This is a genomic window from Gilliamella sp. X-46 (genome assembly GCF_057063525.1).
Map to the genome: position 1 here is coordinate 57,672 of NZ_JBXSQH010000005.1, position 53,414 is coordinate 111,085.

Annotated in this window: 39 protein-coding genes, 1 pseudogene and 1 CRISPR repeat array (1 of these 41 only partly in view); of the genes and pseudogenes, 7 read left to right on the top strand and 33 right to left on the bottom strand. The window is 36.7% G+C overall.

Annotated elements, in window-relative coordinates:
• The 8 genes from ACYIAJ_RS05800 to prfC form a co-directional block, all read right to left on the bottom strand.
• On the bottom strand, positions 1–1,933 hold the 5' portion of the coding sequence (locus ACYIAJ_RS05800) for a DNA internalization-related competence protein ComEC/Rec2 (protein WP_483560014.1). It extends 377 nt beyond the left edge of the window; only the first 1,933 of its 2,310 coding nucleotides appear in the window; the start codon lies at positions 1,931–1,933; its stop codon lies off the left edge, out of view.
• 298 nt (positions 1,934–2,231) lie between these two features.
• A complete protein-coding gene (gene ihfB, locus ACYIAJ_RS05805; protein ID WP_091349902.1) occupies positions 2,232–2,522 on the bottom strand; it encodes an integration host factor subunit beta in 291 nt (96 codons plus the stop codon).
• 98 nt (positions 2,523–2,620) lie between these two features.
• The gene (gene rpsA / locus ACYIAJ_RS05810; RefSeq protein WP_483560013.1) at positions 2,621–4,303 is read right to left on the bottom strand and encodes a 30S ribosomal protein S1; all 1,683 of its coding nucleotides are present in this window, start codon (positions 4,301–4,303) and stop codon (positions 2,621–2,623) included.
• A 117-nt stretch (positions 4,304–4,420) separates the two neighbouring features.
• Entirely contained in the window at positions 4,421–5,101 is a 681-nt protein-coding gene (gene cmk, locus ACYIAJ_RS05815; protein WP_483560011.1) for a (d)CMP kinase, read from the bottom strand.
• Between the two features lies 1 nt (position 5,102).
• A complete protein-coding gene (gene aroA / locus ACYIAJ_RS05820; RefSeq protein ID WP_483560101.1) occupies positions 5,103–6,386 on the bottom strand; it encodes a 3-phosphoshikimate 1-carboxyvinyltransferase in 1,284 nt (427 codons plus the stop codon).
• Between the two features lie 18 nt (positions 6,387–6,404).
• Positions 6,405–7,277 (bottom strand): helix-turn-helix domain-containing protein, encoded by an 873-nt coding sequence (locus ACYIAJ_RS05825; RefSeq protein WP_483564461.1) that lies wholly within the window; start codon positions 7,275–7,277, stop codon positions 6,405–6,407.
• A 114-nt stretch (positions 7,278–7,391) separates the two neighbouring features.
• On the bottom strand, positions 7,392–10,286 hold the full coding sequence (gene ptrA, locus ACYIAJ_RS05830) for a pitrilysin (protein ID WP_483564462.1): 2,895 nt from the start codon (positions 10,284–10,286) through the stop codon (positions 7,392–7,394).
• 100 nt (positions 10,287–10,386) lie between these two features.
• The gene (gene prfC, locus ACYIAJ_RS05835; RefSeq protein ID WP_483564463.1) at positions 10,387–11,979 is read right to left on the bottom strand and encodes a peptide chain release factor 3; all 1,593 of its coding nucleotides are present in this window, start codon (positions 11,977–11,979) and stop codon (positions 10,387–10,389) included.
• Positions 11,980–12,188: 209 nt separating this feature from the next.
• Here prfC and ilvY point away from each other — a divergent pair, with 209 nt between their 5' ends.
• Positions 12,189–13,085: an HTH-type transcriptional activator IlvY gene (gene ilvY / locus ACYIAJ_RS05840; protein WP_483560005.1), complete on the top strand. Its 897-nt coding sequence runs from the start codon at positions 12,189–12,191 to the stop codon at positions 13,083–13,085.
• 115 nt (positions 13,086–13,200) lie between these two features.
• Positions 13,201–15,441: a 3-hydroxybutyrate oligomer hydrolase family protein gene (locus ACYIAJ_RS05845; RefSeq protein ID WP_483564464.1), complete on the top strand. Its 2,241-nt coding sequence runs from the start codon at positions 13,201–13,203 to the stop codon at positions 15,439–15,441.
• A 22-nt stretch (positions 15,442–15,463) separates the two neighbouring features.
• Here ACYIAJ_RS05845 and ACYIAJ_RS05850 read toward each other — a convergent pair whose 3' ends face one another.
• The 3 genes from ACYIAJ_RS05850 to fsa form a co-directional block, all read right to left on the bottom strand.
• On the bottom strand, positions 15,464–16,045 hold the full coding sequence (locus tag ACYIAJ_RS05850) for an acyl carrier protein phosphodiesterase (protein ID WP_483560001.1): 582 nt from the start codon (positions 16,043–16,045) through the stop codon (positions 15,464–15,466).
• A gap of 17 nt (positions 16,046–16,062) precedes the next feature.
• Positions 16,063–16,869 (bottom strand): siderophore-interacting protein, encoded by an 807-nt coding sequence (locus tag ACYIAJ_RS05855; protein WP_483564465.1) that lies wholly within the window; start codon positions 16,867–16,869, stop codon positions 16,063–16,065.
• Positions 16,870–16,991: 122 nt separating this feature from the next.
• On the bottom strand, positions 16,992–17,654 hold the full coding sequence (gene fsa / locus ACYIAJ_RS05860; protein ID WP_483559997.1) for a fructose-6-phosphate aldolase: 663 nt from the start codon (positions 17,652–17,654) through the stop codon (positions 16,992–16,994).
• Positions 17,655–17,927: 273 nt separating this feature from the next.
• On the opposite strand from fsa, the gene ACYIAJ_RS05865 reads away from it, so the two are divergent.
• The gene (locus tag ACYIAJ_RS05865) at positions 17,928–18,794 is read left to right on the top strand and encodes a helix-turn-helix domain-containing protein (protein ID WP_483564466.1); all 867 of its coding nucleotides are present in this window, start codon (positions 17,928–17,930) and stop codon (positions 18,792–18,794) included.
• Between the two features lie 17 nt (positions 18,795–18,811).
• Here the strand turns inward: ACYIAJ_RS05865 and ACYIAJ_RS05870 are convergent, their stop codons facing one another.
• From ACYIAJ_RS05870 to ACYIAJ_RS05880, 3 genes are all read right to left on the bottom strand, one after another.
• On the bottom strand, positions 18,812–19,144 hold the full coding sequence (locus ACYIAJ_RS05870) for a hypothetical protein (RefSeq protein WP_483564467.1): 333 nt from the start codon (positions 19,142–19,144) through the stop codon (positions 18,812–18,814).
• Between the two features lie 98 nt (positions 19,145–19,242).
• A complete protein-coding gene (gene proP, locus ACYIAJ_RS05875; protein WP_483564468.1) occupies positions 19,243–20,748 on the bottom strand; it encodes a glycine betaine/L-proline transporter ProP in 1,506 nt (501 codons plus the stop codon).
• A gap of 319 nt (positions 20,749–21,067) precedes the next feature.
• On the bottom strand, positions 21,068–21,970 hold the full coding sequence (locus tag ACYIAJ_RS05880) for a DMT family transporter (RefSeq protein WP_483564469.1): 903 nt from the start codon (positions 21,968–21,970) through the stop codon (positions 21,068–21,070).
• A gap of 222 nt (positions 21,971–22,192) precedes the next feature.
• Here ACYIAJ_RS05880 and ypfJ point away from each other — a divergent pair, with 222 nt between their 5' ends.
• Complete coding sequence (ypfJ, locus tag ACYIAJ_RS05885) at positions 22,193–23,056, top strand: KPN_02809 family neutral zinc metallopeptidase (RefSeq protein WP_483564470.1); 864 nt, start codon at positions 22,193–22,195, stop codon at positions 23,054–23,056.
• A 61-nt stretch (positions 23,057–23,117) separates the two neighbouring features.
• On the opposite strand, the gene ACYIAJ_RS05890 is transcribed toward ypfJ, so the two are convergent.
• The 10 genes from ACYIAJ_RS05890 to rplM all read right to left on the bottom strand — a co-directional run bounded on the left by ACYIAJ_RS05890 (position 23,118) and on the right by rplM (position 36,795).
• Entirely contained in the window at positions 23,118–24,314 is a 1,197-nt protein-coding gene (locus ACYIAJ_RS05890; protein ID WP_483564471.1) for an MFS transporter, read from the bottom strand.
• Positions 24,315–25,221: 907 nt separating this feature from the next.
• Complete coding sequence (locus ACYIAJ_RS05895) at positions 25,222–25,857, bottom strand: hypothetical protein (protein ID WP_483564472.1); 636 nt, start codon at positions 25,855–25,857, stop codon at positions 25,222–25,224.
• Positions 25,850–26,911 carry a hypothetical protein gene (locus ACYIAJ_RS05900; RefSeq protein ID WP_483564473.1) on the bottom strand — a complete coding sequence of 354 codons (1,062 nt, stop codon included), beginning with the start codon at positions 26,909–26,911 and terminating at the stop codon, positions 25,850–25,852. The genes ACYIAJ_RS05895 and ACYIAJ_RS05900 overlap by 8 nt, the downstream gene beginning before the upstream one ends.
• Positions 26,912–27,465: 554 nt before the next feature.
• Positions 27,466–29,109, bottom strand: a complete 1,644-nt coding sequence (locus ACYIAJ_RS05905) for a hypothetical protein (RefSeq protein ID WP_483564474.1) — start codon at positions 29,107–29,109, stop codon at positions 27,466–27,468.
• A 500-nt stretch (positions 29,110–29,609) separates the two neighbouring features.
• Positions 29,610–31,175, bottom strand: coding sequence for a hypothetical protein (locus tag ACYIAJ_RS05910; RefSeq protein ID WP_483564475.1), 1,566 nt, complete (start codon positions 31,173–31,175; stop codon positions 29,610–29,612).
• A 503-nt stretch (positions 31,176–31,678) separates the two neighbouring features.
• Positions 31,679–34,219 carry an autotransporter outer membrane beta-barrel domain-containing protein gene (locus ACYIAJ_RS05915; protein WP_483564476.1) on the bottom strand — a complete coding sequence of 847 codons (2,541 nt, stop codon included), beginning with the start codon at positions 34,217–34,219 and terminating at the stop codon, positions 31,679–31,681.
• Positions 34,220–34,518: 299 nt separating this feature from the next.
• Positions 34,519–34,926, bottom strand: coding sequence for a ClpXP protease specificity-enhancing factor (locus ACYIAJ_RS05920; protein WP_483564477.1), 408 nt, complete (start codon positions 34,924–34,926; stop codon positions 34,519–34,521).
• Positions 34,927–34,975: 49 nt separating this feature from the next.
• A complete protein-coding gene (locus ACYIAJ_RS05925; protein WP_091350867.1) occupies positions 34,976–35,608 on the bottom strand; it encodes a glutathione S-transferase N-terminal domain-containing protein in 633 nt (210 codons plus the stop codon).
• 354 nt (positions 35,609–35,962) lie between these two features.
• A complete protein-coding gene (gene rpsI / locus ACYIAJ_RS05930; protein ID WP_034915459.1) occupies positions 35,963–36,355 on the bottom strand; it encodes a 30S ribosomal protein S9 in 393 nt (130 codons plus the stop codon).
• Between the two features lie 11 nt (positions 36,356–36,366).
• On the bottom strand, positions 36,367–36,795 hold the full coding sequence (gene rplM, locus ACYIAJ_RS05935) for a 50S ribosomal protein L13 (RefSeq protein WP_065566227.1): 429 nt from the start codon (positions 36,793–36,795) through the stop codon (positions 36,367–36,369).
• A gap of 277 nt (positions 36,796–37,072) precedes the next feature.
• Here rplM and ACYIAJ_RS05940 point away from each other — a divergent pair, with 277 nt between their 5' ends.
• Positions 37,073–37,693, top strand: a complete 621-nt coding sequence (locus ACYIAJ_RS05940) for a YrbL family protein (protein WP_483559974.1) — start codon at positions 37,073–37,075, stop codon at positions 37,691–37,693.
• On the opposite strand, the gene pmrB is transcribed toward ACYIAJ_RS05940, so the two are convergent.
• The 9 genes and pseudogenes from pmrB to ACYIAJ_RS05985 form a co-directional block, all read right to left on the bottom strand.
• Positions 37,662–38,765, bottom strand: coding sequence for a two-component system sensor histidine kinase PmrB (gene pmrB / locus ACYIAJ_RS05945; RefSeq protein ID WP_483564478.1), 1,104 nt, complete (start codon positions 38,763–38,765; stop codon positions 37,662–37,664). The genes ACYIAJ_RS05940 and pmrB overlap by 32 nt on opposite strands.
• Positions 38,766–38,798: 33 nt before the next feature.
• Positions 38,799–39,461, bottom strand: coding sequence for a two-component system response regulator PmrA (gene pmrA / locus ACYIAJ_RS05950; protein WP_483559970.1), 663 nt, complete (start codon positions 39,459–39,461; stop codon positions 38,799–38,801).
• A gap of 97 nt (positions 39,462–39,558) precedes the next feature.
• Positions 39,559–40,107 (bottom strand): undecaprenyl-diphosphatase, encoded by a 549-nt coding sequence (locus tag ACYIAJ_RS05955; RefSeq protein ID WP_483559968.1) that lies wholly within the window; start codon positions 40,105–40,107, stop codon positions 39,559–39,561.
• Between the two features lie 111 nt (positions 40,108–40,218).
• Complete coding sequence (locus tag ACYIAJ_RS05960) at positions 40,219–40,902, bottom strand: amino acid ABC transporter permease (RefSeq protein ID WP_483559966.1); 684 nt, start codon at positions 40,900–40,902, stop codon at positions 40,219–40,221.
• Positions 40,903–40,908: 6 nt separating this feature from the next.
• Positions 40,909–41,629: pseudogene (locus ACYIAJ_RS05965) on the bottom strand (amino acid ABC transporter permease).
• Positions 41,630–41,632: 3 nt separating this feature from the next.
• Complete coding sequence (locus ACYIAJ_RS05970) at positions 41,633–42,466, bottom strand: ABC transporter substrate-binding protein (RefSeq protein WP_446718913.1); 834 nt, start codon at positions 42,464–42,466, stop codon at positions 41,633–41,635.
• Positions 42,467–42,635: 169 nt separating this feature from the next.
• Complete coding sequence (gene ndk, locus ACYIAJ_RS05975; protein ID WP_483559964.1) at positions 42,636–43,058, bottom strand: nucleoside-diphosphate kinase; 423 nt, start codon at positions 43,056–43,058, stop codon at positions 42,636–42,638.
• Positions 43,059–43,072: 14 nt separating this feature from the next.
• Positions 43,073–45,370, bottom strand: a complete 2,298-nt coding sequence (pbpC, locus tag ACYIAJ_RS05980) for a penicillin-binding protein 1C (protein WP_483559962.1) — start codon at positions 45,368–45,370, stop codon at positions 43,073–43,075.
• Between the two features lie 110 nt (positions 45,371–45,480).
• Positions 45,481–50,619, bottom strand: a complete 5,139-nt coding sequence (locus ACYIAJ_RS05985; RefSeq protein WP_483559961.1) for an alpha-2-macroglobulin family protein — start codon at positions 50,617–50,619, stop codon at positions 45,481–45,483.
• A gap of 782 nt (positions 50,620–51,401) precedes the next feature.
• Positions 51,402–51,730: a CRISPR direct-repeat array (repeat unit 28 nt; unit sequence TTTCTAAACCGCCTACACGGCGTTAAGG).
• Between the two features lie 667 nt (positions 51,731–52,397).
• On the opposite strand from ACYIAJ_RS05985, the gene ACYIAJ_RS05990 reads away from it, so the two are divergent.
• Both ACYIAJ_RS05990 and ACYIAJ_RS05995 read left to right on the top strand, forming a co-directional pair.
• On the top strand, positions 52,398–52,919 hold the full coding sequence (locus ACYIAJ_RS05990; protein WP_483564479.1) for a transposase: 522 nt from the start codon (positions 52,398–52,400) through the stop codon (positions 52,917–52,919).
• Positions 52,916–53,414, top strand: a 499-nt coding sequence (locus tag ACYIAJ_RS05995; protein WP_483564480.1) for an IS3 family transposase, incomplete at its 3' end; no start/stop codon positions are given. The genes ACYIAJ_RS05990 and ACYIAJ_RS05995, both read left to right, overlap by 4 nt.

Sequence of the window (53,414 nt, forward strand, 5' to 3'; positions counted from 1 at the left end):
AGTTCCCATCAGTTACTTGTATTACACAAGAGTCCTCATTTTGGGCATATTCAACCAATTTATTAGGCCACAATATATTAAATGTCAACTCGTTCCAATTAACACGATTACCAGCTAAACATGAATAGTCATTATTTAAATCAAAAGAGGAACTCATTAACCATGCCTTAGGGTAAATTTTTTGAAGCAATTTCAAACCTCCAACATGATCATTATGTTGATGACTAATAATAATGCCTTGTACATTCAAATTATGCCATTGCAAAAAAGGAATAATCACCTTTTCCATAGCGGAACTTTTTCCCCAGTTGGCTCCCGTATCATACAAAATAGCTGACTTTCCATCATGAATAACAATCGCCAATCCATGACCTACATCGAGCATATCCAATCGCCAACGATAATGCTGATGTTTAAAAAGTGGCGTAACTAATAGCATAAAAATGACGAATAAAGTAATTCCAAAACAACGCCACGCTCCAGTGCGTATTATAATGACAATTAGCCAGCCCAAAAAACTTAACAAATAAAAGTATGAAGGAATATTAAGCCACAATAAATTAAACCAATTCAAACTGAAAAATAACCATTCCAACGATTTATCAGCAACCATCCACCACCATAATGCGATATAAAAACAATCCATAAGACTAAATGCCAACGCAAATAAAACAGCAGGAAAAGTGCATAATGAAATAATAGGAATAGCAATTAAATTCGTTAAAATAGAAACCACACTAACGCCCTGAAAAACAAAAAGTTCAATAGGCAATAACAACAAGGTTAACCCCAATTGCAGATGCAATAACCTAACCATATACCAACGCTTTTTATACTTTATTTCTTGAGGTATTGGTAACCATTCAAATAAAAAAATTAAGCTAATTACCGCATAACAAGATAACCAAAAACTCTCAGATAAAATCATCAACGGATCAAACAACAATAACAACGCAATAATTCGATTAACTTTTTGCCATGCACTAATTTGATGCTTTTTATAACGTAAATAGATCCAAATTGATAAAGCCAATATAGCACGCAATGTAGGTGGACTGAAACCAGTTAACCATGCATAAAAAAGTGCACATAACCAACCAACGATAATCGGTACAAAAAAATAGATAAAACGTTTCGGAATAAAAAACAGAACAGTCTTAACAAAAAAACAACTAAGACCAAAAACTAATAAAATATGCATACCAGATATTGCCATTAAATGAGCAACACCTGTTTGCATCATCACAGTACGAAGCGAATCATCTAATTGAGAACGATCACCAAAAGCAAGGGCAAGGAGTATGCCTCGATAACTAAACAAATCAATGTAAGGTAATGCCAAGTCAATAATAGATTGTTTTAAATTAGACTTACCATCTAACAGTTTGGCTTCAATTACTTTAGCAGATAATAGACTTCGGTTTGCTATCGAAAAGCGCTGGCTATCAAATCCCCCCTCATTTAAATAGCTATGCACAACTTTTGTTTTTAGTGTTAACTGCCAGATTTGACCCGATTTTGGTATAGCTAAATCATCCCAATAAACTGAGATCAGAATATCATTAGAAAGCGTAACATCTGAAATAGAAAAAACAGAAAATGACATATAATAAGGTTCAATAGCTGTTGTAGCTTGTCTAGTATTGATATTTTGGACTTTGGCTTTAACAACTAGCGTTTTATCGATATAAGGCGAAATACTTGATAAATATTGCTTAGAATAAGCAGTAGACCACAAAACACCTAAACCAAACACAACAAAAATAGACAAATACCAACTCAATTTAGCCGGAAAAATCAAGGTCAAAATGACTAGGATAATGGCAATAAAATACCACTGAAGATCAGATAATAAATGTGGCAAAAACAATAACGGTAAACAACCTAATGAAAACATGATCGCCAATAAATCAAGAGAACAAAATTGTCGCATCTGCGCTCGCTATATTCATTCAAATAAAAAGTCAGCTTATCAATTGATATTATAAAAAAATAACTGAATTTGAATCTTTCGATCTGAATTCCATTTTAACCATTAATCTTGATAAGATTTACTGAAATTACATGTAACGATTCAGAGATTGTTAACGATGATAACTAAAGAAACGTTGATTTGTTTTAACTAATTAATTATGGAGGGGCCTAGATAAAATAAGAGGAGTTCAATTGTTTACAATAAAAAAGCCATTGATTTGACTCAAAGGCTTTTAGCTAAGTATAGAATTTAAAGACTATGCTTTTGCTGCATTATTTACTCTCTCACGCAGCTCTTTACCCGGTTTAAAGTGAGGAATATATTTATGTTTAACTTCAACATTACCACCGGTTCTTGGGTTTCTTGCTTTACGTGGTGCACGATAGTTTAAACTAAAACTACCAAAGCCTCGAATTTCTACACGATCGTTACTTTCCATAGCTAAAGCGATCTGCTCAATGATATCTCTAACTGAATCATCAACTAGTTGCATAGGAAGATGTGTCCGCCAGTTAACAATTCGTTCTACTAAATCTGATCTGTTCATGATCACTCCTAATTTATTTATGTGGCACGTAACTTTTTCATTCTATACCATAAAAGAAAAAGAGGGCAAGCCCTCTTTACTCTTTACATCAATATTTTTTACTCAGTTTTTGATGCGGCTTTGAATGCTTCAGCCATCGCATTAGTAAATGATGCATCTTCTTGAGTTGCAGTGTTATTTACCGCAGCAAGTGCTTCTTTTTCGTCAGCTTCATCTTTAGCACGTACCGATAATGAAATTGCACGAGTTTTACGGTCAATATTCACAATTTTAGCTTCAACTTCATCACCTACTTTTAATACAGTTGTCGCATCTTCAATACGCTCACGAGCGATATCTTGTGCTTTTAAGTAACCTTCGATACCTTCAGCGATTTCGATAGTCGCACCTTTAGCATCAACTGCAGTTACAGCACCTTTAACAATTGTACCTTTTTTGTAGTTAGAAGCAAAACTACTGAATGGATCGTCTTCTAGTTGTTTAATACCTAAAGAGATACGCTCACGTTCAGCATCAACTTGTAACACAACCGCCTCAATATCATCGCCTTTCTTATAAGCTTTAACCGCTTCTTCACCAGGCATATTCCAAGAGATATCTGAAAGATGAACTAAACCATCAATACCGCCATCTAAACCAATGAAAATACCAAAATCAGTGATTGATTTGATCTTACCGCTAACTTTATCACCTTTATTGTGTGATTCAGCAAACTGTAACCATGGATTTGGTTTACATTGTTTAAGACCAAGAGAAATACGACGACGTTCTTCATCAATTTCAAGAACAATTACCTCAACTTCATCACCTAAGCTAACCACTTTAGATGGGTGAATATTTTTGTTTGTCCAATCCATTTCAGAAACGTGAACTAAACCTTCGACACCTGTTTCGATTTCAACAAAACAACCGTAGTCAGTTAAGTTAGTTACCTTACCTGTTACTTTAGTACCTTCAGGGTAACGTTTAGCAATTGAAACCCATGGATCTTCGCCTAATTGTTTTAAGCCAAGTGATACACGTGAACGGTCTTTGTCAAATTTAAGTACTTTAACAAGTAATTCTTGACCCACTTCAACCACTTCACTTGGATGTTTAACGCGTTTCCAAGCCATATCAGTGATATGAAGTAAACCATCAACGCCACCAAGATCAACAAATGCACCGTAATCAGTAAGATTTTTGATAATACCTTTAACTTCAGAACCTTCTTGTAGATTTTCAAGAAGTTGTTCTCTTTCTGCGCTATTTTCTGATTCAATAACTGCACGACGTGAAACAACAACGTTATTGCGTTTTTGATCTAATTTAATAACTTTTAATTCAATTTCTCTGTTTTCGATATGAGAAGTATCGCGTAATGGGCGAACATCAACAAGCGAACCTGGAAGGAACGCACGAACGCCATTAAGATCAACCGTAAAGCCACCTTTAACTTTACCATTGATAACACCTAAAACTGTTGCAGCATCATCAACTGCTTTTTCTAAAACTAGCCACGCTTCATGACGTTTAGCTTTTTCACGAGATAAGATTGTTTCACCGAAACCATCTTCAATTGAGTCAAGTACAACATCAACAACGTCACCGACTTGAACTTCTAATTCGCCTTGGGCATTTTTAAACTGCTCTACTGGAATTGCCGATTCAGATTTTAAACCAGCATCAACTAAAACAACATCTTTGTCGATAGCAACGACAGTACCGCGGATCATATTACCAGAACGAGTGTCTAGTTGATTTAAAGACTCTTCAAAGAGTTGAGCAAAAGATTCAGTCATATTTTTATATCTTAAATTAATATTAACGTCCACATTACATCCTGTCTTATGGGGTTATTTACGATACTCCACTCATCCTTGAAATAGAGCTTGGTTAACACACGCTGTAAAACAAACTTACAACGCAATTCTTTTGTTTATATACGTAATAGATTGATTAAAAACATCTTGAATCGAAAGCGATGTAGTATCAATTATTAGTGCATCAACAGCAGGTTTTAGCGGCGCAACAGCCCGATTACGATCACGCTCATCACGCGCAGTTATCTCCTGCAAAATTTCGGCGAATTTAACATGATTTTGCTTATGTTGCAACTGTTTCATTCGCCTTTCTGCACGAGAGTGCGCACTTGCATCAAGAAAAATTTTAACTGGCGCATCACTAAACACCACGCTACCCATATCACGACCATCAGCAATCAAGCCTGGAGCTTTCCTAAAGTCACGTTGGCGCTGTAATAAAGCTGTTCTAACAGAATTAATTGCGGCTACTTTTGATGCTACCCCACCCGTTTGTTCTGTACGAATTTCGTTAGTGACATCAACATTATCTAATAACACTTTAACGTCACAACCATAAGTATCAAACGTTAGTGGCAAATTAAGGGCTAATTGGGCTAATTGACTTTCATCATCCAACGCAATGCCTTGCTTAAGTGCGCTAAGTGCTAGTACACGATAGATAGCGCCAGAATCTAAAAGATGCCATTTAAAATGATTAGCTAACGCTTGGCATAAAGTGCCTTTACCAACACCACTTGGCCCATCAACAGCAACAACGGGAACAAATTTATTCATTTTATTCTTCGCTTAATCGTTTAAATTGTTCAAAATAATCAGGAAAAGTCTTCATTGTGCATTTAGGATCTAATATTGTCACAGACGTATCAGAAAGTGCCACCAATGAAAAACACATAGCGATACGATGATCATTATAAGTTTCAATTTCAGCATGGGTTAATTTAGCGGGTGGCACAATAGTAATATAATCGCGACCTTCATCAACGGTTGCACCAACCTTTTTTAACTCCGTAGCCATTGCATGTAAGCGATCAGTTTCTTTAACTCGCCAATTATAGATATTGCGAATGGTAGTAGGAGTTTTAGCAAACAGTGCTGTTGTAGCAATGGTCATTGCCGCATCAGGGATATGGTTCATATCCATATCAATACCGTGTAATTCACCACATGAACATTCAATATAATCATCAGCCCAAGTTACTTTAGCGCCCATTTTTTCAAGCACATGGGCAAATTGTGTATCACCTTGTAAACTTTTTTTACCAATACCCGTGACTCTCACTGTGCCACCTTTAATTGCAGCCGCTGCTAAAAAATAAGAAGCAGAAGAGGCATCGCCTTCAACTAAATAATCACCTGGCGCTTGATAACACTGATTAGCTTTAATAATAAATTTTTGATAGTTATGATTTGTCACCGAAACACCAAAAATAGCCATCATTTTGATAGTAATATCAATATAAGGTTTAGAAACCAAATCGCCAATTATGGTAATTTGAGTATCATTTTGGGCTAGTGGCGAAGCCATTAATAACGCAGTTAAAAACTGGCTAGATACCGAGCCATCAACATCAATGTTACCACCAGTAAAACCACCTTGAATATGTAGCGGCGGATAACCTTTATTTTCAAGATAATCAATTTTAGCACCACCTTGGCGTAGAGCATCAACTAAATGACCAATCGGACGTTCCTTCATACGTGGCTCGCCGGTTAACACAATGTTATTATGACCAAGGCATAATGCCGCAGCTAAAGGACGCATAGCAGTCCCTGCATTACCTAAAAATAGTTCTAAGGCATGGGTCGATTGCAAAATTCCGCCCACACCTTGAACATCACAAATGGTGCGATCATGTGATAGCTGATACTTAACACCCAAGGCCGCAAGTGCATCAAGCATATAACGCACATCATCACTATCAAGCAAATTAGTTAAGCGTGTATTACCTTTACTCAATGCTGATAGTAATAACGCACGATTAGAAACACTTTTTGAACCTGGCAAATTAATAGTACCATTAAATCTTTTTATCGGTTGTAATGTTAGGGATAACATAATGACTCTCTTTAATATTCTTTAAAATTTTTCTAGTGTCGTTTTTAATAAATCAATTGCTTGCCTATCTTTAGCACTATTTTGCCATAACTCATCAAATAAATGTCGATACCTTTTAATAGCATCATAAGATGACGTGATCGACGCAATACCGGTAGTTACATTAGGTAACTCACCTAATCGAAATGGACTCATTGCTAATGAAATAGGATTTCCATCCTGATAAAAAATTTGAAAAGCGATTGATGGAATAGCTTCTTGTGTAATAGCAATAGTTGGAGCAAAGGATTGTTGTTCTATCAGTTCAATTAAATGATAAACTTCTTTACGTGCTAATAACATTCTTTCAGACTTCTTACCTGGCGAAATTGTCAGATTTCCTACTAAGCCAATATGCAAAAAACGCTCTACATTACGTAAGCTAATTAAATTGATAACCTTTGGAACTGATTGATGAAACTGCTTTTTACGTTCTTTTAAAATCGACAAAATAACTGAATATTTTTGATGATCAATCAACTCGTTTGATTCATTTAGCATCATAGCTAAATGAGTCAAATAATCAGGTGAAGTTAATAAAAATGAAAAAGGGTCGAAATGAGAATAGATATGGGTTGATTGTTCTTCTAACTGGCGCATACGCTCAAAAAAACCGTCACCACTCGAGTAATATTCGGTATCAATTCCAAGCAAACTCGCAAAAGAAGTATCGAGTAACAAGGCCAACCGTTCTAAAGTTTCGATTTTAACGATTTCGCCTTTTTCTAACCGATAGACTGCTGCTCTTGAAATTTTAAGACTGTCAGCAACATCTTCAGCCTTCAGCGAAGCGGCAATCCGATACGCACGTAAACGTTGACCTATAGCACAATAATCAATCGATCCAGTAATCATAATATACTCAAACTATTGGGATTTTGGCAGTGTATCACAAGGTGATAGCAATGCCAATTTTTGGCAAAATGTTTCAGATGTAACCTATATTTTCATCAACAACTTAAATAATACTTATTTTAATAACTCATTTTGCAATGCCGATACATTTTCAAATTCAGTAAACTCAGAAATTGCTTCTGGTTGTTTAGCACTATCTTCACGCTTACCAAGAACTTGCGATGCAAATACAAAACCTTTTTTATCCATAACTGAACGTCTATAAAAATCAACTAAATCTTGTTGAGTGATTTTTTTCAATTGTTCAATTTTTTTGTTCCGTGAATCAAACGCAAAACGCGAATTCCGATAGTCAGCCATATAACGACTAAACTCTTCATCCAATGTTTGCGGGGGCATTTTCAATTCATCAAGTGCCGCTTTTTTATATTGATCTATATTTTCTTTAGATAATGCTTTAAGCTTATTTAATATAACAGGATAGAATTCTTGATAACGCTTAAATAAATAAGCTGGATCGTATTGGTTGCTTTGAATGATAAAACTCATCCCTACTGAATCCCCTACTGTAACAGGGCCAGCAAATACAGCGTAACCAAGTTGCTCGTTAGTACGCAATTGATCAAAAAACCATGGCGATATGATTTTAGACAGAGTATAACTTATCATGCTACTACTAATTCGATCATAACCGGTTGGAATATAGCTCATCATCAAAGCATTATCAGTGCTTTTCGCATGTTGAGTCATTTTGGCCTCCAATGATTTTTTGATCTGAATATTATCAACAGGAGTAAATTCAACATCACGTACTAGTGTTTTCTGGATGGAATGATAAAGATCTAAAGAATCTTCGTTAGACAAATTACCCAAGCTAACCATATAAGGTACTGAGTGGGTTAATAAATTATCGCGATAAGTTAACACGTCATTAATAGTCATGGTTGCTATAATTTGACGTCTCTCATCCCGTTCAAAATAATGCGGTAAATCTGACAACTCATTAACAGGATTAACCGCCAACCGATAACTTTTAGCATGCTCAAATTTATCCAATTCTTGCAAATACCAAGATTTAGCTAATACTAAACTTTGCTCATCAATCGTCACATTGCGATAACTATTAAGTATTGCTGTCACCATTTTAGGTAGATGCTGACTGAAGCCGCTAGCTGAAATCATCAGGCCATTATCATTATTCGTTGATAACGAAATACCCGCAACCCTAGCCTGAAATCGTAATTGTTCTAAATTACGACTTGCAATGTAATCAAGTAGATTAAAAGCGACTTCTGCTTTAGCGTCACTAAAAGCCTCGTTATTCCGTAACGAAAGCACAATCACCGCTTTAGGTTCAGTTTTGAAATATTGACTAACAAAATGGAGATGATTACCACGTTTACTAAACCCAGCTGGTTGAGCTTGAGCACGGTTTTGCTTCACAATTGAAAAATCGTCAGGAATATAAGGATTTAATTCAGGTAAACTAAATGTGAAATTTTTGCCTAAAGCCAACCAATTCGCTTTTTGCTCACTAGTAATATTATCGATTTTATAAGGTGCGTCTACAAAATAAGCCGTCTTATTAGTTGTTTGATTTGGTGAAATAATCCAAACTCTAACGTTATCGGGCGTTAGGCTTTTTAAGCGAGCGGTGATCGCTGTTTTATCAAAATTATTAGCAATAAAATCAGAATTTAATATATTTTTAACGGGGTACAACAACATCTGATCAGATAGCCATTCCACATAAGACATATCACGCTCAACATCCTGATACTTAAATTCTAACGCTAAAACTTTCTTAAGTTCTTCATAATAAGCATCAGAAATTCCTTGCTTTTGAATTAACTGTAAATAATTAAAAATAGCCCCAATAACTTTATCTTTTTGAGCGAGACCATCGTTGGTTAAGCTCACATTAATACTCAACATACCGCTATTACCATAACGGATAGGATTGATAGACGAACTAATACCCTCAATAAGCCCCTGCTTTTGTAACTGATCAGACAACGTGTTAGGGCTACTATTATCAATTAAATAAGTGATATATTCATCGCTTTTATCAGCAAATTTATCTAAATTGTTTTCCATTGGAAATTGTAAAAATAGCAATTTCTTAGGTTGCGCTGGCACCATTGCAATCTGTTTGCTTAGCACATTTGGTGTGATCGCTGGCTTATCAACTATTGGAGCATTAATGTTTTTATTAGGGATTTTACCAAAGGTGTTTTCAGCTAATTTTGCTAATTTATTGATTGACTGATTACTATAAATTACCCCCACCATGATATTAGACGAATAATAATCTTTATGAAAAGTCACTAAAGCATCTTGTAATTTACTACTTGGCTTATCACTTAATGTTTCTAAATTGCCACCCGAAAATTGTGCCGATGGGTGATTAGGGTTAATAGTTTCGGAATTAACTTGTTCAATACGAAAACCATCGTTCGATCTAGCCATCGTCATTTCGGCATTAACAGCATTGCGTTCTTTATCGGCAAATTTAGGATCTAAATTGGGCTCAGCAATAGCATCAGCTAAATGATCTAGCGCTTTATCAAATGCGCTATTTTCGACCTCAAAATAAAACGCAGTTCGATGTGTGGCAGTACTGGCATTATAGCTACCAGAATGAAGACTTAAAAACTGAGAAAAGCTAGCTGGTTCGGGATACTTAGTCGAGCCCATTAGCACCATATGTTCAGTATAATGCGCCAAACCTTGCTGATCTTTAGGATCTTGCAGAGAACCCACTGGCAATGCTAATGATGCCAGAGATTTTACGGCTTTAGAATCTGACACGAGTAATACCCGCATTTTATTTGCCAGCTCAATAACTTCATATTGTCGTTTATCGCGTTCGCTTTGTTGTACTTTTTCTAGCAAAACAGGCGTTGTTAGCTTGTTTGCGATAGCAAAAGATGAAGATGAAGTAGTAAGCAGTAACGCAATAAACCCACTAATAATAAAATTAATTAATTTTTTGTTTTTATAAACCATAATATCTGCTCGCTCAACTCAGTTTTAAAAGTAACAACAAAAAGTAACTTTATCCAAATACAACTGTATTTTAATAAAGTTTATGATAAACAATGAAAAATTAGTGTTCGCGAGTTTTTCTAAATTCAACATCAGGATACCGTTCTTCAGTCAAATTCAAATTAACCATACTTGGCGCAATATAAGAAAGGTTATCTCCCCCATCTAAAGCCAAGTTTTGCTCGCATTTACGTTTAAATTCTTCCAGTTTTTTCACATCACTACACTCAACCCAACGCGCAGTTGTAACATTAACGGCCTCATAAATCGCCTCAACGTTATATTCAGATTTTAAACGCGCAACCACCACATCAAATTGCAGCACCCCAACCGCACCCACAATTAAGTCATTATTGGTTAATGGACGAAACACCTGAACGGCGCCCTCTTCAGACAATTGCACTAATCCTTTTAGTAACTGCTTTTGTTTAAGTGGATCTTTAAGACGAATTCGACGAAATAGTTCTGGCGCAAAGTTAGGAATACCAGTAAATTTCAAATCTTCACCTTGAGTAAACGTATCACCAATTTGAATGGTTCCGTGATTATGTAAACCAATAATATCGCCAGCATAGGCTTCCTCAACATGTTCACGATCGCCGGCCATAAATGTTAAGGCATCAGAAATATTAATATCTTTGGCAATACGCACATGACGTAACTTCATACCTTTTTCATATTTACCCGATACAATGCGCATAAATGCCACGCGGTCACGATGTTTAGGATCCATATTAGCTTGAATTTTAAAAACAAAACCACTAAATTTTTCTTCTGATGATTCAACTTCACGCTTATCAGTTTGACGAGGTTGAGGAGTTGGTGCCCAAGCAGTTAAACCATCAAGCATATGATCAACTCCAAAATTACCTAATGCCGTACCAAAAAAGACCGGCGTTAAGTCACCCGACAAAAAAGCATCTAAATCAAATTCATTTGATGCTCCTTGTACTAATTCAAGTTCTTCACGCAGTTGCTGTGCTAAATCATCACCGACAGCTAAATCCAAATCAGGGTTAGTTAACCCTTTAATAATTCTGACTTCTTGTATTGTATGACCTTGGCCTGATTGGTAAAGATATGTTTCGTCTTTCGCTAAATGATAGACACCCTTAAATAACTTACCACAACCAATCGGCCAAGTAATTGGTGCGCACATTATATTTAGCTCGTTTTCGACTTCATCAAGCAATTCCATAGGGTCGCGAATATCACGGTCTAACTTATTCATAAACGTCAAAATTGGCGTATTACGTAATCGCGTCACTTCCATCAATTTACGTGTACGATCCTCTACCCCTTTTGCCGCATCAATCACCATCAAACAACTATCAACGGCAGTTAGCGTGCGGTAAGTATCTTCAGAAAAGTCTTCGTGTCCGGGAGTGTCTAATAAATTAACCAAACAATCATTATAAGGAAACTGCATAACAGAGGTGGTAATTGAAATACCACGTTGTTTTTCCATTTCCATCCAGTCTGACTTAGCATGCTGGGCATTAGCGCCACGGCCTTTAACTGTACCAGCTGTTTGGATTGCGTGACCAAATAAAAGCACCTTTTCGGTAATAGTGGTTTTACCGGCATCAGGGTGAGAAATAATCGCAAAAGTGCGACGTGCATTGACTTCGTCTAAATAAGCTTGTTCTGTCATAAAATAAATTGTTTTAACTCACAAAAAATAATTGCTCATTTTAACAGGTATCTGCCTATTTTGCCATTGATGTTACACATAATGCCATTTGCCTTATTTGATTATCTATGCATAATATTTTCACTAATGAGTAATGCATGACTTACGGTTTCTAAATAAAAAAACACAAATCCTGCATTTTAGCGTAATAACCGGAACTAACCATAACTATGAACATTCGTGATTTAAAACTGTATTTACATTTATGCGAAACCTGCCACTTTGGCATAACCGCGAATGCCATGCATGTTAGCCCATCAACCTTATCAAGACAAATCCAACGGCTTGAAGAGCACTTTGGACATCCACTATTTATTCGCGACAATAGGCAAGTACAAATTACTCAAGTCGGCGAAAAGGTCAAACACTTTGCTCAACAGGTCATAAACCTACACCAACAACTAAAGCACGAATTAGATCAATCGAACCAACAACTTGTTGGCGAATTGACCCTTTTTTGCTCGGTCACTGCAGCCTATAGCCACTTACCTGAAATACTTGATCGCTTTAGGATCCACTACCCACTCGTTGAAATCAAACTATCAACGGGCGATGCCGCTGATGCGGTTGAAAAAATACAATCAAATGCGGCCGATTTAGCCATTGCAGGAAAACCCAAACAACTTCCAAACGGCATTGAATTTTTAAAATTTGGTGAAATTGAAATGGTCTTGCTGATCCCTAAACTTAATAGCTCATTTAGCGACAAATTACATCAAAAACAACCAGACTGGAATAATGTTCCCTTTATATTGCCAGAACATGGACCAAGCCGCCACCGCATTGATTTATGGTTCAAACAAAGAAAAATCATCAACCCAAAAATCTATGCAACAGTTGCTGGACACGAAGCCATTGTATCAATGGTTGCTTTAGGCTGTGGCGTAGCCTTATTACCAAAAGTCGTGATGGACAACAGCCCAGAACGGATAAAAGATCGTATAACCGAATGGTCAACCAACTTAATGGAACCGTTCGATGTCGGCATTTGTGTACAAAAAAGACGATTATCAGAAAAAATCATCGCCGCTTTCTGGGAAATTAGTAATCTAAATTTACCCCAATAACGAATAACAAAAATATAGTGTATAATCATCCCTTAAAAGACTAAAACTATAATAATAGGTGTATCAGCCAACCAGTTGTCAACTATATCCGGACATCATTATGATGGAATTAAAAATGAAAAAGATAACAATAAAAACATTAGCCTCATTAATACTTCTTTCCGCTTTCGCTATGCCATTAGCCGCGCAAAGCAATCCAACAAAAACGCCCAAAACTGACAAAAGCACAAAAGCAAGTACTTCTAAAAAAAGTACCAATGCTAACAAAAATAAAAACACTAACAATAAAGCAAATACCAGCTCAAAAACCGATAAACGTGACGACACAATCACAATTTTACCTCAAACATCGACAACCAATACCGATGTAAACAACAATAGCAGTCTTCAAATTGGCAGTGCTATTACAAAACCAAAATGGCTAGTTCGTGATACCTTGGCTTATTACGATGGTGATGAAAATGACCTTGTTACCGCAGGGCTTGGTTTTACGCCATTGTCCACAACTATTGTGACACCAGAAGTTGAAATTCCAACCAAACCACACTTTCAAGAACGACGACAAGCCAAACTCAATCGCTATATTGATACAAAAAATGGCGAAGGAACATTATTTGGCTTTAGAAAGCAAGAATTAACGCCTTTATTTGATGGTAAAGTTACAGGTACTGAAATAACTGCCGTACAACGAGAAGACGGCGTTGGCATGTTATTACAAATTCCAATTGATTTTAATAAAAACAGACCCTGTATTCTTGCCGTTCCAGCTAGCGATTCGGACGGAATATTAAATGCCAAAGATGTACAAATTCGTGGATTATGGGGACTTCGCCACAACTGCGCAGTGGTATATAACGACAAAGGTTTAGGTAATGGTATTTATGATCTTGAACACAAAGTTGGTTTTACTGTATGGGGCGAGGTAAACGACAGTAATATCTTATTTTCTTCATCGATTAACAATAGAGAGCAATACATCAAAAAATATCCCCACCGCTATGCAATCAAACAACTGCACTCAAAACTAAATGCCGAAGCTCGTTGGGGAGAACATGTATTAAAATCCATTGAATTTGCTTTTTATGAACTCAATAGTATGTTTTCAACCAATCAAAAAATCATATTTAACAAAGACAACACCCTTGTTTTAGTATATGGTGCAAGCGATGGAGGAGGAGCCGCATTAAAAGCAGGTGAATTGGATAACCAAAACATGATTGATGGTATTGTGGCAGTCAATCCACAAATTCAACCAAATATAGATAAATCTCAGGTTACACTAAAAATAGGCAACACTCCACAACAAAAACTAGAAGCCAAGTCTATTGCAAATTATAGTGCTTATGGGGCATTATATATACCGTGTGCGATTCCAGCAATAAAACCTAATAAAAACGATTCGTATGTGCCTTATGCAAACTATTTTCTTTATTCACAAGAACGCTGTAATGCTCTAAAAAAAGAAAAATTGCTCATAAAAGGCACTCCCGAAGAAGCACTAGAAAAACTGCATAAAAATGGCTGGACACCAGACATGGATATTCAACTACCATACTTCTACTATACCGAATCCATTGGCCTACCTTATCAATATATTAGCGCTTATGGCAAATACGATGTCACCGAAAACATGTGTGATTTTTCGGTAGCAAGTACTCAGCAAAATCCAATATATTACAGTGGTAAAGTTGCGCCATTAGAAGAAATTTCGTTCGAACAAATATGGGGAATGGCGAATGGGCATTTACCTTTGTGGAATGGGCATAATGCAACAATTTTGGATCTGGTTGAAAATGAAGATCTTAATACTCCGAGACGCGAATTTTACTCTAGTTCACAAACAAAAGACACGATTGACTATGGCACTAAAGGGTCAATTTGTGTTTATAAAAAGTCACAAGAGCATCGCGTTAATCAAGGCATAAAACAAGTTATGGCATCGGGTAACTTGCATGGTATAAAAACCTTTATTGTGCATGGGCGTAACAATGTTAAACAACTACCAAACTACACATCACGCCCTTATGTCGCGTTAAATAGTTTGGTTGAAGGCAAACAATCACAACTAAGATACATCGAAGTTGAAAATGCAAGCTACTTAGATGGCGTAGCACCATTTGACAACACCCTACTACCGATTGATTATTATGGTGAAGATGCTATCGAATGGTTATGGGCTAACTTAACTAACGAAGCCACCCTACCTGTAAGTCAAGTGGTGCATGCAACTCCCCGTGGAAGCAGAAGCGGTTATGCGCCACAAGTAACCAACAAAAACCTAAAACCGATAATGCAATCCCCAAGTCGCAATGATGTCATCCAAAAAAATGATGGCAAACTGATATTGCCAAATTAACAACTAATACCCCAAAACAACTTTAGCCAATGCCATCTTTTACCGCTAAACAAATTTTGGGGTATAACACAAAAAACAACGACTCAAGTTGCGCATAGTGTTGCTTAATATCAACAATGGTTTCTCTTAACAAATACAATTTTGGTCGTCGATTTGCCATGCCACCAAGTACATCACCAACAAAATCGATAGAAGCATAATTTTCTAGCCACAATCCTTGCCACATTGCATTCATAAAATGCTGATAATCGGCAGGATACGCGCTAATATAAGGTTGGATATGTATTTTTGTTACTTGATTAAATTGAGCCACACTTGGAAGTAGCCCATAATCACTCCAATGTTTTGACAAAAAGTGATCCCAAACAATATCTAATGCAATTGAGGCTACGCGCTGATGTGATTTTCGAAACAACAACTTCGCTTGCCTAACTTCAAATAGGCTATCGGTCAAATTATCAATTTTGCGATGCAGCATAATGCCGTCAGCAATATCGCAGTCATAAGTTAAATAAGGATCACCTTTAACAAAATCTGCAACGGTATTACCAATTAACGAACTGCTCGCTAGTGTAGCCAAATGCAAATGTGCCAAAATATTCATAAAAATAGCAACACTTATTATTCGCGATGCTTAAATTCGCCTTCAGCAAAACCTTCACGCCAATAGCTGGTAATATGAAAAGCATCTGGTGACAAATGGGTATATTTTTCCTTAACGGATTGTCGAAAAAGTCGCGCTAACGAACATTCCATGCCTCCCCAAAACAACAGTTTATCGTGTTCTGATAAATCTGCACTCATTACACCATCGACTAATTGATGGGGATTATTCTCATTTCGCACAAACCAGTTAACCTCAATATTTTCACTATCAACCAATGGCACTATATCACTTTTGTCATTAACCTGAATAAAGGCAAACGCTTTTTGTTTTTTAGGAAGATGTTCAAGTGTGTAACAAATAGCTGGCACAGAAGAAATATCGCCAACTAAAACCAAACAATCATCAGTAAACTGTAATTTACCTGCAGCGCCAATCAAACCAATTTGATCACCAACTTTAGCATTTTGTGACCAAACAGAGGCCAAACCCACGTCATGAATGGCAAAATCGACAAAAAACTGATTAGTAACACGATCAAATTCCCGCACACTATAACTGCGCACAAGCTGACGTATCTTATCACCAACCACAATTTTATTATCATCATCAAGCTTAGGGAATGTAACTTCGCCAGTTAAAGGATCAGGAAAAAGTAATTTTAAATACGGACAAATCCATAATGGATTGACATTAAAAGGTTTATTGCTACTAAACTGGACACGAATAAAACTCGGCGATATTTTTTCAACACTCAATACTGTTAATAATGCATTGACAATAACTTTTTTGTCTATTTTAATTTTTTCTTTTTTTTCATCCATCGCGTCAATCCTTATATTTATTGTATTCAAATGCATCATACAATAAAAAATGTTAGAGTAATGCTATTTTTACAATTGAAAAAAACAGATAAACTTATTTCACCTAAAATTGACAATTAAATTTAAAAAGTTAACGATCCAAAAGTACTACGCCAATCTTGATCAAACTTAGCAATGGCTGCATCAACCGCAGGATCTGAAATAAAAAGCTCGGCAACATCAACAGGCAACGTAATTGCCTTACAGCCTGCTAACATGCAATCTAATGCTTGTCTTGGTGTTTTAAAACTGGCTGCCAACACCATCGACTGCGGACAATGCAAATCCAATAATTTTTGCAACTCTAGCACGGTATCTTTGCTATTTCCACCTTGAGCATCAATACGATTGACATAAGGTGCAATATATTTAGCACCAGCAAGCGCACCTAAAAAACCTTGCCCTGCCCCATAAACGGCTGTCCCCAACGTTGGAATACCTTGTTGAGTTAACTCTTTAATTGCAATCAATCCTTGGGCATTAACAGGAATCTTAGTCACAATTGAAGGTACCGCTTTTCTAAGTTGATGAGCTTCTTTTATCATCTCATCAGCATCACTTGAAAGCACTTGTGCAAAAAGCAGTTTATCTGGGCCTAAAACCTCTTGTAATTGAACTAATAACGGAAAAATAGGCTTACCCGACTTTGCCACAATACTCGGATTAGTGGTGACGCCGCTAATCGGCAACACCTTAGCTAAACGTTTAATAGCAGCAATATCGGCTGTATCTAAATATAATTCCATAATTAACTCCTAATTCGGTTCAATCATCAATTAACATATAACACCATTTTCATAGCTAATATAGTAAAAAAAAATAACCTAATGGCCTAGAAGACGATCTTGCCTTTTACTGGATTTTTGTACGCTAAACAAAAAAATGAGATTTAGATCACATAATCAAAAACTAAAATTAACTTATTAAATAAAATAGCAATTTAAACTAATTTTCATTTTTTATATTCACCTAAAATCTAAACAATTGCACATTAATTAACTTATCGTCGATACAATTTTATGACCAAATCCATCAATAACGCATTAGCCAAACTAGTGAATCATCAACAGGCAATTAACCACATCTATTTTGCTAACAACAGCGCTAACGCTCCTTTGATGTCCTACCAAGTCAACTTTCCTAGAATTGAAATCATATTAGAAGGAAAGCAACAAATGCTATGGGCAGATAAAGATGGTAACGTAATTGAAAAGACCTTATTGGCTAATGATTTATTATATATTTCTGCTCAAAGTTGGAACAAATCCATTTGGACAACTCCAGTTACATCATTAAGTATTTTGTTTGGAAAACAGCAAATTGGAATTAGCTTATTACACTGGGATGGTACTCAATTAATCCCCTATGGACAAATAAACAAACCTAGGCGGGGGCCAAGAGTAGGAGCATTTATCATTCAAGCACTTACAGAACTAAATTGGCAAAACCAACCATTCGAACAAAACAAAACAGCATACTTTCTGATTCAAAGCTTGCTAAGCAATACACTAGATTTACTTAATGTTGAGATCGAAACATCATCCAAAACCACCAGCTTATTTGAAGCTATTCGTCAATACATTGATACCCACTTTCGTGAAAATATTACACGCGACTTTTTAGCTAACATGTTTCACATTTCACCCAATTACTTATCGCATCTATTTCAACGCGAAGGCAAAATAGGATTAAACGAATATTTAAACCATATTCGCTTAGAATATGCAAAATCGCTATTGAAAGATTATGATTTGAATGTAAAAGAAGTTGCTCTAGCATCAGGTTTTAAAGATAGTAACTATTTTTGTCGGATTTTCAAAAAAAAGACAGAGCGTTCACCCACTGAATATCGAAGTCAGTATCACAGTAAATTATTGCAAAAATAATGTGATTATTATCGGGATTAAACCGAAGAATGTTGATAACAATAAAATTGAATAAAGTCACGATTATTGTTGATCGTTTTGAATTTATCTTTTATTAAAAAGATTGGCAAAAGTGCTATACCTTGCCCTTTTTCAACAAGATTTAATAATTGACTTAACGAGTCCACCGTAATCATTTTTTCAGGTGGATAACCGCAAGCTAACGTTTTAGCTCGCAGTGGACAATGCTCATCATTATTAATCAATATTGGTAGATGATCATTCTCTAAAGCTGATTGACTTTGCAAAAAAGCAACAGGTAACTGCTGATTCGCTATTAAACAATAATCTTGATGTTGAGTAACGATCAAAAAGGGAGAGTGATTCCCTCCCCTTGCTTGGACATAATATCAATGATCATAAAATCCTACATTCTAAAAATGTCCGTAATCAATCGATATCAAAAAAATTAATCTAACTTAGGATGCTGATCCACCAAATCCTGTCGTTGTTTTTGTAAGGCATCGATTTGCTGTTCTATATCTTCGACTTTTTGCTCTATCGAATCAAAGTGATCAGATAAAATCTCTTTGGCTTCTGAGCGATCCGATGCTGCAGGTGTTGCACCTCGCAGTGGTTTATTCGCAGTTTCATTCATTTTTAAGCCAGTCACTAATCCAACAACTGCAACCACCATTAAGTAATAAGCAGGCATATACAAATCACCACTAGCCTCAACCAACCACGCTGCGACAGTTGGCGTTGCCCCAGCAATGAGTACGGAGATATTAAAGGAAATAGCCAAAGCACTGTAACGAATGCTCGTTGGAAAAATAGCCGGTAAAATAGAAGCCATCACACCCGTAAAGCAATTAAGTAGTACAGCTAAAATCAATAATCCGATAAAAATAAGTCCAATAACATCACTGTTAATCATCATAAATGCAGGATAAGCAAGGACAAGTAAACCAAAACTACCACCAACAATAAAAGGTCTTCTCCCAATTTTATCACTAATCAAACCAATCATTGGTTGCACAAATAACATGCCAATCATAATGGCGATAATAATTAATACACCATGATCTGCACGATAATGTAAGTTATGCGATAAATAGCTTGGCATATAAGTAAGTAACATATAATAAGTCACATTAGTAATAATCACCAATCCGACGCAAACAAATAAACTTTTCCAATATTTGGTGAATATCTCTTTAAAGGTCATTTGGGGTGGATTAGCAATGTTTGTGCGCTCATTGTTATCCAATGTATCGGTGTGTTGCTGAAATGCGGGGGTTTCATCTAGAGCATGACGTAAATACAGGCCAATTAATCCCAATGGTAATGCAAACAAAAACGGAATTCGCCATCCCCAATCTTGGAATTTTACTTCGCCAAGAATACTTGATAACAGTACAACCAAGCCAGCACCAACTAAAAATCCGGCAATTGAGCCAAAATCTAACCAACTTCCCATAAAACCACGCTTACGGTCTGGCGAGTATTCTGCAACGAAAATAGCCGCACCTGAATATTCCCCGCCAATTGAAAACCCTTGAGCCAATTTAGCAAGCAATAATAAAAGCGGTGCAAAGATACCAATAGTTGCATAAGAAGGAATCAACCCAATACAAAACGTACTTAATGACATGATAATAATCGTGACAGAAAGAATTTTTTGACGCCCCAATTTATCACCAAGAACCCCAAACACCAAACCACCTAATGGGCGAACTAAAAATGGAACTGAAAAAGTTGCCAAAGCAGCTACCACCTGAATACTTGGCGATGCACTAGGAAAAAATACTTGCCCTAAAACATAAGCCAAAAATCCATAAACGCCAAAATCAAACCACTCCATAGCGTTTCCTAGTGCAGCTGCGATAATTGCCTTTCTTAATTTATGATCATCAATGATGGTAATATCATTAATATTTAATGGCTTCCTTTTAAATCTTATTGCTTTTTTCATAACATACCGCCTATTTAAATTCAAATAAAGAAAAGGAATAATGAGGTAACATCAATGATATAATTGTGTAATGTAAAACTAATATCAGCGATATTACACAGAAAAATATGCTAAAGAGCTAATAAAAATTGATGCAAAATCAAATAAAACAAAATAAAAAGAGGACAATAAAAAGCAAAAACGGGTAAGTGATTTCGGCTAGCCATATTGCGACTTGATAGCTGTGAAACAATTCCTTTTCATCAAAATTGTGTACCAAGTATAACAAAATATCCCACTTTAGTAAAACGCAACGACTAAACAACCAATGCTACTTTTGCTAACTGCAATTACGAACCGTCAACTTTTTCGAACACAGGTAAATACCAATGACAATAAACAATGTACTAATAATATGAAAGTTAGCAATTTCGGTATGCAAAAATAAAATACTAAAAACGCCACCTGATAAAGGAATAACATGGGTATAAATCTGCCCACGACTTGCGCCAATTTCAGCAATGCCTCTATTCCAAAATAGATAAGACAGCCAAGAAGCAAAAATGGCAATATACAATAACCCAAGTAAAAAACTAACATCAGTATAATGTGCCAGATTTTCAACAGGATAAAAATAGAAATACACTAAAGCAATAGGTAGTAACATCAAAGAACCTAATACCGCACTAACTGTTACAAAAGCATTGCCGGCAATAGATTTATCCTTTAAACGTAAAAAGGCACTATAACAAGCCCAGCTCATTGCCGATGCCATTGCCCATAAATCGCCTTGGTTAATATTGCTCAATGAATTTAAATTAGTTAGATTCCCTTGTAAAATAAGGTAAATAACCCCCATCGTACTAAACAACACACCTAAGATGTTATTTTTTGAAATTGAATCATTAAATAACAATTTATTCATAACTAAAACCATGCCAGGCGTTGCAGAAAGGTAAATTGACGCATTAAGTGACGAGGTATATTGCAATCCCACATACAACGTTAAAGGGAACAAAATCTGACCAAAAATCGCCAGTAAACAAATTGACCCAACCGACTTTTTAATCTTAACCCAATCATTGCGCACTTGATAGTGATACAAACACAACAATAACACCGCAGTGATAACCCAGCGACCTTCGGATATCACCATGGGATCAGCGTGTGTCACTAAAATGCGCCCAACAACATAGTTCCCGCCCCAAAAACAAGCAGCTAACGTAAGTAATAGATACGGCATAACAAGACCCTGACATTAGAGTGAAGATACGGTGAAATTTACCAACATTATATACCTAAAATAGAGCAAGAAAATAACCGATTTAACCACACTCTTTACCTACTGATATCATTTTGACTCATCATTATTTTTCCAAATTACAGCGATAGCATTGACTTAATCTAGTATCCTTCATCATTATCCATTAAAATAAAAAAAACAAAGTTGACAAGGTGCCCTCTTATGCGCTGGAAAGACCAAAGAGAAAGTGACAATATTGAAGATCGCCGCTCACAATCAAGCAGTGGAATGGGGACCGCAATTCCAATTAAAGGTAAAGGCAAAATTGCTTTATTTATTGTCGTTTTAGTAGCGGGTTATTACGGTGTTGATTTGACTGGATTACTCAGTTCCGACCTAACCACCTCAGACAGCACACAGCAAACCTCCTCAGAATATACAGCAGATGACCGCGAAGCAGCCAAATTCACTTCGGTCATATTAGCTAGCACCGAAGACTACTGGAGCGAGCAATTTCAACGTTTAGGCAAAACCTATGTCCCACCTAAATTAGTGCTGTATACTCACTCAACCCAGACATCGTGTGGCACAGGCCAAGCTGTTATGGGGCCGTTTTATTGTAATATAGATAAAACAGTATATTTAGACCTCTCCTTTTATCAAGAGATGAAACAACGCCTTGGTGGCGGTGGTGATTTTGCGCAAGGTTATGTCATCGCCCACGAAATTGGTCATCATGTACAGAATTTACTTGGAACATTTAACCAAGTTGCACAACTAACGCAAGATCAATCAGACACCGTCAAAAATCAAATATCGGTAAAATTAGAATTACAGGCAGATTGCTACGCAGGAATGTGGGGCAACGCAATGCAAAAAAAGAACATTCTTGAGGTTGGCGATACAGAACAAGCATTAAAAACAGCGCAAGCCATTGGCGATGATCGACTGCAACAACAAAGTGGCGGTTATGTTATGCCCGATAGCTTTACCCATGGATCATCAAAACAGCGTTATACATGGTTTAAACAAGGATTCGATAACGGCTCGATTAGTCAATGCAACACTTTTGCAGAATCAGAATAAACGTCAAAAAACCCAAAATTGTCTTCCACCATTTGGAAGACAATTTAGCCAATCCCCATCATTAATGCTTATCCTTAACCAAAGCACAAAACAGTAATGAAATGGCAACCATGGCAAATGCAATCCAATAAATAATTTCATGTCCATAAGATTCAGAAACAAATCCCTGAATAATTCCCGCCAAAATAGTGCTACAAATAATACCATTATTAAATAATGTTGAGGCAACGCCCATTCTTGTTGGTAATAGATCTTGAAAATAGATAATGCCAATGTTTGCAACAATACCAATAAAAAATGCATTAAAAAGTTGCAAAGCAAATAATGCAAATTCGTCAGTCAATAAAATCATACCGACATAAAACAGCAAACCACAAATGATAGCGATGAAAAACAAATTTCTCTTACCCAAAACAGGCACTAAATAGCCCGCAATAAGCATAGCTGGAATTTCAATGCCTGCCGCTAATCCCATTAATTGCCCAGGTAATGAATCGGATAAATGTAATATGGAATTCACATAAAGTGGCATATCGATGATATACATCATATTAGCAGTCCACATAAATACAGTCGAAAGCAATAAATAAACGACATTCCTATTTTTAAATAGCGACTGGTTAGCTGATTTTATATCAATCGTATTATCAATTTGTAAGACGGGATTTTTTTCAACCGAAGGTAAAAAAAAGGCTGCAAACAACATCGCAACGAAAAACATAGACATCGCACTTAGGTACATGACGGTAAAACCATAGTGGATAGCTAAACCAAATGAAAGAGGAGGACCAATCACCCATGCTAAAGAAAGTTGTGCTCGGATTAACGAATTAAATGCTACAACATTACGCCCCGTTTTTACTGCATATTCACGGGCAAGTGCAAAAACTTGTGGCATAGCGGCAGATGATAAAGCGGCAAACAAAACACCAAGTGTAATTAAAATATAATAGTGCCTAGAAAAAGCAAATATCACACTATTAACAACCCCCATCAAACAACAAAATATAACAATATTCCGCCTATCACCTTTTTTGTCTGAATATTTAGCCAATAAAAAACTTCCAATGATACTTGCTAATGCATTCACTGAAAAAAAGAGCCCAACTAAACGGGGATCGGCCTTTACTTCAAAGGTCAAAAACCGACTTAAAGTGGGGGATTGTAAAGCACCGGCAATGCCAACAATAAAAGTAGTAAATAAAAAAGCGACGAAGATAACACCTTGACTTTGGCGAAAGGAAGAAACATTAGCCATAAAACAATCCATAGATGAGTTTTTGTTGATTATATACTTAAAGCCGGCGTAAAAGTAATAAAATTCAAAGGGAAATAATCTGGATATAAGAGTGTTGCATTAAAAAGCAACACATAAAAACTTAATAAAATCAATATCTTTTCTGACTATTTTTAGGTGATTAAATAGTTGTTATTAAAGCGCTCTATTCGTAGTTTTGTTGATTTGTTAGTTACCGGCGCTTTACTTAGATTGTGTAAGTGATTGATTTATCTTAAAAACATCAAAATAAAAACTTCAATAAAATCAATACCTTTCCTGACCACTTTTTGGATGCAATTACATTGTTTTTTAACAAAAAACAATTCACCAAAAAACACCTAAGATTATGTTGTCTGTCTTATTCCGGCGTCAGAATGTGCCGACAACAGAGTGAGGTTAGCACGCCAAACGGGATGTTTGGCGAGGCTATTCTCCGTCTGGAACGACAAATTTGTCTGGAATAAATTTGAACATCTGAGCAAAGCGAAGATGGCCTCGAAGAGGCGAGTATCAGGATGATACGAGTAGCGTAGCCGCAGGCCACATTCTGCAGCCAAAGCGCGGGATTGCTAAGGGAATTCGCTCTAATTCCCTTAGCTCGGACGTGGTCACTGTAGCTATTTTGTTCACTAAAGGTCAAAACGTCCGAAACCTTGCCGTACTATAAATAGACCACGAATTTAAACCGCCACAGCATAATCACTAGGATTGCCAACTACGCTTTCAGCGTTGGCGGCGGGGAACGGCGCGATTGTGGCTTCGTCGCAACAGCGCAACCCTAAGGGAATGCCCCAACTGACGCGGGGGCTTTATTCTTTGTTAAATTATCCTCTATTTGCACCATAACCACCCCCGCGGCCCAAGGATTAAGGACTAAGAAAAAAAGCTAAGGTGCGGTACAAAGGCCATCACGGTTGCGGCTGGTACCGCTGCTGTGGACGAGCCCGAAGTTCGAGGGGACAGTGAAGCCATTGCTACCTGTCGCATCGCCCGTCCAGTAGTAGTTGTTGACGAAGCCCGCACCAGCGTAGTTGACCATGATGCCCCACTCCGTGAAAAAACCAGCACCTATGTGACGCATGTAATTATTGTCAGATGAGGATGGTGAGGCGCCAAAAATAGGATAACTACCAGTTCTGACTGCATTGGTTAAATCCCTTACCCTAGCAAGACGATAACCCAGACTTCTACACCAAGTGGATTGGTTAGACAAGGTATCCCGTTTATTACCCCGATTGACGAACCACTGCCTCAACACAAATCCATACCTCACCTCATTACCTCGACTATCCCTTCCGACTAACTCAAAGGTCTGTGGCAAAGATAGCGACGGAGTAAGCCGACTAGGATTACTTGAGTTTATTTGAGCATCAGTTGCCCTAGGACCACTTAACGTTACCCGTGTTACATAACTGGATTTATCTCCAATCCATGGATCAGCTTGTCTGGTATATCCTTCTGGGTCTGTAAATGTACCAGAACGTGGCCTTGTCCAACTCACCGCTGCACTTATACTACCCACTTGTGATTACTGTCCAACTCAACTGACTTGCATCTACCCCACCAACATCCAAATCAAAATACAATCCATCTGAACCTGTAGTTGGAAAGTTTAGGTCATAAGATGATGGATTTGTAGACTGAACTAAAAAGCCCTTAGTAGGACTCCATATGTTAGCTGGGCCTGCATAGCGAGGATTATCATAAGAATTGATGCCAGTTGTACCACCCAACAACAAATTCGGCCTGACCGAACAGATAACAGGCTGTGACGGCAAAGTGATATAATAATCCGCTGTTCCTCCGTTAAATGTACTACTTTTTGGCACACCATAACGGGTCTCTAAAGTTCCCCCTGTACTATCTAAAGTGACCTTATAAGGCGCTTTACATATACTTAATGTATCACCACGACTTACTGTTCGACCATTCTTATCCTTTATTACTAACGATATACTCCCTGATGCTGTTACTCCATTGACTCCCTGTCCATCTCCATCATCATCTCCCCACTTCCCTTGACTAACCAAATCACTTATACCTACTGAATACATTCTATTTATCCATGGGGCCGATGCCGGTACCACTGTGTGTATATCATTAAAAGTAAAATTACCATTGGGTAATCTTATCGGATTTGTGGGACTCGATGTGTTTGTCGATGGCGTGATACGCCTTCCATCTGACAACTCTATTGTCAAAAAAGTGTCGGTATTAGTTGCCTTTGTCTGTCCTCCATCAAACGTTAAATACGGCGCACTACCCTCTATGACCCTTGATGTCTGTGCCGTTAACGCCTGTACCCCCTGCGTATAGGACAATAACAATGCCACGAAGAACAACGCGGATTTAAGGAATCTAAATAATCTAAGTAAGCTTGGCAAGCTTGAAAACTTAGATAGAAAAGGTAAGTGCCTCGACCTTGGCGGTAAACCTGCCGATAAAGCCACCGATTCCGCTACGCGAAATGACCCCTGTGATGAAAATAAGAATTGATTCTGATTTCGACTACGGTGAAAATTAAAAAGATTTAGGGCATAGGTTTGGCATGCCATATGCCATATGCCATATGCCATACATGGTAACGCATTTCGATCATCCTGTCAATTAAATTTTTGTTTTATTTAAATTTTTTATAATTAACCGCTCAACTAATGAGCACTCCCTTGCTTTGAAAGCGCTTAAATTATAACCGGTTGATTAATTATACGCTAGTTTTTTTGTTAAAAGTTTGTAAAGCTTTTGTTAATTGTGGGCGGTTAAGCTTTTGTTGGCATGTTTGGGAAATGGTTTTGGTGATGTTTTTTGAATAAAAAACACCCAAAAAACTTTAATAAAATCAATGTCTTTTCTGACCGGTTTTTGGTGGAAATAAGGCCTTTTTTGGTTGGTGGATAGAATGAATTAGATGTAGTGGTTTCGGACGTTTGCAGTTTAGTGTTCAAAATAACTACCGTGACCACGTCCGAAATCTTACCGCGCTAAAATAGAATACCAATTTAAACCGCAACAGCGCAGCCCTAAGTGAAAATTCCCCAACTTACGCGGGGGCTTTATTCTTTATTAGATTATCCTCTATTTGCACCATAACCACCCTGCGACCTCAGGATTAATAACCAAGAAATAAAAGCTAAGGTACGGTACAAACAGCGTAATTGTTGAAAGATACGCTGCTGCTGCCAACGAAGCCGCTGACCGAGTAAACATAAAAGCTATTGCTACCTGACACGTCGCTTGTCCAGTAGTTGTAGTCGATGAAGCCCACATCAGCGTAGTTGTACATGATGCCCCACTCCGTAAAAAAACCTGCACCTATGTGACGCTTGTAACGATTAACAGATGAACTAGGCGTGGCTCCGATAGCGCCAGTACAAGGATAATTTGGATCAACATTCAAACCAGAACAAACCGCATTAGTTAAATCCTTGACCTTAGCAAGACGATACCCCAAACGACTACACCAAGACATTTGTTCAGACGGATTACCCGTGTTATTACCCCTATTGACGAACCACTTCTGTAAGACAAATCCATACCTCACCTCATTACCTCGACTATCCCTACCCACCAACTCAAAGGTCTGCGGCAAAGATGGCAACGGAGTAAGCGGACTAGGATTATCTGATTGTATTTGAGTGCTATCCGCCCTAGGACCTCTTAACGTTACCCGTGTCACATACTGGGATTTATCTCTAATCCAAATGTCGTAATTGTTGGATTGGTTTGGCCTTATCCAACTCACCGTTGCCCTTATGCTACCATTCGTGACAACAGACCACGTCAACTGACTTCCATCAACCCCAACAGGCAACTCTAAATCAAAATACACCCCATCAGCACCCGTTGTCGGAAAATTTCGGTCATAAGATGATGAGCTCGTTGACTGAGTTAAAAAACCCTTTGTAGGGCTCCATATGTTAGATGGACCGGAGAAGATAGAATCGTCATTAAGACCATAAACAATAGCACCAGTGCCGCCAAAATATAAATTCGGCCTTGCGTAACAAACACGAACAACACTGTCATACGGATTGATATAATATGTCGCTGTTTGACCACTAAAACTGCTTGTATTCGGAACTCCGTACTGTGTTTGTAAATATCCATTTGTATTACTTAATGTTACTTTATAAGGGGCACTACATATATTTAATGTATCACTACGATTGACAGTATTACCATCCTTATCAGTAAAATTTACTGATATATTCCCTGATGCTGTTACCCCATTAGCACCCTGACCATCTCCATCATCATCACCCCAATTACCTTGAGTAATTAAGTTACTTAAATTCACGGTATTCGCCCCAGACTGCACCAACATGTGTATATCATTAAAGGTACTTCCATTAACTAATCTTATCGGATTTGTCGGACTTGAAGTATTGGTTGATGGACTGATGGTAATACCATTAGGCAACTCAATAGTCAATAAACTATCCGCTGAAATTACCTTAGTTCGACCCCCATCAAACGTTAAATACGGCCCACTACCCTCAATTACCTTTGTGGTTTGCGCCGATAACGCCTGCGATTTTTGCGAATACGACAATAACAACAACGATGTGAAGACCAATGGCGACTTAGATAATTTAAATAAGAAAGGTAAGTACCTTGGATTTGGCAACAATCTAACCAATAACCTCAGCGAGAACGTCAAGCGCAATAACTTCGATGATAATAATAAGAATTGAGTCTGTTTTAGACTACGATAATATTGAAAAAGATTTAGGGCATAGGTTTGGCAGGCCAGATGCCAGGCATGGTAGCGCATTTCGATCATCCTGTCAAGTAATTTTTTGTTTTATTTACATTTTTTATGATTTTCTGCTCAGCTAATGAGCGTTCCCTTGCTTTGAAAGCGCTGAAATTATAACCGGTTGATTAATAATGCGCTAGTTTTTTGTTAAAAATTTTAAAGTTTTGTTAAAGCCTGAGTTGGCGTACTTTGGAGAATGGTTTTGGTAGTGTTTTTTGAATAAAAGCCCAAATAAAAACTTCAATAAAATCAATACCTTTTCTGACTAATTTTTGGTGGAAATAAGGCTTTTTTTGTTGGTGGATAGAATGAATTAGATGCAGTGGTTTCGGACGTTTGCAGTTTAGTGTTCAAAATAGCTACCGTGACCACGTCCGAAATCTTACCGCGCTAAAATAGAATACCAATTTAAACCGCAAGCGCCCCAACTTCCCGAGGGCGCTGTTCTTTGTTAGATTGTCCTCTTGCACCATAATCACCCTGCGACCTCAGGATTAATAACCAAGAAATAAAAGCTAAGGTGCGATGCAAAGGGCATAACGATTGTAGCTGGCAATGCCGTTGTAGACGCCACCGTTGCCCGAGTAGACAGAGAGACCATTGCTACCTGTAGAGTCGCTTGCCCAGGCATTGCCGTTGACGAAACCTGCATCAGCATAGTGATACATGTGGCCCCATTCTGTGAAAAATCCTGCTCCTATTCGTCGCTGGTACCAATTATCAGATGAGCTAGGCATAGCGCCATCTATGCCGTTTATACATGGAAAGTCTGTATTAACACCACACTTCGCGTTAGTTAACTCCCTAACCTGTGGTACACGATAACCTAAACGACTACACCAAGATATTTGGTCAGACTGATAACCCAGTTGATTACCCCGATTGACGAACCACTGCTTTAAGACAAATCCGTACCTCACCTCCCTACCATAACTATCCCTACCGACCAACTCAAAGGTCTGCGGCAAAGATGGCGGTATTAAAGGACTAGGATTAGCTACGTTTATCTGAGCATCACTCGCCCTAGGACCATTTAACTTAACACGTGCGACAATTTTTCCACTATCAGCACTAGGGATCCATCTATCATTAGCTGTTACACTTGTCACGGTAGCCGTTATCCCACCACGCGTGACCGGAGGCCATGTCAATTGACTTGCATCGACTCCATCTATGAGTAAATCAAAATACAATCCATCAGCACCCGTTGTCGGAAAATTTAGACCATAAGATGACGAATTTGTAGATTGAGTGAAGAAACCCTTTGTTGAACTCCATATGTTAGATGGGCCTGCATAACGAGGGTTGTCGTAAGAATCGATGCCTGTAGTGCCACCCAATAACAAATTCGGCCTGACTGATTGCACAGAGTAACAACTACCAGAAGAATCCGGCTTGATATAATAAGTCGCAGTACCTCCAACAAAAGTACTACTATTTGGCACACCATAACGTGTGGTTAAGCTACCAGCAGTACTAGTTAATATTACCTTATAAGGAGCACTACATATACTTAATGTATCACTACGACTTACTGTTCGATCTTCTTTATCCGTAAATAATACCGATATACTCCCAGTAGCCGTTACACCACTTGTACCCAGACCATCACCATCATCATCCCCCCAGTTACCTTGAGTAATTAAGTCATTTAAACTCACTGAATTAGTTGATGACGGAACTAACATATCTATATTACCCAAAGTACTTCCTGCAGGTAATATTATTGGATTTGTTGCACTTGATGTATTAGTCGATGGTGTGATAATTCGTCCATCCTGCAACTTAATAGACAATAAACTATCCGTTGAAGTCGCCCTAGTTTGCCCCCCATCAAACGTTAAATATGGCGCACTCCCCTCAATAGCTTTTGATGTATAAACCGATAACGCCTGTGCATTAAACGAAGAAAAGAATAACAAGGCTGAAAAGACCAATGGTGATTTTAATAAAAATATCGACCGCAGTGAAATTGCTAATAATTTCACTAAATTAAGTGGTAAAAATAAAGCTCGTGATGAATCTTGATGACTACAATAACCTTGATAACAAAAAAAATACACTGAGTAATTAAAATACATAACAATCTACCTATTAAATAAATTTTTATGGGAATTTTAGGATTGTTTGCTCGTTTAATGATGCGGACATTTGTCTGGTGATAAAAATTATATTCTACAAGGAAATAAAGACTCAGTCTTTTTTTGTTAACTTTTGTAAAGATTTACTTGCCAAGCAATGCTTTAGTAAAAGTTTTATTTAGTCGCTTTAGATTTAAAACAACTAAATAAAATCAATACTTTCCCAACCATTTTTTGGATGGATAAATAGCTGTTATTAAAGCATTTATTTATGGTTTTGCTAGGGGACGGAACTTTATAAATGTTGTATAAGCTTTTTATTTCGAATGAAAATAGAAAAATATTAGTGAAATAAATGTGTTTCCTGAAAGATTTTTAAGTAAAAACTTTATGATAGTTAAATACCATAAAACCCATTAACCTAGATGATCAATGGGTTTTATTGTTATTCTTATGAACGTTTTATTTTGTTATACAAACAAAACAAAGTCATGTTGATTTATTTAAAAGCTGTAACGGTATCCTACATTTGCTTGTTTTTGATCAAACTTGTTACCAAGTGAATAAACGATATCACCATAAATTTGGTGATTTTTGTTAAATTGCATATTGATACCAATACCGTTATCCCACCAGTTACCACCAAAATCATATTTTTCTTTAGCTACATGATTAAAGGTGTAAGCTGTTTCGCCATCAAATTCTTTTAGATAACCAGTTTTAAAGTAGATATTTGCTGGGTTATCAGCGTCTTGTATTTCGTAACCTAAAATAACACTAGTTCTACCAATTAATGAGTTATAGCTACTTAATTTGGTTTTTAATCCATTAGTTGCTTTAATTGTTGTGTTATTTTGGCGAGAATACGTTAGCTGTGCTTGTGGCTCAATATACCATTCAGACGAGTAAAAGCGTTGTCCAACTTCGGCGCCAACTGAAAATCCGTCTGTATCGCCATCACCTTTAACGTTATAACCACCACCAGTACGACTATTAAATTTATTTGCCATTCGCATATACTTCACTAAACTATCGACATATAAGCCACTATGCGTTTGCATTGTAGAATATAATGCAGCAGAATAACTTTTAGTGTTGCCATCGCCCACGTTATGATCAATGTTACCTCGGCTAAAGCCTCCCATAATACCGTAATAGATATCGTAGTTATCATTATCAAGTTGTCGATCAACACCTAGTTGCAAACCATAATAGTTCATATCAAAATTAGACAAACGGCTATCATTAAATGAACTTAATTTACCTGTATAGACTCGCCCCCATGTATCACCACTGGCGCCATTATTCATATTAAGTTGACCCATTCGTTGCAATAATGTTTGGGTTTCAACATAATTCATTAAATAGCTTGAATTTAGAATATTGGCGGCATTTTGCGCGGTATGAGTTAATAGCGGTTTTTGAGCTATTGGTTTGTTAGGGTTGTTACCATTACCTACTCCATTACCACCAGCATTATTGTTATTGTTATTATTGTTATTATTATTGTTTCCATTTTGAGGAAGTAGTGTTCCAGATAAAACCCAATCTTCAGTACCTGCGCCACGAGTACCATTAACTTTAGTTAAGGTATTAAACTGATAAGGACCAACATCAAAAGACTGTGATGACAGACCAAAAACAGCACTACCACCTTCGGTCTCAACAAGTGTTATTCTTTCATTTCCTGTTACCGAGCTTGCACCTGTTTTATCATCAATAAGCGTAATTTTATGATTACCTGTAGCCAAGCCAGTACCAATTACTTTAAGTAAATCATTGGCTATGTTTTGGCCAATCCCAGTTCGCATTTCAAACACACCGTTACCAGCTAATGAATTTGTCACTAATCTCATCGCATTAGTGCTATTAAGAACATCCACTGAGCTTGGCGTTGCATAGCTGTAACCAAAGCTAATTTTAGAATCATTGCCTAACGTTAATGAATCTAGGGATGAATTGTCAGTCATCTTCCATTGGCTTTGATTACCTAGAAGAGATAAATTAATATCACCTTTACTTGACGGTGTTAATACATTATTTTCCATCGCAGTTAATAGCGTTGAACCATCGGTAAGGTTGAGATTAATAATGCCCCTGCCATTGGCAGTAGTCCTTGCATAAATATCACCTTCAAGATTTGTTTTGCCATCGATATTTATTTCACCAATATCGGCTTGTATTGCATTGTATTGCTGACTATCACGAGAAATAATATTGTTTATATTTGAACCACTGTTAATATTCACTTTACCGTTTTGTTGACTAGAATAAATCGTTGTACCATGTTCAGTAATAACATCTAATCCATTATTAAAATTAACAGTAGAGCTTACATTAGCATTTGGTCTTCCAGGTTCGACTCCCGTGTTAATACCAATACCACTTTGCCCCGTCATATGAATAGTAACATTATCATTAAAAATTAAATGAGAGGCTAGTGCATTAGGATTATTAGACTTAATAGAAATAATGCCCGAACTATTTTGACCTGAAGAAGTGATATACACTTTATCATTAAACTCACTTTTAGATTCGGATGTTGATGATGTATTGTGACTACGTATACCGTAGAAACCACCTGTTCCTGTACCTGTGATACTGACCTTTTTTTGGAATAATCCTTCCGAGCCACTAGAGATATAAATACCTGTACCATCAACTATATTGAATTCGAGTTCACTATTAGAAACTATTCGACCCAATTGTCTTACGGCAATACCATAAAAAGAATCCGGGTTACCAACAACATTTCCTTTAATAATAAATTTATCAGTGCTACCTGGTGCTCCAACAGTTATGCTTCTTCTATTCGATTCAAGTCCTATTCCTCCATTAGTACTTATGTTAATATGTGGTCCAGTGGCAGAAGAGGTCTCTATCAAAATATCGTCATTACTACGGAGAGTGCTAATTCCTGTAGTACGGTAATTACTAATATTAGTATCATTAATATTCACTGTGGCATTAGCCAGCATAGGAATCATAGGTAGTATGCCTAATGATCCCCTAAGCAATACCGTGATTTGATTTAAATTTATCATAATTAATTCTTTCCTTTAGTTGTAACTAATATAATTAGCCTGTATATACTTACAACAACAAGCTCCGAGATAACAAAATACTACCATTATGTCTATGCTTATACACTACTCAATAGCTTAAAAAAGATATCAATTTAAAAATACTTTATACCTAAATATCAATGTATATTTTATTACTTATCGTACTGTTTTAGCCAACTAAATTTTATACACAAACATTACCGTTGCTCACTAATAGTGCACAACGATAATATTTATAGTTTGTTGGATTTCGTAAAATTTTAGATAACAAAAAATAACTATTTTACAACACGAAATGGGTTGGTTTTTGGCTTAACTTGTTCAGTTTGTTGAGATGAGGCTTCACGCTGTGCGTGATATTGTGGTTCATCCTCAAATCCCATTCCAACACCATTTTCACGAGCATAAATTGCTTCAATTGCTGCCATTGGCACCACAATATGTTGAGGCACACCAGAAAAGCGAGCATTGAATTCAATTTGCTCATTAGTCGCTAAATATTGACCAACCGACTGTGGAGCAATATTTAATATAATTTGATTGTTTTGGATAAATTCTTGCGGTACTAATACACCGTATACCGATGTATTAACGACAATATAAGGTGTTAAGTCGTTATCTAGTATCCAATCATAAAAAGCCCTAAATATATAAGGACGACGTGGAGTCATTTGCTCAAGTTCCATTAAGGCTACCTTGTCTAAAGTTATCGTAAATAAAGATAAATTTAATTGATTATGCTCTTATTCTTTTTTCTTCTTCGGTTAATGAACTAACAAAAGCTGGACGTTCAAAAATTCGCGCCATATAAGCTAAATAATTCTTTTCAGCCACTTTTGGTAATTCAATACCAATTAATGGTAAACGCCAAAGTAATGGGGCAAAATAACAATCACATAATGTAAAATCATCACTCATAAAATAATCTTTTTCTTTAAACATGATTGAAATTGAAACAAGATCATCAAGAAGATTTTTTCGTGCTATTTTAGCTTCATCACTATTAGGCGCAGCAATAATTGTTTCGTAAGCACTGTACCACTCTTTTTTTACACGATACATTGTTAACCGAGAATTAGCACGCACAATTGGATAAACAGGCATTAATGGCGGATGTGGAAAGCGTTCGTCAAGATATTCTAATGCAATGTGTGGTTCATATAACGTAAGATCTCGGTCAATTAATGTTGGAATTGAAGCATATGGATTAAGATCCAACAATTCCTGAGGTAAATTATCTGCCGTTACAAACTCTATTTCGGCCGTTACCCCTTTTTCTGCCAGAACAAAACGGATCTGATGCCCGTAAATATCTGTTGTATCACAAAATAATGTCATCACAGAACGCTTATTAACAGCAACAACCATATCCACTCCAAATATACAAAAATTAAAATAAGTTTTTATGATTACTATTCTAACAAATTAGATAACAAATTTGTTAAAAAAAATGAATTTTATTGCATTCTTTTCATAAAGATCAAATATTGGCAAAAAACACAAAACAGCATATATTTGAACATAGAACAAAATAAAATTATTTATATTCATTAAGTTAAATAATATTTTTTTTATAAATAACTATTTTTCATTTAAATTTATTCAGAAAACCGACAAATTATTTTTTCTAATACTCAAAATTAGCATAAAAAAACCCAGCTAATGCTGGGTTTTTTTGAAATATAATTGTAATGTTCTTGTAATGTTTCTTCGACGTTACAATTATCGTTTGCTGAATTGTGGACGACGACGTGCTTTGCGTAGACCCACTTTTTTACGTTCAACTTGACGTGCATCACGAGTAACGAAACCTGCTTGACGTAATGCAGAACGTAAAGTTTCGTCATATTCCATTAATGCACGAGTAATACCGTGACGAATTGCACCAGCTTGACCTGAAATACCACCACCTTTAACAGTAATGTAAAGATCAAGTTTGTCAGTCATTTCAACTAACTCTAACGGTTGCATAACAACCATACGAGCAGTATCACGACCAAAGTATTGCTCTAATGAACGTTTGTTAATAACGATGTTACCACTACCTGGTTTGATAAATACACGAGCAGCGGAACTTTTGCGGCGACCTGTACCGTAATATTGATTATCAGCCATCTTTTATCCCCTTAAATATCTAATACTTGCGGTTGTTGTGCCGCATGATTGTGCTCATTACCAGCATAAACTTTTAGTTTACGGTACATTGCACGACCAAGAGGACCTTTCGGTAACATGCCTTTTACAGCAATTTCGATGACTTGTTCAGGATGACGTTCAATCATTTCTTTAAAAGTCGCTTCTTTAAGTCCACCGATGTAACCAGTATGACGATAATAGATCTTATCAGTGCGTTTTTTGCCTGTTACAGCAACTTTTTCTGCATTGATAACGATAATATAATCACCTGTATCAACATGTGGTGTATATTCTGCTTTGTGTTTACCACGCAAACGGCTTGCGATTTCAGTAGCTAAACGACCTAACGTTTTACCTGCTGCATCAACAACATACCAGTCGCGTTTAACTGTTTCTGGTTTAGCTGAAAAAGTACTCATTCGTAATTATCCAATTTGTAATTAATCTCACGTTAATAAATCATTTTGATTTATTTACACTTTTTAATTGTTTCTATTAATCAACTCACCCCTTCGAGTGGCCATATTAATGTCGACAATCGCAAACAACGTTGGGAAGAACATTGTCGTAACGTGGGTGGCAGTATTATACAGAAATAATACAAAAGCGCTAGAGTTAAAAAGAAAAAATCATGGCGAGAAGAAACGCTTACTGTTAAAATTTGGTTTAACATTAAATAACGACACATTGGTATAAATGGACAATAAAATTCTACTTTCTAAAGATGATTATATAGGCAAAGGATTACACCGCAAATGCTATCATCATCCAATAGATCCTAATAAATGCATTAAAGTTAATTACAATGACGGTGCAGAAGAAGAAACAAACCGCGAAATAGCTTATTATAAACACCTTATTAGACGTAATATTGCATTTGATGCATTAGCAAAATATTATGGCTCAGTTTCAACCAATTACGGTAAAGGCCATGTTTTCGAGCTTATTCGAGATTATAATGGTGAAATAGCCATACCGCTTGAAAAATATCTTGCTGATAATAAATTAACTAAACAATATTATGATGATTTAGTTATCTCATTAAAAAATTTAAAATTAGCTTTATTAAAAGACCGCATTATTACAATGACAATCAAAAGCAAGAATATCTTATTTCAGCATTTAAATGCAGATAAAAGCCGCTTGATTATTATCGACAATATCGGTAATTCAACCCTTATTCCCATCGCTAATTATATTTCTTTTTTTGCGAAAGCTAAAATTGAACGAACTTGGCAACGTTTTTTAGCCTCAATTATTAAAGAAAATAGCCACAATAATTTAATCACTCGTTTAGTTGACGAGGTGAATCAGTAATCCGAAATTGTGCAATAGCACCTTTCACATTATTAGGTCTATTTTTTAAGGTAAATAGACCTTGATGTAATTTAGCAATACGATTAACAATACTTAAGCCAAGCCCAATACCATTATGCTTACGATCCATGCGAAAGAAGGCTTGAGTCAGTTGTTCGCTCTTAGATTCATCAATGCCGTTTCCTTCATCTTCGACCGTAATAACTATGTCTTTTTTATCTTGATAACAACTTACCAAGATTTTGGTATTATCTGGACTGTAACGATAACTATTTTCGACTAAATTACGTACTAAAAGTTTTATCAAAGTTGCATCACCATTAAAGTTCAAATCTTTATTCGCCATATACCACTCAAGCTTTTGCTGTTTTTGGGAAGTCAATTCTGTTAGCTCATCAGACAACGGTATCACAATATCATTATAAAAATTAATATGTTGATATTGTCCAACTGTAAATTTTTGACTGGCTCGTGCAAGCATTAATAGCTGTTCGACGGTATTGACTAAACGATCTATACGACTGATTAATTCACTACAATCAATCTTATTTTTATTTTCTAACAATTCTAAATGCAAACGAATCCCTGCTAAAGGTGTTCTCATTTCGTGCGCGACATCAGCAGTAAAAAGCCGTTCTTGAGATAATGTTGCATTGAGCCTAATAAAAAGATTATTCAATACTGATGTAATAGATTTAATTTCACGCATATTACTTATGGGTATAATGGGTTTGAGGTTCTCTTCGGTACGTTGATTGAGATCTTGCTCTAAAATTTCAAGCGGTTTTGTGATCCGCTTGATGGCTTGGTATGCTAAAAATAGTGTCACTAACATCATTGAAAAAGCTGAACAAAATAAAGCAAAAATAGCTTCAAGTTCTTCATGCTCAACGACTTCATTGATTTTATTTTGACTTAACGTTAAGTTAACTAGAACATCAATTTGCTCTTTGCTTTCATGCCATAACCAAAGTACAGTTATAATTTGGCAAACCAACATAATAAAGCCCAAAGTAAAAAAAAGGTTCCAACGAATACTATGGCGTATATTACTCAGTGATTTTGAAATCATAATTTAATTATCTAATTTAAACTAATCGACTTATCAACAGTCATGATTAAGTTGATAACCATAGCCTCGTACTGTACGAATCAAATTTTTACCTAATTTATTGCGTAATCCATGTATATAAACTTCAAGAACATTAGAACTAGGATCACTTTGCCAATCATAAAGATCATTTTGCAATAAATCGCGATGCACCTTTTCGCCAGCTTTTAACATCAATCGAGACAATACAATAAACTCTTTTGGCGTTAAAACCACTTCTTGGTTTTTAAGAGTCACTTTTTTCTGTTTAATATCAATAGTAATGGAGCCATAACTAATAAGGTTATCAGCGGTACCTTGATCTCGACGAATTAGCGCTCTTACTCTAGCTAATAATTCAGTTAAGGCAAAAGGTTTAATTAAATAATCATCAGCACCATTATCTAAACCATCGACTCTATCTTCGATAGTATCGCGAGCAGTTAAAATCAGCACAGGGGTTGAGATATGATTTTTCCGCCAGCGGATCAGCAATTCGAGTCCATCACAATCAGGCAGCCCTAAATCCAGAATAATCAAACTAAATTGTCCAAATTGGATATACTGTTCAGCTTGCTTTCCATTTGATGCAACTTCACAGACATAACCATTTGATGTTATACCATCGTATAACCCTTTTTGTAGCAAGCTATCATCTTCGACAATTAATATCTTCATTGTTGACTACCTTAATGTGGATATTAAAACTACTCAAAATGCTCAACTTCTCATTATATACAGTGTTCGGTATATCTAAAGCAGAAAATTGTCTCTACTAAGAAAACCATCGATTGAGCAATTTATTAATGATTATCCAAAATTTTTTAATTAAATACACCGAAATAATACTCACAAGAAATCCAACAGCAATATCTAATGGCCAATGAATACCAAGATAAACTCGACTCCAGCTAACAAGTACTGCAATTAGAGCAAATAAATATAAAAATCTTTTAAAGCGGCATTTGTCATTGAATAAAACAGTGAAAAAAATTGTCCATACAAATACCGCATGTTGGCTTGGTAACGAGCTTGTGTTGTCGTGGAAAAAATAATGGGTTCCAACTTCAACAGCAAAAGGACGTGGCGAATAAAAACAATGACGAATAATAAAAGTGACAAACAACGCCACACCTAAACTAATTACCGTTTTTAGTACTAATTGCCGATAAAAAGGCCGGATAAACCAGCATACTGCCATAATAATAATAGGGATATAAACTAAATATTTAGCACAAAAAATAGCAAAATAAATAAACAGGCTCGACGCTTTATCCGAAGCGTTAATTAATAGAAATAGTTGGGTATTAAAATCGCACCACATAACCTATTTACCTATATTTATTTAAATTATTAATAATTTAACGCATAAACCTTAAAAGAACCTTAATAAAATTCTTATTTACTAAACAGGCTAATACAGATAGATAGAAAATTATTTAGAATGAAATAATCGGCATTTTGGCAAAATCGAAACAGCAAAATCAAGCGATGCGCAAATAATAAAATAAACAATAATTACAAATAAAAAAATCTCAGTTGGATAAACCATACTACGATTATTAACTTGAGTAGCTATAAAAGTAAATTCCGCCACCCCAACAATATAAGCCAAAGACGTATCTTTAATAAGTGATACCCACTGATTGACAAAAGACGGCAACATCATTTTAAGAGCTTGTGGTAAAATGATAAATAGAATAACTTGCTTTTTAGTCAATCCTAATGAAAATGCTGCTTGCCATTGATCTTTAGCCACTGCAATCATGCCGGCATGCACTGAGTGACCAATATATGCAGCACCAATTAAAGATAGTGCACATATCACCGTTGCAATAGCTGGCACATCAACATTAAGCAATACAGGTAATAAGAAGTAAGTCCAAAAAATAAGCATAATAACAGGGATTGCTCTTAAAAAACCAAGTATACCAACTAATAAATAGCGTACTGTTCCTTTTAAGACTGTCAGCCCTACACCGGCCAAAATACCTAACAGCGTTGAAACGATAATTGCAGCAAAACTCATTAACAACGTTAAAAAAATGCCTCCGGGAAAGTTTCCCCACATCATATAACTTAAATTGTTATAAATAACCTCTAAACCTTTAAGTTCCATAATTGATTACACCTTACCTATTTGTAATCGTTTTGCTTGATAAATATTACCTAAAGTTCCAACCATCACTATTGCCAAAATATATAATAAAGTCGCAATGGCAAAATCTTGAAAGGTTTTTAATGATTCGGTTTCGACTTGGCGTGATACATAAGAAAGCTCTAGTACACCAATAGCCATTGTTAATGACGAATTTTTGATAATATTCATATACTGCCCAATTAAAGGCGGAAAGGCAATACGAAAGCTTTGCGGTAAAATAATAAATCGCATACTTTGCCACCAAGTTAACCCTAATGCTAATGAAGCCTGTCCTTGCCCTTGCCTTACACCAGCAATACCGGCTCTAAACTCTTCGGCAATAAAAGCACTGGAATAACACGTTAAACCAACTAAACCAATTATAAATTCAAAGGACGGCATTTTCAGTGAAAAAAAGAACAACGAAATTTGTGGTTCATCAAATAGCCATAACTTAAATTCAACTGGTAATAAATTCGCCAAAATACCAAAAAAAGAGTTGAGGTAATAATGGGGAATAACGAAAAATTGCGTTATACCCCATTACAATCCCTTGAATAATCTTAATTCGACTTTGTTGAGCAATAACTAATAAAAAACCCAGTAATGTTGAAAAGACAATAGTAAGCAATGAGATAGCTAACGTAACTAAAAAACCATCCCATAACCACCACCAATAACGGGATTCAAGTAATTGCTCGTGCATAACTTACTGACCTTTACCTATTTTAAAGTCACCACGAGGCATTGCTGATGTGGTTTCAGGTCCAAACCAACGGTTATAAATTGTTAACGCTTGACCATCTTTTTCAAGTGTTAATAAAATTTGGTTCACTTTTTCTTTTAAGCGATCTTCCCCTTTTGGTATACCAACTGCTTGATATTCTTGGGTGATACTAAATGGCGAAATTTCAAATGCTGCGCGTTGTTCTTCTGGTACATTAGCGAGTAAACCAATTAATTTGGCATCATCTTGAGTAATTGCCTGTACCACACCATTACGTAATGCCGCAAAAGCAAATGGCGTATCATCATAAGAAATCACTTTAGCCGTTGGGTATTTTTCGCGCAGCGTGATTTCCATGACCGTACCTTTATCGGCACCAATTCGAAGGTTCTTTAAATCATCGACTGATTTTAAAACACCTTTTTTTGCTATAAATTTTTGACCAGTCGCAAAATAAGGCAAACTAAAATCAACGGTTTTTGCCCGTTCATCTGTAACAGTAAAATTCGCAACAATTAAATCAGCTTTTTGAGATGTTAATAATGGAATTCGATTAGCTGGATTGGTTGGGACAAGATCAACTTTAACATTGAGTGCTTTACCGATTTCATTTGCATAATCAACATCAAGACCAACAATTTTATTGGTTTTTTCGTCAACATATCCAAATGGCGGGTTGCTATCAAACACGGCTATTTTGATTTCCCCGCGTTTTTCGATGTCATCAAGGCGGTCTGCGTAAGCTGAATTTGCACCTAACAAACTACTTATTAATGCGACCACTGTTAGTGATTTAGTCAACAATTTCATCCTGATTCTCCCTAATAAAGGTTATGTTATTTTCAGTTAAAGTCTAGCAACAAAGAATCAAATGAATAAATAACAAATACTCACATGGTTATAACTTAAAGTTATATCAATCATTATAAAAAAAATCCTCGGATAACGGTAATACGCAATACAACCGCTATTTTATAAAATTGATTTACCCAACTATCTCGCTATCAACAAAAAAGTAAGCAATTTCCTTTTCGGCCGAGGTTAAAGAATCTGAACCATGTACGGCATTTTCGGTCATACTATCAGCAAAGTCAGCCCGTAAAGTGCCTGCGGTTGCTTTAGATAGATCAGTCGGTCCCATCAATTCCCGATAACGTTTAATGGCATTATTGCCTTCAAGAACCTGAACAACTATCGGGCCAGATATCATAAAGTTAACTAATTTATCAAAAAATGATTTACCTTGATGCTCTGCATAAAAGCCCTCAGCTTGCTCTTTCGTTAATCTAAGCATTTTTAGGGCAATAATGTTAAGTTTTGCTTGGCTGATACAGGTTTCAATTTCACCAATCAATTGCTTTTTAACGGCATTGGGCTTGATAATGGATAATGTTCGTTCAATAGTCATATGCTTGCTCCTAGTTAATCAAGGGTAAATGACAATCGTAAAATTTGACCACTTTGATCTAATAGTAATAGATGATGTAAACCTATTTGAGTTACCGTTAAAGCAACTTTTTGATCGTCATGCGTTTGCTCAATCAATTTACCATCTAAAAACCACCATTTATCACCTGAACCGCCTTGAGGTGTTACATCAATGGTGACATCTTGTTGCCCAGGTAAACGTTTTACCCATTGTTTATCTCGCAGGCCAATAATATTAAGTGGTGAAAAGACATCTTTACCAAACACGGGGCAATCTTTATCCATTTCAGGAAATAGCGATTGCCTGCGTTCTTTCGGTAACAGCCAATTTTCTAACGCTATTGGCCATAATGCAATCTGTTTTTTGTGTGCATTGTTACAATCCGCAGATACACGTTTGCCCTCATTATTAACCCAAATAGTGACCCACCCTGAGCGGTAGATATTGTTATTAAGCACCGTAAGCGTATCAAGCGTTGGAGGAATCATATTATTTAATATCCAAGCATTTTTCTGACGGTGACAGTTTTCATCGTTTGCTGGCAGAACTTGCCCTGATGGCCAACAAATTTTTGCTGAAGTCACCGTTGCCGGTTTTGTTAATAAAGGTAATGGTCGATTGAGTCGTCGCTCTTTATTTAATAATAACGAGTTAACTTGTTGTAAAATCGGCACCGCGGTAATACTGCCGTATTGTCCAACAACAGGGGTTCCATCTGGACGACCAACCCAAACACCAATTAAATAACGAGGGTTCATACCAACCGCCCAAGCATCACGATAGCCATAACTAGTACCTGTTTTATAGACAAGTTGATGATTATTAATTAGCATCTGCCTTGTGATCCATGCGCTGCCATCGCTAATAAATGGCCTATTTAACAATGGTTCATCTTGTGTAAAACGTAAAGGGCTGACTTGTCCATGACGAGCAAAGGCACTATAGGCGCTGACCAAGTTATCCATCCTTAACGATGCACCACCTAATATATACGATATATTAGGATTATTACCGTTAGACTCAAGCGGTAAGCCGATACTAGCAAGCTTGCCAGCAAACCTTTTAGGACCATAAAGCTCAATTAACTCAACCGCAGGTAAGTTTAATGAATTTTTTAATGCTTCTGAAGCACTGATTGGACCATAAAAATCTTCATCAAAATTTGTAGGCCGATAATCAGAACTAATTCGAGGTGTATCTTGCAATAGCGATTCAGAATGAATCATACCATCATCAATCGCGAGTGCATACATAAAAGGCTTTAATGTCGATCCAGGTGAGCGAAGTGCACTTATCATATCAACCTGACCAAACCGTTCTTTATCATTAAAATCAACCGAACCAACATAACCTTTTACTGACATATCGGTATGATCGACAACTAAAATAGCCAGCGAAGTTTTTTGGGGTAGCTGGTTTTTACGATTATTGGCAATATCTTCAAGACTATATTGTAGAGATAGATCAATAGTTGAATGAATAATATCAATACTTGGGTATTGTTGATTTAATCTTCGAGCTAACAGCGGCGCAAGTTGTGGCTTTTTACGTGGGTAAACCCAGACCTCTTCTTTTTTGACTTGCTCTATAATATCAGATGACCATACTTGGTATTGGGCTAACCTTGCTAAAACTTTGTCTCGAGCCTGTTTGGCGCGCTTAGGATATCTATCAGGGCGCAAACGGCTTGGTGCTTGTGGCAATACCGCTAATAATACCGCCTCGCTACGTGTTAACGCCTTTGGAGCTTTACCAAAATAAGACCAACTCGCCGCTCCCAAGCCTTCGATAGTGCCACCAAATGGTGCACGGTTAATATATAAAGTTAAAATCTCGTCTTTGGTAAAATGCAACTCAAGTTGCAATGTTCGAAATATTTGCTTCAACTTACCTATCACTGTACGATCATGTGGATCGAGCAGCCTTGCAACCTGCATCGAAATAGTGCTCCCACCCGAAATAATGCGCTTATTAGTAATATTTTGCCAAGCAGCTCGCAGTAACGAAGCAAAATTAATACCGACATGATCATAAAAGTGACGATCTTCATAATTCAATAACACATCAAGATAGTCATTAGGCACATCATCTAATTTGATCGGATACCGCCAAACACCATTTTCATCAGCAAAGCGCCAAAGTGGTGTACCATCTTGAGCAAGAATGGTTTGTGTGGTTTTATTGTTTGTAATAGAGAGCGGAAAGAAATAATCGGCAACAAAAAAGCCACCTAATAATACAAGGATGAAAAAAAACAAGAAAGCCAGAATATTGCGCAGGCACTTTTTCATTTTGTCAAAAGTTTCAAAAAGCTATAGTTGATATAAAATAGATACCGCTAACGAATGTTAGCGGTATCTATTTGTTTATATTTTTAATCATCAAACCGAATTAAGACCTGCTATTGCTGATCTGGTATATTCGATTCACCATTACGCTCAACAATAGATATCAAGTCAAAGGATTGACCAATGGCAAACCGCTCAGGGTGATACATTGATTCGACATAAGGATATGGAATCATATAATTCCCCGCCGTTACCGCCCGAGCTAAATAAGCAACACGTGTACGATATGTACCCTCACTCACATAATGATTAATATCAACAGCTGCGACGTATCTATCATCACGGAATTCTTGATATTTAACATCATTGCTGTCTTCATCTTTCAGCAAATTGGCTAGTTCAGGAATGGCCTGCAAGCTCACGCTACTATTAGTTAGATTTTGATTTTCTAACTCAATACCAGCCGGTAAAAAATCGACAATTAATGCATCGTGAACAGCTTCTTTATGCGCATTAGCTTCTAATAAAACCACCATCAAATCGCCTACTTTCATATGATTCGGTTGGATTTTATTACCGCTCAAATCATAATAAGTACGTTTAATGGTTAATTCACTATTATCACTTGTTGGCGCTGGGGACTTCTTGCCATAACCTGAAACAGTGAATTTGACATAAAGCGGCTGCGCATTTTCCGGATTTGAAATGGTTAAGCCATTAGACAAATCAGAAAAATCCAAAGAGCGCGATAGTGCTGAATTAACATTATTTGTATGATTATTAATCACAACATCAAATTTTTGCGAGGATTTATGTTGTTCTAACGACCAACCTGCCATAAATAAAGCATTGAGTTCCTGCGTTGAAAAATAACGCCTATCATTGAGTAAATCTGATAACTGAATTAAATAATCCGCTTGTTTATCAACACTGAGCCCGTTGTCAACCAATAAAGATAGTACCAATGCGTTATCACGAATAGCACTACCATATTCACCCAACCAAGAATATTGATGATTATAACTTGTAGTAAATACCTGCGGCATTAAACTATCATAGATATTATCAAAACCAGCCAGTTTCGCAGATAGTGCCAGCTGAGCAATCGGCAGAGGTGAAAACACCTTAAAATTACCCTGCGTAATCTGTTGATACATTCGATTAATTTCGTTACGCACCGATACCGTGATTTTATTTTGCTTTGTCAGTACCATTAAAGCATAAGCTTTAGTAGCAAAATTTGTATAATCAATCACTTGTGAATTGTCATAGTAATTTTGTAAACTATTAAACGCATTAGTATCGTAAACATATTGGCTAATACGCGAAATGGCCGCATCAAGCGCATTATTATTGACATTATAGCCCCGCTCTTTGGCTTGCAATAAAAAGTCAGTTGCATACACAGTTAACCAATGTTCTTCAGAACTATCTCTACTCCATAAACCAAAACTACCATTATTGCGTTGCATCGATAAAATGCGCGAAATACCTAATTGCACTTTTTCACGTCGTTTGTCATCTGATTCGGTTTTAATTCCTAAAGCAGAAAGCTGCTCTTGGTTTGCATATAATAACGGTGTTAAACCACTAATGGTCTGTTCCAAACAGCCATAGGGATAGGCAAATAACGTTTTAACATATTGAGCAATATTGAGCGGAGGTTGATTTGATACAATTAATTTACCATCAACGGTATTGTCAATCATATCAACAAGACTACCTTCAGGTAATGACCAGCTTTCACCACCATTGATTGCTATAGAATAATACCGTGTGGTTGCGGCATAAGCAGGTCTAACGCCAATGTTCCAAGATCGTTTGATCTGGTAATCAGAACCATCTTCTAACAAAATACCCTTAACATTAACAGTAACCGTGCCTTGCCCATAGCCATAATCAGCAGCTATTGGCACTTGAATAATTTGTCTTTGCTTGCTATCAAGCGTTAATGTTACTACCTTATCTGAATTTTGATAAACCAAACCATCAGTAGAAACCTCGATCTGCATCGTTTGAGCTTTGTCAGTTAGATTATTCAAATCCAACGCCAAATTAGCCTGATCACCACCCGATAAAAAGCGTGGTGTCGATAGTTCAGCCACAACTGGTGATGCAACAAGCATGGTTTGTTCAGCCTTACCAAAACGAGTATCATCCCATGCTTGCGTCATTATGCGCAATTCGCCATTAAAATCAGGTAAAGCAAGGTCAACAACACCTTCGCCATCATCATTTAACTGAATGGTTTGCAATTGCTGAGCCACAATATTAACATCATTTGATGGCTTTTTACCGCCAGCACTAGCACCAAGCATTGCATCACCACCAAAGCTCATATTGACATTGCGCCCTTTACCTTCAATCAACTTACCATAAACATCATAAAGATCCACGTTATAACGTTTACGACCCAAAAACGCACTATAAGGATCAGGAGTTACAAAATTAGTAATATTTAATACACCAGAATCCACAGCCGAAACCAATACCGTTACCTTATGATCTTGCTGGATTGCATTTTTATCCATTTTGATTTTTATTGGAATAGTCTTTTCAGGCTCTGTCTTTTGGGGCGCTTCAATACTTACGTTTAATTGACGATCAGACGTATCAATTGGCAAATAAAGTAAACCAATAGCCCGCTTAATGGTTTGCAGCTCGATATCGGTTGATGGTCGAATAATCATCGCATTAATATAAATATCATGACGACCCCAATCTTGAATTGGAATTTCGACATCAAGACCATGCTCATCAACAGTAATATCTTGTTTCCACAACATACCATCGTTGGTTTCGAGCGAAATATAGCCAGAACCCGCAACAGGAGCTTGAACATTTATTTTAGCAGTATCACCAACGGAATAAGCTGTCTTATCAAGACTTAATTTAACCTGATCAGGGCGAACAGAATGGGTGCCATTAGTATTATCTTCCCAATCGTAACCACTTCTAAAACGCAAGCTACTGGTCACGCCATTTTTAGTATCAATCACCTCAATACGGTAAGAGCCATAATCATCGGTTTGGTAGCTTACTTTAGCGGTGCCATTTTCATCAATAGAAAGCGGTTGCTCTTGCACGACAAATTCGTTCGAATTGTACTCTTGATGCCATCCTGAATCGTCAGACCAACTCCAATAATAATTGCGGCGCTCACGAATAACCCTTGCCTTCAAGTGCCTTGCCGCCAGCTTATTGCCGTCAACGTCAACATAAGCTACTTCAAACTCAGCATTGGCGCCTTTATCAACCGTCGGACTGCTTTGATAACGATCTAACGACCAATCATAATAAGGTGATTGAGAAAACAACGCACGCACAGCCGGCATTTGCTCACTTGGCCAAATAGCTTGGCTGGCATAACGTGTCACTGGCTTACCACCAGAATCAAGCAAACTGGCTTGTAAAACCACATTAATAGGGGAACTTAACTTACCCCAATCGTTAGTATTAATCTTAATTTGCGAAATACCATTGTTATCTAAAAGCGCATCAATATTATCAAGCTGACGATCTACCCCATTATCAACCACGTTACCAATTTTATAATCAGCAAGCTCCGGAATTGTATCGATTTTCTTAACATAAACATAACTTTCTAAACGGTTACCCAAAGCAGGAGCACCATAAAGATACCAACCTTTAACATCAAAACGAATTTCATTATCAAGCATGATGGGTTTATTTGATGTGGTAGTAATTTCCATCCCCATACGCTCTGGCAAGAATTCCTCAACATTGAAATAAGCATAACGGTAATTATCGTCCCCTAAATTAAAACGAAAAGCCCATTTGCCTGTTTCTGCATTAGCTGGAATAGCATATTGCCATTGGTATAAACCGTTTGAATCAGTTTTCGCTTTGATTGTAAAATTTTCAACCACTAAATTATCGGGTGACATAACATCAACCACAATCGGCTGCAAAGGCAACGGCTTACCATCGGCATCACGCAAAAGAGCATTAAAATAGACCGTCTCTTTCGGGCGATATAAGTCGCGAGCGCCAAAGGCAAACAACTGTTTTTGATAAAAAGCCGAACCCATTAAATTATATTCACTTAAACTTAACGCACCACGATCTAAATTAACCAAAGAAATCTGCTTACCATCGCTTGCTGTCAACAAAGAGTACTCCATACCTTTGGGCAAAGTTATATCGGCATAACCATTAGCGTCAGTTTTGGCTGAAACTGTTTTACAGTTCTTATTACTGTCTCGAATACTTTTGCTACATAAAACCGATAAATTGATATCGGAAAGAGGTTTTCCATTATCTAATGCATGGGTAATGACTGATAATTTACCGTTTTCATAGGCATGCACTGCAAAACCGATATTACTGATCGAAAACATCGATACAGAATTTGAATAATCATGACTTCCAGCTTTATTCATCACCGCAAAATAAACACCCTCTTGTTGTAATGGTGTAACGGATGACAAATTAAGTAATACGGTTTCTTGCGAATTACGTTTTGGATTTAAGTCAAATCGAGACGTATAAACTAAATCAACAAACTGATGTAAATCCTTAGAGTCCCAAAATGATAATTGATTAATAAAGCCATAATTATCAATAAAATCGGACAGCTTTTCAGGCTTAATTTTAAAAAAGTTAACATCAATCTTATCAACGTTAAGGGTAACCACTGGCAAACCACTCATTGATTTGCTTGGCAACAAATAACCACTGCTAGCAAACCCAACCATTGGCTTACGATCTTGAGTTTTAATATGAGCTTGATAGACCGAGGCTAAATTACTACCATTAATGCCCGCTAACATCTTATCGATAGTGAGTTCTAAATCGCGGTTTGGTTCAAGGTAACGATGTCTTAATTCTAATCCATTGTCAGACAATTCCCATGCACCATCAACATTCCCCGTTTGGCGATCGACTAAACGCAACAAATTCGAAAATTTAAGATTAGGATTTAAAGGAACCGAAAAGGTAATAACCAGTGTACTTGAACCATCAAGAATGACTTCCGAACTATCAATGACCTTTAATTCTTTATCATGATATTTTTCGACTAATTCTGGAGTAGGTTTAAAAAGTGGCTTAGATTGGTTATCTATTTTCTCGTTATCATTGGGATCGGTTGTATGGTTATTATCAACAAATTCTGATGCCGATGGCGTTGTTGATTGTTCAGTATTTGCAGTTTGCTTAACATCTTTATTATCACAGCCAGCTAATGCTAATAACATACTCAATACAGCGGCCTGTTTAACTAAACCCATTTTTATTATACCTCATATATCATAATCTATCATAATCACTATTGTGGATTATTTTTATTCATTATTAACTATATAATATTATGCACCTCCCCTTACTTTTTGGCAAAGCGTGTTTAGTAAAGTTTGGTAATTTTCAAAAATGACTAAAACATAAAAATTAATATTATCAATAGACTATTTTTAAGTGACGATTAGGGATGTTTGGGTTGGTGTATAGGATGGATTGGGTGTGGTGGTTTCGGACTTTTTGACCTGGGTGAATAAAATAGCTGTAGTGACTAATTCCGAGCAAAAGGCGTTTTTTGTTAAAAACATCCAAAAAAACTTAATAAAATCAATACCTTTCCTGACCGATTTTTGGGCGGAAAATCAGGCCTTTTTGTTTTGGTGAATAGAATAAATTGGGGGCGGTGGTTTCGGACGTTTTGAGCTTGGGTCAACAAAATAGCTATCGTGACCACGTCCGAGCTAAGGGAATTAGAGCGAATTCCCTTAGCAATCCCGCGCTTGGCTGCAGAATGTGGCCTGCGGCTGCCCTCCGCCGTCGCTCGGTCTTAACGCACCGTTTGTGATGCGTTCCAGACGCAGCACAAACTCGCCAAACATCCTTGTTTGGCGTGCTAACCTCACTCTGTTGTCGGCACATTCTGACGCCGGAATAAGACAGACAACATAACCATCTTTTTTGGAAGATATTATGTTTTTATAATTATATGATTTATTTTAATTAAACGCCTGCACGCGTTAAGGCGTGGTCTCTGTTAGAGCGTTTTAACTGGAAATTTCTAAACCGCCTACACGGCGTTAAGGCATAATGATAATCATATTTACGCGAACCACGATTTCTAAACCGCCTACACGGCGTTAAGGATGAAGTTCATCAGTTTGCCCCTATAGCATATTTTCTAAACCGCCTACACGGCGTTAAGGAAGCGAATATTAGACTTTATTTGTGAAAGCTTTTTCTAAACCGCCTACACGGCGTTAAGGGTTACGATTTTTTTGGTAGTCGCCCCACTGTTTTTCTAAACCGCCTACACGGCGTTAAGGCACGCATGCGCCACCGTTCCCGTACCTGCAAAATTTCTAAACCGCCTACACGGCGTTAAGGTAGAGCTTAAGATTTGATAAATCTTGCTGTATAAAGATAAACAACAATTTCGTCTTTGAAAACCCTTTTTTTGAGGTATTTTTTAATATATTGATTTTATTTAATTTTAAATTGTCGTTAAAAAAAGGGTTTGGAGCGGTTAAATTGCTGTTATTGGGGCGCTATTCGTGGTTTTGTTGATTTGTTGTATGTCGGCGCTTTGCTTAGGTTGTGTAAGTGATTGATTTAGCTTAAAAACAGCAAAATAAAAACTTCAATAAAATCAATACCTTTCCTGACCACTTTTTGGATGTAATTACATTGCTTTTTAACAAAAAACAATTCACCCAAAACACCTAAGATTATGTTATTTGTCTTATTCCGGCGTCAGAATGTGTCGACAACAGAGTGAGGTTAGCACGCCAAACAGGGATGTTTGGCGAGGCTATTCTCCGTCTGGAACGGATAATAGCCGGTGCGTTAAGACCGAGCGGCGGCGGCGGACAAATTTGTCTGGAACAAATTTGAACACCTGAGCATAGCGAAGATGGCCTCGTAGAGGCGAGTATCAGGATGATACGAGTAGTGCCGTAGGCCACATTCTGTAGCCAAAGCGTGGGTTGTTAGGGAATTCGTGAACTGCCCCCCAAAAGTTGGATTGTTTAAATCTACTTTTGGGAACAAAATTATGGCCAAAAAATATCCATTCGATTTTAAAAAACAAGTTATTGAACATTATTTTAAGAGTAATGATGGTTATGGTTTAACCGCTTGGCACTTTCAAGTGCCTGTCGGTACAGTGGAGTCGTGGGTAAAGTTATATAAAAGAAAAGGCATTGAAGGACTAAAACCCGTCACAAAACCAAGGTATTTTTCTCCAGATTTTAAATACAAAGTGGTCAGGTATTTTATAGACAATCATCTTTCACAAAATCAAGCTGCTTTGGCGTTTGATATACACTTTGGATATGTAGGCCACTGGTTTAAAATATACCAAAAATATGGCAAAGCAGGTTTTTCAATGACACCGAATCCACCACAGGGAAAAGCAGATAAAAAAATGGCTCAAAAAGTTAAAAAAAATAGTGAAAAAACAAAAGAAGAATTGCTCGAAATGGTCAGTGACCTTGAAGTGGAGGTGGCTTATCTAAAAAAGTTGGATGCCTTACTTCGACAAAAGAGATTAGAAAAAAAGAAAAGTATCAAATAGTTGATGAATTAAGGAAAAAATATCCCTTAAATAAATTGCTTAGCGCATCAGGTTTGTCGCGAAGTACTTTTTACTATCACGATTCGGCTAAATCTAAAATTGATAAAAATAGTGAATTAAAAGCGCTTATTATCAAGATTTATGAAGATAACTTTAGTCGCTATGGTTATCGACGAATTACGGCTGAATTACAAAATAAGAATGTCATTGTGAATCATAAAAAGGTGCTACGTTTAATGAAAGAAATGAGCTTAAAATCCTTGATAAGAGGAAAGAAATATCGTTCTTATAAATGTCGTCTTAGTGCTGTGCCCAATCTATTAAACCGTGATTTTAAGGCGACTAAACCTGGTCAGAAATGGGTAACGGATGCAACTGAGTTTAAAGTGGGAAGTAAAAAACTGTATTTATCACCTATATTAGATTTATACAATCGGGAAATTGTGGCTTATAACTTCAGTGAACGCCCTTGTTATGAATTGGTTGGTGATATGT

What these genes read in the sequence shown, in the direction of transcription:
- ACYIAJ_RS05890 (WP_483564471.1), bottom strand. Translation starts at nt 24,314, where the DNA reads ATGGCTAATGTTTCTTCCTTTCGCCAAAGTCAAGGTGTTATCTTCGTC.
- ypfJ (WP_483564470.1), top strand. Translation starts at nt 22,193, where the DNA reads ATGCGCTGGAAAGACCAAAGAGAAAGTGACAATATTGAAGATCGCCGC.
- prfC (WP_483564463.1), bottom strand. Translation starts at nt 11,979, where the DNA reads ATGACAGAACAAGCTTATTTAGACGAAGTCAATGCACGTCGCACTTTT.
- pmrA (WP_483559970.1), bottom strand. Translation starts at nt 39,461, where the DNA reads ATGAAGATATTAATTGTCGAAGATGATAGCTTGCTACAAAAAGGGTTA.
- ACYIAJ_RS05940 (WP_483559974.1), top strand. Translation starts at nt 37,073, where the DNA reads ATGGACAATAAAATTCTACTTTCTAAAGATGATTATATAGGCAAAGGA.
- rplM (WP_065566227.1), bottom strand. Translation starts at nt 36,795, where the DNA reads ATGAGTACTTTTTCAGCTAAACCAGAAACAGTTAAACGCGACTGGTAT.
- ACYIAJ_RS05845 (WP_483564464.1), top strand. Translation starts at nt 13,201, where the DNA reads ATGAAAAAGATAACAATAAAAACATTAGCCTCATTAATACTTCTTTCC.
- ACYIAJ_RS05825 (WP_483564461.1), bottom strand. Translation starts at nt 7,277, where the DNA reads ATGATTACTGGATCGATTGATTATTGTGCTATAGGTCAACGTTTACGT.
- ACYIAJ_RS05910 (WP_483564475.1), bottom strand. Translation starts at nt 31,175, where the DNA reads ATGTATTTTAATTACTCAGTGTATTTTTTTTGTTATCAAGGTTATTGT.
- rpsA (WP_483560013.1), bottom strand. Translation starts at nt 4,303, where the DNA reads ATGACTGAATCTTTTGCTCAACTCTTTGAAGAGTCTTTAAATCAACTA.
- ACYIAJ_RS05880 (WP_483564469.1), bottom strand. Translation starts at nt 21,970, where the DNA reads ATGCCGTATCTATTACTTACGTTAGCTGCTTGTTTTTGGGGCGGGAAC.
- ACYIAJ_RS05905 (WP_483564474.1), bottom strand. Translation starts at nt 29,109, where the DNA reads ATGCGCTACCATGCCTGGCATCTGGCCTGCCAAACCTATGCCCTAAAT.
- cmk (WP_483560011.1), bottom strand. Translation starts at nt 5,101, where the DNA reads ATGAATAAATTTGTTCCCGTTGTTGCTGTTGATGGGCCAAGTGGTGTT.
- ACYIAJ_RS05925 (WP_091350867.1), bottom strand. Translation starts at nt 35,608, where the DNA reads ATGGTTGTTGCTGTTAATAAGCGTTCTGTGATGACATTATTTTGTGAT.
- ACYIAJ_RS05855 (WP_483564465.1), bottom strand. Translation starts at nt 16,869, where the DNA reads ATGGATGAAAAAAAAGAAAAAATTAAAATAGACAAAAAAGTTATTGTC.
- pmrB (WP_483564478.1), bottom strand. Translation starts at nt 38,765, where the DNA reads ATGATTTCAAAATCACTGAGTAATATACGCCATAGTATTCGTTGGAAC.
- ACYIAJ_RS05915 (WP_483564476.1), bottom strand. Translation starts at nt 34,219, where the DNA reads ATGATAAATTTAAATCAAATCACGGTATTGCTTAGGGGATCATTAGGC.
- ACYIAJ_RS05960 (WP_483559966.1), bottom strand. Translation starts at nt 40,902, where the DNA reads ATGGAACTTAAAGGTTTAGAGGTTATTTATAACAATTTAAGTTATATG.
- ACYIAJ_RS05955 (WP_483559968.1), bottom strand. Translation starts at nt 40,107, where the DNA reads ATGTGGTGCGATTTTAATACCCAACTATTTCTATTAATTAACGCTTCG.
- ACYIAJ_RS05900 (WP_483564473.1), bottom strand. Translation starts at nt 26,911, where the DNA reads ATGGCATATGGCATATGGCATATGGCATGCCAAACCTATGCCCTAAAT.
- ACYIAJ_RS05985 (WP_483559961.1), bottom strand. Translation starts at nt 50,619, where the DNA reads ATGGGTTTAGTTAAACAGGCCGCTGTATTGAGTATGTTATTAGCATTA.
- pbpC (WP_483559962.1), bottom strand. Translation starts at nt 45,370, where the DNA reads ATGAAAAAGTGCCTGCGCAATATTCTGGCTTTCTTGTTTTTTTTCATC.
- ptrA (WP_483564462.1), bottom strand. Translation starts at nt 10,286, where the DNA reads ATGGTTTATAAAAACAAAAAATTAATTAATTTTATTATTAGTGGGTTT.
- ACYIAJ_RS05850 (WP_483560001.1), bottom strand. Translation starts at nt 16,045, where the DNA reads ATGAATATTTTGGCACATTTGCATTTGGCTACACTAGCGAGCAGTTCG.
- ilvY (WP_483560005.1), top strand. Translation starts at nt 12,189, where the DNA reads ATGAACATTCGTGATTTAAAACTGTATTTACATTTATGCGAAACCTGC.
- ACYIAJ_RS05920 (WP_483564477.1), bottom strand. Translation starts at nt 34,926, where the DNA reads ATGGAACTTGAGCAAATGACTCCACGTCGTCCTTATATATTTAGGGCT.
- fsa (WP_483559997.1), bottom strand. Translation starts at nt 17,654, where the DNA reads ATGGAATTATATTTAGATACAGCCGATATTGCTGCTATTAAACGTTTA.
- ihfB (WP_091349902.1), bottom strand. Translation starts at nt 2,522, where the DNA reads ATGAACAGATCAGATTTAGTAGAACGAATTGTTAACTGGCGGACACAT.
- proP (WP_483564468.1), bottom strand. Translation starts at nt 20,748, where the DNA reads ATGAAAAAAGCAATAAGATTTAAAAGGAAGCCATTAAATATTAATGAT.
- ndk (WP_483559964.1), bottom strand. Translation starts at nt 43,058, where the DNA reads ATGACTATTGAACGAACATTATCCATTATCAAGCCCAATGCCGTTAAA.
- ACYIAJ_RS05990 (WP_483564479.1), top strand. Translation starts at nt 52,398, where the DNA reads ATGGCCAAAAAATATCCATTCGATTTTAAAAAACAAGTTATTGAACAT.
- rpsI (WP_034915459.1), bottom strand. Translation starts at nt 36,355, where the DNA reads ATGGCTGATAATCAATATTACGGTACAGGTCGCCGCAAAAGTTCCGCT.
- ACYIAJ_RS05865 (WP_483564466.1), top strand. Translation starts at nt 17,928, where the DNA reads ATGACCAAATCCATCAATAACGCATTAGCCAAACTAGTGAATCATCAA.